The sequence below is a fragment of the Kribbella qitaiheensis genome (assembly GCF_042657745.1).
Taxonomy (GTDB): domain Bacteria; phylum Actinomycetota; class Actinomycetes; order Propionibacteriales; family Kribbellaceae; genus Kribbella; species Kribbella qitaiheensis.
Map to the genome: position 1 here is coordinate 1 of NZ_JBHSKE010000037.1, position 52,462 is coordinate 52,462.

The 52,462-nt window shown below is 67.1% G+C and carries 38 protein-coding genes and 1 other annotated feature; of the genes, 14 read left to right on the forward strand and 24 right to left on the reverse strand.

Features of this window, described 5'->3' with window-relative positions; genetic code table 11:
* Positions 1–502: 502 nt before the first annotated feature.
* Both ACFPJ1_RS25230 and ACFPJ1_RS25235 read right to left on the reverse strand, forming a co-directional pair.
* Positions 503–862, reverse strand: a complete 360-nt coding sequence (locus ACFPJ1_RS25230) for a cupin domain-containing protein (protein WP_380107548.1) — start codon at positions 860–862, stop codon at positions 503–505.
* Between the two features lie 89 nt (positions 863–951).
* The gene (locus ACFPJ1_RS25235; RefSeq protein WP_380107550.1) at positions 952–1,629 is read right to left on the reverse strand and encodes a winged helix-turn-helix transcriptional regulator; all 678 of its coding nucleotides are present in this window, start codon (positions 1,627–1,629) and stop codon (positions 952–954) included.
* Positions 1,630–1,742: 113 nt separating this feature from the next.
* Between ACFPJ1_RS25235 and ACFPJ1_RS25240 the strand changes: the two genes are divergently transcribed.
* A complete protein-coding gene (locus tag ACFPJ1_RS25240) occupies positions 1,743–2,600 on the forward strand; it encodes a class I SAM-dependent methyltransferase (RefSeq protein ID WP_380107552.1) in 858 nt (285 codons plus the stop codon).
* Here ACFPJ1_RS25240 and ACFPJ1_RS25245 read toward each other — a convergent pair.
* From ACFPJ1_RS25245 to ACFPJ1_RS25280, 8 genes are all read right to left on the reverse strand, one after another.
* Positions 2,597–2,989: a helix-turn-helix transcriptional regulator gene (locus tag ACFPJ1_RS25245; protein WP_380107554.1), complete on the reverse strand. Its 393-nt coding sequence runs from the start codon at positions 2,987–2,989 to the stop codon at positions 2,597–2,599. The two genes, ACFPJ1_RS25240 and ACFPJ1_RS25245, sit on opposite strands and share 4 nt — an antisense overlap.
* A gap of 98 nt (positions 2,990–3,087) precedes the next feature.
* The gene (locus tag ACFPJ1_RS25250) at positions 3,088–4,509 is read right to left on the reverse strand and encodes a M20/M25/M40 family metallo-hydrolase (RefSeq protein WP_380107556.1); all 1,422 of its coding nucleotides are present in this window, start codon (positions 4,507–4,509) and stop codon (positions 3,088–3,090) included.
* Positions 4,510–4,512: 3 nt separating this feature from the next.
* A complete protein-coding gene (locus ACFPJ1_RS25255) occupies positions 4,513–5,748 on the reverse strand; it encodes a hypothetical protein (protein ID WP_380107558.1) in 1,236 nt (411 codons plus the stop codon).
* 1 nt (position 5,749) lies between these two features.
* Positions 5,750–8,191 carry a hypothetical protein gene (locus tag ACFPJ1_RS25260; protein WP_380107560.1) on the reverse strand — a complete coding sequence of 814 codons (2,442 nt, stop codon included), beginning with the start codon at positions 8,189–8,191 and terminating at the stop codon, positions 5,750–5,752.
* Positions 8,188–8,685, reverse strand: a complete 498-nt coding sequence (locus tag ACFPJ1_RS25265) for a hypothetical protein (RefSeq protein ID WP_380107562.1) — start codon at positions 8,683–8,685, stop codon at positions 8,188–8,190. The genes ACFPJ1_RS25260 and ACFPJ1_RS25265 overlap by 4 nt, the downstream gene beginning before the upstream one ends.
* A gap of 5 nt (positions 8,686–8,690) precedes the next feature.
* A complete protein-coding gene (locus tag ACFPJ1_RS25270) occupies positions 8,691–10,664 on the reverse strand; it encodes a peptidoglycan recognition protein family protein (RefSeq protein ID WP_380107564.1) in 1,974 nt (657 codons plus the stop codon).
* 35 nt (positions 10,665–10,699) lie between these two features.
* Positions 10,700–11,518 (reverse strand): hypothetical protein, encoded by an 819-nt coding sequence (locus tag ACFPJ1_RS25275; RefSeq protein ID WP_380107566.1) that lies wholly within the window; start codon positions 11,516–11,518, stop codon positions 10,700–10,702.
* Positions 11,519–11,642: 124 nt separating this feature from the next.
* On the reverse strand, positions 11,643–12,920 hold the full coding sequence (locus ACFPJ1_RS25280) for a hypothetical protein (protein ID WP_380107568.1): 1,278 nt from the start codon (positions 12,918–12,920) through the stop codon (positions 11,643–11,645).
* Positions 12,921–13,160: 240 nt separating this feature from the next.
* Between ACFPJ1_RS25280 and ACFPJ1_RS25285 the strand changes: the two genes are divergently transcribed.
* Positions 13,161–13,688: a CHRD domain-containing protein gene (locus ACFPJ1_RS25285; RefSeq protein ID WP_380107570.1), complete on the forward strand. Its 528-nt coding sequence runs from the start codon at positions 13,161–13,163 to the stop codon at positions 13,686–13,688.
* 66 nt (positions 13,689–13,754) lie between these two features.
* Here ACFPJ1_RS25285 and ACFPJ1_RS25290 read toward each other — a convergent pair whose 3' ends face one another.
* Complete coding sequence (locus tag ACFPJ1_RS25290) at positions 13,755–14,858, reverse strand: carbon-nitrogen hydrolase family protein (RefSeq protein ID WP_380107610.1); 1,104 nt, start codon at positions 14,856–14,858, stop codon at positions 13,755–13,757.
* A 178-nt stretch (positions 14,859–15,036) separates the two neighbouring features.
* Between ACFPJ1_RS25290 and ACFPJ1_RS25295 the strand changes: the two genes are divergently transcribed.
* Positions 15,037–15,678 (forward strand): hypothetical protein, encoded by a 642-nt coding sequence (locus tag ACFPJ1_RS25295; RefSeq protein WP_380107572.1) that lies wholly within the window; start codon positions 15,037–15,039, stop codon positions 15,676–15,678.
* Between the two features lie 765 nt (positions 15,679–16,443).
* Here the strand turns inward: ACFPJ1_RS25295 and ACFPJ1_RS25300 are convergent.
* The 5 genes from ACFPJ1_RS25300 to ACFPJ1_RS25320 form a co-directional block, all read right to left on the reverse strand.
* Positions 16,444–16,923 carry a PIG-L deacetylase family protein gene (locus ACFPJ1_RS25300; RefSeq protein ID WP_380107573.1) on the reverse strand — a complete coding sequence of 160 codons (480 nt, stop codon included), beginning with the start codon at positions 16,921–16,923 and terminating at the stop codon, positions 16,444–16,446.
* Positions 16,924–17,039: 116 nt separating this feature from the next.
* Positions 17,040–17,699 (reverse strand): DUF2652 domain-containing protein, encoded by a 660-nt coding sequence (locus tag ACFPJ1_RS25305; RefSeq protein ID WP_380107575.1) that lies wholly within the window; start codon positions 17,697–17,699, stop codon positions 17,040–17,042.
* Between the two features lie 147 nt (positions 17,700–17,846).
* Positions 17,847–19,532: an MFS transporter gene (locus tag ACFPJ1_RS25310; protein WP_380107576.1), complete on the reverse strand. Its 1,686-nt coding sequence runs from the start codon at positions 19,530–19,532 to the stop codon at positions 17,847–17,849.
* A gap of 1,299 nt (positions 19,533–20,831) precedes the next feature.
* Positions 20,832–21,206, reverse strand: coding sequence for a hypothetical protein (locus tag ACFPJ1_RS25315; protein ID WP_380107578.1), 375 nt, complete (start codon positions 21,204–21,206; stop codon positions 20,832–20,834).
* Between the two features lie 436 nt (positions 21,207–21,642).
* Positions 21,643–24,618: a helix-turn-helix transcriptional regulator gene (locus tag ACFPJ1_RS25320; protein WP_380107579.1), complete on the reverse strand. Its 2,976-nt coding sequence runs from the start codon at positions 24,616–24,618 to the stop codon at positions 21,643–21,645.
* Between the two features lie 64 nt (positions 24,619–24,682).
* Here ACFPJ1_RS25320 and ACFPJ1_RS25325 point away from each other — a divergent pair, with 64 nt between their 5' ends.
* Positions 24,683–25,960: an adenylate/guanylate cyclase domain-containing protein gene (locus ACFPJ1_RS25325; protein WP_380107580.1), complete on the forward strand. Its 1,278-nt coding sequence runs from the start codon at positions 24,683–24,685 to the stop codon at positions 25,958–25,960.
* A 143-nt stretch (positions 25,961–26,103) separates the two neighbouring features.
* On the opposite strand, the gene ACFPJ1_RS25330 is transcribed toward ACFPJ1_RS25325, so the two are convergent.
* A complete protein-coding gene (locus ACFPJ1_RS25330; protein ID WP_380107582.1) occupies positions 26,104–27,237 on the reverse strand; it encodes a hypothetical protein in 1,134 nt (377 codons plus the stop codon).
* Between the two features lie 161 nt (positions 27,238–27,398).
* Positions 27,399–27,662, reverse strand: coding sequence for an FAD-binding oxidoreductase (locus ACFPJ1_RS25335; protein WP_380107584.1), 264 nt, complete (start codon positions 27,660–27,662; stop codon positions 27,399–27,401).
* Positions 27,663–28,057: 395 nt separating this feature from the next.
* Between ACFPJ1_RS25335 and ACFPJ1_RS25340 the strand changes: the two genes are divergently transcribed.
* Entirely contained in the window at positions 28,058–29,134 is a 1,077-nt protein-coding gene (locus ACFPJ1_RS25340) for a right-handed parallel beta-helix repeat-containing protein (RefSeq protein ID WP_380107585.1), read from the forward strand.
* Between the two features lie 366 nt (positions 29,135–29,500).
* Here the strand turns inward: ACFPJ1_RS25340 and ACFPJ1_RS25345 are convergent, their stop codons facing one another.
* Entirely contained in the window at positions 29,501–29,905 is a 405-nt protein-coding gene (locus ACFPJ1_RS25345) for a DUF3592 domain-containing protein (RefSeq protein ID WP_380107586.1), read from the reverse strand.
* A 1,234-nt stretch (positions 29,906–31,139) separates the two neighbouring features.
* Between ACFPJ1_RS25345 and ACFPJ1_RS25350 the strand changes: the two genes are divergently transcribed.
* The 3 genes from ACFPJ1_RS25350 (at position 31,140) to ACFPJ1_RS25360 (ending at position 36,104) form a co-directional block, all read left to right on the forward strand.
* Positions 31,140–31,364, forward strand: coding sequence for a hypothetical protein (locus tag ACFPJ1_RS25350; RefSeq protein WP_380107589.1), 225 nt, complete (start codon positions 31,140–31,142; stop codon positions 31,362–31,364).
* A gap of 1,019 nt (positions 31,365–32,383) precedes the next feature.
* Positions 32,384–35,374, forward strand: coding sequence for a helix-turn-helix transcriptional regulator (locus tag ACFPJ1_RS25355; protein ID WP_380107591.1), 2,991 nt, complete (start codon positions 32,384–32,386; stop codon positions 35,372–35,374).
* A 280-nt stretch (positions 35,375–35,654) separates the two neighbouring features.
* Positions 35,655–36,104: a hypothetical protein gene (locus ACFPJ1_RS25360; RefSeq protein ID WP_380107593.1), complete on the forward strand. Its 450-nt coding sequence runs from the start codon at positions 35,655–35,657 to the stop codon at positions 36,102–36,104.
* A 57-nt stretch (positions 36,105–36,161) separates the two neighbouring features.
* On the opposite strand, the gene ACFPJ1_RS25365 is transcribed toward ACFPJ1_RS25360, so the two are convergent.
* Positions 36,162–36,470, reverse strand: coding sequence for a CD225/dispanin family protein (locus ACFPJ1_RS25365; RefSeq protein ID WP_380107595.1), 309 nt, complete (start codon positions 36,468–36,470; stop codon positions 36,162–36,164).
* Between the two features lie 232 nt (positions 36,471–36,702).
* Between ACFPJ1_RS25365 and ACFPJ1_RS25370 the strand changes: the two genes are divergently transcribed.
* The 5 genes from ACFPJ1_RS25370 (at position 36,703) to ACFPJ1_RS25390 (ending at position 45,153) form a co-directional block, all read left to right on the forward strand.
* A complete protein-coding gene (locus ACFPJ1_RS25370) occupies positions 36,703–37,251 on the forward strand; it encodes a GIY-YIG nuclease family protein (RefSeq protein WP_380107596.1) in 549 nt (182 codons plus the stop codon).
* A 276-nt stretch (positions 37,252–37,527) separates the two neighbouring features.
* On the forward strand, positions 37,528–40,500 hold the full coding sequence (locus ACFPJ1_RS25375; protein WP_380107597.1) for a helix-turn-helix transcriptional regulator: 2,973 nt from the start codon (positions 37,528–37,530) through the stop codon (positions 40,498–40,500).
* A 601-nt stretch (positions 40,501–41,101) separates the two neighbouring features.
* Positions 41,102–41,842, forward strand: a complete 741-nt coding sequence (locus ACFPJ1_RS25380) for an AAA family ATPase (RefSeq protein WP_380107599.1) — start codon at positions 41,102–41,104, stop codon at positions 41,840–41,842.
* A 55-nt stretch (positions 41,843–41,897) separates the two neighbouring features.
* The gene (locus tag ACFPJ1_RS25385; RefSeq protein ID WP_380107600.1) at positions 41,898–42,758 is read left to right on the forward strand and encodes a winged helix-turn-helix domain-containing protein; all 861 of its coding nucleotides are present in this window, start codon (positions 41,898–41,900) and stop codon (positions 42,756–42,758) included.
* Between the two features lie 1,157 nt (positions 42,759–43,915).
* Positions 43,916–45,153, forward strand: a protein-coding gene (locus ACFPJ1_RS25390) for an IS3 family transposase (protein ID WP_380107602.1) whose coding sequence is annotated in 2 segments (ribosomal slippage) — positions 43,916–44,198 and positions 44,198–45,153 — 1,239 coding nt in all. Because the reading frame shifts where the segments join, the coding sequence is not laid out codon by codon here.
* Positions 44,194–44,325: a sequence feature (AL1L pseudoknot), on the forward strand. It overlaps the preceding gene by 132 nt.
* A gap of 904 nt (positions 45,154–46,057) precedes the next feature.
* Here ACFPJ1_RS25390 and ACFPJ1_RS25395 read toward each other — a convergent pair.
* Both ACFPJ1_RS25395 and ACFPJ1_RS25400 read right to left on the reverse strand, forming a co-directional pair.
* Positions 46,058–47,962 carry a hypothetical protein gene (locus ACFPJ1_RS25395; RefSeq protein ID WP_380107603.1) on the reverse strand — a complete coding sequence of 635 codons (1,905 nt, stop codon included), beginning with the start codon at positions 47,960–47,962 and terminating at the stop codon, positions 46,058–46,060.
* Entirely contained in the window at positions 47,959–48,900 is a 942-nt protein-coding gene (locus tag ACFPJ1_RS25400) for a MurR/RpiR family transcriptional regulator (RefSeq protein WP_380107604.1), read from the reverse strand. Before ACFPJ1_RS25400 ends, ACFPJ1_RS25395 begins: the two co-directional genes overlap by 4 nt.
* 329 nt (positions 48,901–49,229) lie before the next feature.
* On the opposite strand from ACFPJ1_RS25400, the gene ACFPJ1_RS25405 reads away from it, so the two are divergent.
* Positions 49,230–49,724: a hypothetical protein gene (locus tag ACFPJ1_RS25405; protein ID WP_380107605.1), complete on the forward strand. Its 495-nt coding sequence runs from the start codon at positions 49,230–49,232 to the stop codon at positions 49,722–49,724.
* A 191-nt stretch (positions 49,725–49,915) separates the two neighbouring features.
* On the opposite strand, the gene ACFPJ1_RS25410 is transcribed toward ACFPJ1_RS25405, so the two are convergent.
* Both ACFPJ1_RS25410 and ACFPJ1_RS25415 read right to left on the reverse strand, forming a co-directional pair.
* The gene (locus ACFPJ1_RS25410; RefSeq protein WP_380107606.1) at positions 49,916–51,655 is read right to left on the reverse strand and encodes a sialidase family protein; all 1,740 of its coding nucleotides are present in this window, start codon (positions 51,653–51,655) and stop codon (positions 49,916–49,918) included.
* Positions 51,656–51,796: 141 nt separating this feature from the next.
* Positions 51,797–52,006 carry a hypothetical protein gene (locus tag ACFPJ1_RS25415; protein ID WP_380107608.1) on the reverse strand — a complete coding sequence of 70 codons (210 nt, stop codon included), beginning with the start codon at positions 52,004–52,006 and terminating at the stop codon, positions 51,797–51,799.
* Positions 52,007–52,462: the final 456 nt, after the last annotated feature.

Genomic DNA, 52,462 nt, shown 5'->3' on the forward strand with positions numbered 1-52,462 from the left:
CCCACCCACACCTCTTGACCGACCCCGCTCCTTCAGGGATGACCCACACCACCCCGACCAGGGAAGGACGCAGCTATCCCGGAGCCGCTGGGAGGTGTGGCGACAAGGGCCGGGAAGCTCCGGCGCCCAGACGCTCGGGGAGTTGCTTTCTCGGTCGGGGTGTTCCTTTGCCGGAGGGTCTGCGGGGACAATCACCCCGCCAGCGGACTCCGAAACGAGCCACAGGCCGCCGACCAACCCGCCAGTCGTCGAACAACCTGCCAGCGGTCGAACAACCCGCCAGTACCGTGTTCCGAACCGGCGCAACCACCGCCCACCGGGGCCAAACCCGCGCCCTGGGAGCCGCCGGCGTGCCGACGGACAGGAAGTACCCGCCGCACGCACCACGCCGGCAGGCCACCCACGCCTGAATCCACCATCAGCCAGGTAGGCACCGACGTCCTGGCCGGTGCCTGACCTTCGGTGACAGGCAGTGATGCGGAAAGCCTTGGGTGGCCGGTGGCTACTCCAGCCACTCGGTTTCGAAGCGGGAGTTGGCGTGGATGTGGACGGCTTCGTAGCCGCCGGGGCCGGTGGAGAACTTGTGGGCTACGCCGGCCGGGACCACTAGGATCTGGCCGGCCGTGCCCAGGACGTGCTCGTCGCCGATGGTGAAGTTGGCCGAGCCCTTCCTGATGATGAACGTCTCCGCGTACGGGTGCCGGTGCAGCCGAGGGCCGACGCCCTCCTTCGAGGTCGACTCGAGAATGATCGAGATCCCGGCCGCTCCCGGTAGCTCCTCGTAGTTCTCGGTCCAGTCCTCTCCGTCCTCCCGCCCGTCCTGGCGGCGGATGACGAGTTCACTGACGTCTACCTGACTCATCTCGCAGTCCTCCCTCTAGCCGGCGCCCCGCAGTACGGAATCGAAGCTACCCCGCGAGAGAGTCGTCGCAGGGAGAAGAGCCACCAGGTCTAGCCGATCCGTTCTCGTACGGCGGGAGCGAACGGGCTCCACAGGAACCAGGTGGGGAGGGCGCGGAGCAGGCGCGGGGGACCGGCGAGGGCGACGGAGCCGTTGGCGGTGGCTTGGGTCAGGGTGATGATGCCTGAGAAGACCCGCATGAGGTCGACGGGTTCAGTGGTCACGACGACGTCAGAGGTGAACCCGGGATGCTCCGTACACACGGATGCTTCCTGCCGGTCGAGGATGATCCAGATCCGGGTCGGATCGTCACCGCGGTAGTCGAACTCGATGTTGACCCGGTGCCCGGGCAGTTCGTCACGGTTGACCCGGCGCGACATCCACCAGGTCAGGGTGATCGGATCGACCTCACTCGGCTGCGGTTCGGCGAACATCCACCGCACCGCCCACTCGCCGATGGCCATGATCACGCCCTCGAGGTCGCGGCCCGCCGGGGTCAGTTGGTACTCATGGCCGCGCGCGACCGGGACTCGCTGCAGCACACCCTTGCGCTCCAGGTGGTGCAGGCGCTGCTTGAGCAGCGTCCGCGAGATGCCGGGGAGTCCGCGATCGATGTCGTTGAACCGCCGGCTGCCGAGCACCAGCTCGCGCACGATCAGCGGCATCCACCGGTCCGCCAGTACCGCGCTCGCCAGTGCGACCGGACAGTATTGCCCGTAGTCTCGCATGGCTCATTGTGCGGCCAGGTCCAGGAGTTGTACCAGCTGAGTCCAGAACCTGTACTAGGAACCGTCTCGGCCCGGTGATGCATTGGAACCCTTCATCAGACGGAGGGGACACCATGACCACCAGCTTCGACCCGATCGTGTTCAAGCGGACCACGCGTGCCCAGTGGGAGGAGGCCGCGGAGGCCTGGCACCGCTGGGGGCCGACCATCGAGGACTGGCTCGGTGAGGCGACCGCCGCCATGCTCCGCGCCGCCGGTATCGGCGACGGTGACCGCGTCCTCGACGTCGCTGCCGGAGCTGGTGGGCAGACGCTCGCCGCGGCGCGACTGGTCGGGCCGGCCGGCCGCGTGCTGGCCACGGACATCTCGCCGGCCATCCTCGAGTACGCCGCTCGCGTCGCCGCCGAGGCAGGCCTGCCGACGGTGCAGACGTTGGAGGCCGACGGCGAGGACCTGTTCGAGCTCGAAGAATGTAGCTTCGACGCCGCGCTCTCCCGGGTCGGCCTGATCTACTTCCCGGATCAGCAGGCCGCGCTGACCGGCATCCGTCGAGCACTCCGCCCCGGCGGCAGGTTCTCGGCGGTCGTGTACTCCACGCCCGACCGCAACGGGTTCTTCTCGATCCCGGTAGGCATCATCCGCCGCCGGGCGGAACTCCCCGCACCGGTGCCTGGCCAGCCAGGGCCCTTCAGTCTCGGCAGCCCAGGTGTAGCCGAGAAGGCATTCTCCGCGGCCGGCTTCCACGACATCTCCGTGACCACGGTCCCGTCGCCGGTCCGCCTCCCCACCGCCGCCGACTGTGTCCGTTTCGAACGCGAGTCCTTCGGCGCACTCCATCAAATGCTCTCCCGCCTCGACGCCTCGGACCGCGCAGCAGCCTGGCAGGAGATCACCACTGAACTAACTCAGTTCGAAACTCCCGCCGGCTTCACCGGTCCGTGCGAAATGCTGGTCATCACCGGCACCCGCTAATCGAGAGAGCCCCGCCGCGCCGGAATCGCCGGCCGGCCGGGTTCGCCGCCGCCGAAGAACTGGGCCACCATCTCGGCCCGGCTGCACACGTCGAGCTTCGCGAAGATGCGGCGCATGTGCGTCGACACGGTCCAGGGGCTGATGTCGAGCGAGCTGGCGATGGCGCGGTTGGTGGCGCCGTCCGCGACCAGTTGGGCGATCTGCAGTTCCCGCGGGCTGAGCGAGTGCCGCGGTACCTGCGGGGAGACGACGAGTACGCAGCGGACGTTGTCGTGCTCCAGCATCACCGAGACACCGTTCTCGGTCGTTCTCGCGGTGATTGCGCGCAGCTCGACCTGATCGAGCATCGCTCGCAGTGCCGCGACGATGTGCTGTCTCAGAACCGCCATGTGCGCGGGCTCCGTAGTTCGGGCTCGGGGCGGTTCTGGCGGCGGGTCGGCTTTGGTGCCGTCTCGCCGGGCTGACATCGGCACAGCTGTCGCACTCATCACTCATCCCCCTCGATGCGCGCCGAGAGAGCGCCGGAGCGAATCCGTCGGCTCTCCTCATGGTGATCTCTTTGGCGCCCCGCGGAAACAGGACCGCCGCGAATTTGCCGGGCAAATGTGAAAAGAAATGTCGCGGAAGTGTCCACAGCGGCCGCCCAGCCGGGCAGATCCATCGCCTCGTCCGGCCCGTGCGCGTTGCTGTCGGGGGTCCCAAACCCCAACAACAGTGGGCGAATCCCGAATTCGCGAGCCATCATGCCCACTGCGGGCACGGTCCCGCCGGACCGCACATATGTCGGTGTTCTCCCAAAACCAACCACACACGCTTCATCGGCGGCTCGCCGCGTACGTGCATCCGGCATCGTTGCCACTCCCGGGGTCGCCGCGGCGACACGGAGTCGCAAAGAGGTCCCGGGCGGAGCGAGCCCGTCGAGCAACCGACGCGCGCGACGCAGTACGGCGGCCGGGTCCGCTTGCGGCGGCAGCCGGAGGTCGATCCGCGCCGCACTCCGGGCCGGTACTGCGCCACCCCGCGCCTCCGTGGTGAGCCGGGTGACGTCGAGCGCGCCGCGCAGGGTGATGCGCTCATCCAGCCCGGCTCCGACCATGGCCCGCCCGCCCGCCGCCCTGGCCACGGCCGCATCCGTGCGCACCTCGATGTCCTGCGCGCCGTCGTACTGCGTGAGGTGGACGCCGAGGTGCGGGAGCAGGTCGTCGCGGAGCGCCAGGAGGGCCTCGGCCAGCACCAGGCTGGGGTCGACGACGGCGCCGCCGAGCCGACCCGGGTGCACCTCCGGTCCACGGGTATCGACTTCGAGCCGGGCGACGACGTGACCGCGCTGGCTGACGGTCACGGTGGGCGCGCCGTCGGCGTCCCGCTCGGTGTCCGACACGACCACAGCACGCGGCCTCATCCGCCTGGCGAGCCTGCGCAGTACTGCTTCAAACCCCGGGCTCCCCACCTCTTCTGCTCCCTCCGCGATCACGAGCACCCGCATCGGCGGGACACCGGCCTGCCGCCAGGCGTCCAGCGCACAGAGGTGCGCGAACAGTTGTCCCTTGTCGTCGCCGGCACCACGGGCGTAGAGCACACCGTCGCGGACCACAGGTGTGAAGGCGTCGGAGGACCACCCCGGCCCGGCGGGCTGCACGTCGTAGTGGCCGTAGATCACCACCAACGGCGCGCCCGGGGGTGCAGCCCAATGGCCCAGTACTACGTCCCGCCCGCGGGTGGTCGGCACGACCTCCACCCTCGCGCCGTGGGCACGCTGCCACGACGCGAGCCACCGAGCCGCGCGGGCTACGTCAGCCGCCCGCGCCGGGTCTCCACTGACCGATGGGATCTCGAGCCAGGCACGCAGTTCGGCCAGCCGGTCGGAGCGCCACCGCCGGGCGGTGCCGAGCACCGCGGGCGGCAACACCTCTCACCGGCGCGGCCGGGCGGGGACGCCGCCCTGCCCGCCGCGGTACGTGCCCAGGCCGTTCCGGCGCGGGTAGATCGGCCCGCCGGCCCGTGCGGCAGGTGGCATCTGCGCGGGCGACCGCTCGCTGTACCGCGCGGCGACGCCTGCCTGGCCCATCTGCTCCCACGGCATGACGCGGTCGGTACCCGTGCGCTTGGCGAGGCTCATTGCCTGTGCCGACGTCAGCCACTCCTCGGCCGGTTCCGCGATCTCCATCAGCAGCGCCTCGAACTGGCCGCGGCCGGTCTCCATCACGTGGTTGCCGGACAGCCAGCGCAGTACCTCGCGCCCGTTGACCGCCATCCGCTGCCGTGGACTGCTCTGCAGCCGTACGTCGAAGTACCGGATCAGGACCTCGTCGACCACGTCCCACGCGTTGGCCGCGCCGAACAGGTCCTTGACGTCTTCCGACCCGAGGATCCCGAAGCACTCCTCCAGGAGTTGCATGACCTCGACCCGCAGCACGTTCAGGTGACCGTACGAGGTGAACTTCAGGTTGTTCCGCAGGTCGAGCCCGGCCCGCCGGACCACCGCGATCGATCCGAAGCTCGGGTCCAGCGCCCGCTCCCGGATCACGTCGCTGATCCGCTTGTCTCGCCAGAACAGCGTTACCTGGTTGACGAAATGCGAGAACAACATGTGGAAGTCGGTGTTCGGCCGGCTCTGCCCCGCGCCGAGGCCGCGGCCGTAGCCGAGCACCCGGCGGTAGGCGGCGACCCGGTCGTTCCGGGTGTAGCGCAGTACGTCGCGGCGGTCGAACTGGTAGAGCTTGTACGCGCCCTCGCCGCCGGACAGCCGGATCGCGCCGCCCTCGAACAGTTCCTTCAGCTTCTGCACGACGCGGAACACGCCGATCCGCTCGTGCTGGTAGATGTAGTAGAGATCCCCGACGGCGACAACGCGCTCGGAGTTGACGTTCTCGTCGTACTCGACGACGCCCTGCGGGATCTTGACATCACCGAACTTCTGCGCGGCCTCCGGACCCACACCGACCAGTTCGGCCAGCCCCCGGTCCGGCGGCATCGGCCCACTCGCATCCGCCTCCCGCGCCGCGGTGACCAGATCCTCCAGCTGCCGATTGATCTCCTCGGCCAGCGCCGGATTGGAAACCAAGCTCCCCGACAGCCGCTCGGAAACCTGACTCCGCAACGCCTGCATCCGGTCCAGCAGATCCTGATAATCCCGCTCGGAAAGCATGTCACTGCTCCTTCCGGTCCGCGTCCAGCACGGCGACGATGAGACGACGGATCTCTACGGAATCCTGGATGTGCTTGACCCGCGCCGCGAGATTGCCCTTCTGCTCGTCGACCAACTCCCGCAGCTCAGCCAGCTTGGCCAGCTCGTCCTCGGACCAGGTGCGGACGACCGGCTCATCATCGCCCGCCTCCTCCACCCCGGCATCCTCGACGAGGAGTTGCTCGTCCTCGACGTCGATCGGCCGGCCCTCCTCGTCGACGTACTCGTGGGCGATCGGCTGCCCCTCCGCACCGAAGGCCTCGTAGTACTCCTGCTCCTCCCGCACCTCGACGACATCCTCCTCGAACGGCCGCGAGTCGGCCGCGATCAAGGCATCGAGCAGCTTGCCGACAGAGTCGCTCTGCGCCACCCGCCAGAGCCGTTCCGCCACTGAGCGCCCTTGTTCTGTCCCCTCGAACTCATCGCGTACCGCGCCCGCGGCGGCAGCCACGTCGTCGTCTCTGGCGACGCGCTGTGCCCGCCTGACACCCGAGCGGGCGACCTTGAGCGCATGGCAGCCACAGCCGCAGCCCTTGCAGTCCTCGCCGCAGTCGGCGAGGCACTCGTCCTCGACCTCGGGGTCCACGGGGTCGAACGGAGACTGCGGAACGAACCGCTGGTTCGGCGGGATCTCGTCCCACTCGTCCGGACCACCGTCGGGGTCGATCACGCCTGCCGGCTCGAGGTGCGGCCAGGTCGTCACAGCCGGGCCCTGGACCACGCGTCCCAGCTCGCCGTCGACGATCGCCAGCGGTACCTCGCTCGCGGCCATCAGGATGCCGCGGCCGCCGGCGTTGAACAGCAGAGTCCGGAGCCCGCCAGGCAGCGCGTCCACCTGGAAGATCCCCGACAGATGGTCGTCATCCGCGCTGGCGCTGCCTTGCAGCGGGAGCACCAGGGATCCGAAGTTCGCCGGGTTGCCGCCATCGGCGACGAAGGCCGGAATGTAGGTCGGGCGCAGGTGCAGTCCTCGTACCTCGACCCTGACGAACTCCACCCCGGCGCCGCTGTCGTCGTCGAACGGCACGACGGACAGATCCAGCAGTACTGCGCCGGCGAACCGGCCGATGCGGATGGCCTTGGCGGTCAGGCGTTCGACCAGTCCGCAGAGTGTGGAGACCGCGATCTTGACCCGGCCGGAGTACATGCCAGGGGGAAGCGGCGTGCAGCAACCCAACGGGATGCACGTGACTTTGCCGCGCGAGCCGCAGTGGCAGCCACTCCCGCACGAAGGACTGCCGCACGGGACGAGCCGACGTACCAGCTTGTCTCGCAGCGTCAGCAGCAGCGCGGCGACCGTCGGGGTGAACGACGAGACGAGCCCGTCGCGCCCGGTGTCGCGGATGATGTTCGGGCCGTCCTCGGTGAAGAAGACGCGCAGCCACTGCACAAGGTCGTCGAGCGTGAGCCCGGTACCCCGGTCGAGTACGACGGTCTGGCGCTCGGCCGCGGAGACGAGAACGGAATCGAGTACTGCCTCGAACTCGTCGACCTGCTCCGAGGCGGCCGCGAGCAGCCGGCTGATCTGGACGAGATCCGTGCCGAGGAATCCGTTCCCGGCACCGAGGGTGAAGTCGAGCCGGCGGGTTTCCCACGAACGCTGGAGGTCGGTGACGAGTTCCACCAGCGTCCAGAAGCTCGTCCGCTGCTTCTCCTCGTCCACGGTGTTGACGTGGTCGTCGTCCAGTCCGAAGCGGTCGCGAAGCGCGCCCAGTTGGCCGGGCACGCTGTCCGGGTCGATCTCGGCGACCGCGGTGGGCACCAGGCCCGTCGTACCGCCAGATGATCCGAACGACGTCGCCGGTGCGAAGATCGCGGCGAGGGTGGGACGCGCCGACGGTACCGGGCCTTGCGTGAACGTGCCGGCGTTCGACGGCTGGAAGCCTGTCAGCACGGAGAAGGCAGAGTCCACCAGCGGGACGCGTGGGCCGCCCTCGCGGCCGAGTTCCAGGACGATTCGGCGGACTGAGTCGCGGACCAGGCCTCGGTAGGCCTCGCAGTCCTGGGGATCGGCGTCTGTGCGCAGGGGCTGCAGGCTGTCGAGCATCCGGGTGATCTGCTCGTGGGCTGCCTTTGCCCGCAGGTACAGGGATGCCTGGCCGCCGGTGACGCCGCCGAGGTCGGCCTGTACCGCGACGCCGCGCGGTACGTACTTGGCGATGACGTGGTCCTCGAAGGTCGACAGCTCGAAGGACGCCGACAGGGCGGCCGTGAACGCCTTGGGGTCCTGGACGCGGGGCCGCCAGCCCAGCACGTCCCGGATCGCCGCGCTGACCGCCGGCCCCTGGTCGCCCGTGGTCCCGGTCGAGGTCGACGCGCGGGAGACCCCGTCCGTCGTCATCAGCGGGAAGGCCTGGTCGACCTCGACGACCGGGAGTCCTGGCTGCTTCTTGTCTTTCGTCACGACGACCTCCTGGAGGTGTTCGTCCTGGTCGTTTCGGTGGGCGGTGAGGTCACGAGTTCATGCAGCGCGGCGCCGACCGCAACGCCTGCTGCGACGAGTGGTTCCTCGCAGCGTTCGAGGCTCTGCTCGACGCCGGACCACCATGAGGGCCAGGCGCCGCTCCGCCGTCGGGTGGAGCCGCGCAGCCGGTAGACGGGGTCGTGCGCGCGGAGGTCTCGCCAGTAGATGAGGCCGGCCTCGCGGACGAGCCGCTCGAGGTCGCACAGTTCCCGCAGTACGCCCTCCGTGGTGGCCGGCGGGCTGCCCACGAACACTTCGAGTGCTTCCGCGAGCCGGCCCTGGATCTCGACGGCCAGCTGCGCGACGTGCTCGGCAGAGGCGAGATCGCTCTCCTCAGGCTGGTCGTCGTTGGTGCTGAGGACGAGCTCGGCCACCGCGAGCCAGAGGTCCTGCGCAGCCCGGTGCAGTGCCGCGCGGCTGTCGTCGACGGTCATGGCCGTCACCTCCTGGCCAGTTGGACGTAGAAGTTGCGCATCAGCTGCTCGGGCTCGGCTCGGCCCTGGTCGAGTGCGGAGCGCACCGCGCCGATGAGGAACCGCTCCGGTACGACGCCCGGGTCGACGCCCTTCGCGAGCCGGCGCCCCGCCTCTTCGATCATCGACTGGTGCCGTGGCTCGAAGAAGATGACGTCGCGCAGCGCCTTGCCGCCCAGGCCGTTGAACCGCGTGTAGCAAACGGCCTCCACCACTGCGGGGATCGCGCGGTCCGCGGTGGCGAGCAGCTTCGGCGGCAGCGCCCCTTCGCGCGGCGACGGGTACAGCTGAGACCACGCCCGCCTGTACTCCGCGGCGCGTTCCGGGAACCCCATCCGTCGCAGCAACTCGCACGACAGGAAGGTGCGCAGGTACGGCGTGGGGTGCACGCTGCGCGGCGAGTACCCCAGGCTCTGCGCCGAAGTACGGCCGATCACGTCCATCAGTGAGGCGACGAAGGCCTCGCCGCCGAGCAGGCAGCCGACCATGTCGCCGAAGATCTCGCGATTCCAGCGGACCCATACCGAGGCCACCGGTTTCGGGATACCCGACTCGTCCAGTCGGCTCGCGATCGACGAGGGGATGGCCTGCTCGAGCTGCAGTTCGTTCTGCAGGTTGTGGCTGACCTCGTGCAGGATCGCGCCCATCGTCCAGGGGTTGACCATCCGGTGGTAGGGGAGTTGGACGAGCGGGAACGGGTTGACCTGCCGACCGAGCCGGCGCAAGGGGATACCGCGGCGGAACGTCGCCGGGGAGAAGCCGGTCCGCATGTAGCAGAACGGCGGCGGCGACGGGATGCTGCGCTCGTTGCCCAGGTGCATGAACACGTGCTGGTAGCAGTCGAGCGTGATCCGGTCGCAGGCGTCGAGCCATTCGCCGAACGCGCTCTGCCGCTGCCCGAACAGCTCGAAGTAGAAGTCCCACACGCGTTCGGTGGCGCGGACCAGGTCGTGTGCCTGGGTCTTGAGCTCCATCGCGAGGCCGACCCGCGACGCGGAGGGTCGCGTCTGGGCGGCGTCCGAGGCGCGGTCCAGCCGCTCGACGACGGTCTTCAGCGGCCCGCGCAACGTGGCCAGCAAGGCGTTCACCGCTTGCACATGACCCTCGCTCGGCCGCGCCGGCTGGGAGCCGAACTCGTCCCGGCGGAAGTCGCGCAGCGCGTTCAGATGCCGGCGCACGTTGAGCGCTTGGCCGGACAGGTAGACCGGGAGCACGTCCTGACCGGCGCGCGGCGTACCCGGCCGCACGATCGGTGTGGCCGCAGACGCGCCATTCATCGACTCACCCTCGTACCACGGCATCGACGGGAGCCAGGACGGCCAGGACAGCCAGGATGACGACGGCGCCGGAGCCGGTGCGGGTGTCGGAGCCGGAGCCGGTACAGGAGTGGGAGTCGGCGCCGGGGCAGGTGTGCCGCTGAGCGCGCTGACCCGCGCGCGGAAGGCGTCCATGTCGAAGTTGGGGTCGATCTTCCGCTTGGGCGGGTCGGCGACCTCCTTGTGCCCGAGCACGGCCGACACGCTCAGCCCGAAGTGGTCGATGAGCGCCCGGCAGAGCTGGGCGAAGGCGGCCACCTGTACTTCGGGCCAGGTCGCGTCGGTGCCGGTCGCCTCCGCCTCGATGCCGATCGAGTGGCTGTTGCCCCACGACGGGTTCTGCACCGCCCCGGCGTGGTTGCAGCGGCCGGCGGCGATGACGTACACCTTCCCGGAGCGGGAGAGCCCGAAGTGCGAGAGTGGTCCGGCGAGGTCCGGCCGCCCGTTGATCAGGATGTCGAGCGAGGGCATGTCCGCCGTACGGTTCAGCGTCGCCGTGTGGTGGCAGACCACCGCGCGGACGTCGCTCATCTCACCGCGTCCCCGGGTCTCCCAGCCGGGCACCTCGATCACCTCGAGGTTGGTCTTGCGGGCGACCCCCGCGAGGTCCGTCAGGTACGGCATCGTCCCTCCCTCCGAGATCCCGGGTCAGCCGGTCGTCAGCGCCGTACCGAACGCCGCGCGGCCCGCGACGGGGCCGGCCGACGCCGGCGGCGAGGCGAGGTGGCACCAGGGGACGGCCTGCGACCACGCCGGCGGTACCGGCGGTTGAACGTGTTCACCGCACGTACGGCGCGGTCCCGCTCGGGCGGCGTACGCAGCATCCGGCCAGCGATCCGGGTCATCGTCGAGACCGCCGAGCTCGCCGAGATCGGCCGGCCCGAGGCCGCCTGGTCCGCCAGGCTCTGTGCCGTCCGCTGCAGGATCACCGGCATCGCCGTGACGTACTTGCGCGTCGCCGGGTTGCGCCGCAGCCGTCGGCCCAGCGCCGACGTACCGCGGATCAACGCCGGGGCGTTGCGGGCCAGGACTCCCGCAGCGCGCGGGATGAGCTTGGAGGCGATCGGAACCAGCGCGCCGAGGAACGCCTCCGCCTCGGCCTCGCTCTGGGTCTGCGCCGCCTTCGTCGAGAGGTAGGCCATCAGCTCGGCCTCGGGGTAGATACGCCGTACGGGATTGACGAACGCCTCGTCCTCGTACTCCTCCTCCGACTCCTCCTCGGTCTCCGCCTCGACCTCGAACTCGAACTCCACCTCGTACTCGCCGTCGCCGCCGCCACCGAGCAGGCCGCCGAGCGCCTTGCCGATGCCGCCGATCGCGCCGAGGAAGTCCTCGTCCTCGTCCTCCGCCTCGAACTCGCTCTCCTCCTCGGCTTCGAATTCGTCCTCGAACTCGAACTCCTCCTCGGTCTCGAACTCGTCCTCCAGTTCGAACTCGCCCTGGATCGCGGGGTAGTTGCGGTTCAGTACGGACGCCATGGTCGTCCCTCCACTCGGTTCGGACGTCGATCTGCTGGTGGGCGCTGTTCTCTGCGGCCGCCGGCGGCGGATTGGTTGGTGGCTGGCTAGCCTGCGGGGCGGTAGCGCTCGGGGTGGGTGTCGGCTATCTGCGGCGGCCGGCGGCGCTCGGCCGTCCGGCCGGGACCGCGCCACGGGGAACCCGGACGTCGCTGACCACTCGAACCACGCGAGCCGGCCGACCGGCCTTGGGCGGGACCCGCAGCGGGGTGGTGATGCGCACGAACCCGGGCCTCGGGCGAGGCACCCGTCCGCTGCCGACGGTGCGGCTGCGGACGGGCTGACGCCGTACGGTCGCCCGGCGCGCGCCGTACCGGCCGCCGGTGGTGCGCGGGCGGCGCATTCCCGTACTGCGCCCGTAGCCGCGGCGACCCGTACCGTGGTACCGCCTCCGGCTGCGGGCGAGACCCCGCGCGTGCCGGCGCAGTACGGCCTGTCGCGCGCTGCCTGGTGTCAGCGCCTGCGTCGCCGCGGCGCCCATCACCTGTCCGAGCTCGACCGGTCCGACGGGCTCACCCGCGGCGATCCGCTTCGCGACCGTCCGAGCCGCGCCATCGGCGATGCCCGGGACCAGCCGTACGGCTGGGCGCGTGCTGCGGTTGCCGTGCAGCATCCGGGTGAGTGTGGCGGCGCCGCGCAGCAGGTGCGGCAGCAGCCGCTCGAGCTCGCGCCGGTCGCCGGGGTTGATCGCCGCGTACGCCGCCGCGCCGCCGAGCGCCTCTGCCTCGGACTCGGACTCCGTGGCCGCGGCCTGGCCCGCCAGGTACTCCGCGAAGGTCTGCGAGGGGGCCAGCGGCGTACGCGCCATGTCCTCGAACTCGATCTCGAGCTCCTCCTCGAACTCGCCCTCGAGCTGAGACGTGACCGCTCGGGCGACCGCGCCCGCGGCAGGGCCTCCGATGGCGGTCGCGACGAGCGGGCCGGCCGTCTTGGCCAGCCTCTTGAGGAACGGTGCGGCCTTGCGGAAGGCACCCTTCAGCCTCTTGAAGAACTCCTCGGCCTCGGCTTCCGCCTCTTCCTCGTACTCGTACTCCTCTTCGTACTCGCCATCACCGCCTCCGCCGCCGAGCAGCCCGCCGGCGATCTTCGCGATGGGTCCGAGCAACCCGAGGAACGCCTCGTCCTCGTACTCGTCCTCGCCTTCGTCCTCCCACTCGTACTCTTCCTCACCGAGCATGCCGCCGATCGCGTTGACGACGCCGCCCAGACCGGGGAAGAACTCCTCGGACTCGTCCTCGTACTCCTCCTCGTACTCGGACTCCTCTTCCCACTCGTCCTCCCACTCGGACTCGTCCTCCGTTTCGAATTCGGACTCGTACTCGGTCTCGAACTCGTCCTCGAGGTCCGCGGTCTGACGCGCCATGGTGGCCCTCCTCGATCGGCCGGGACAGCTTCCGCCTCCATGGCACTCCGATCACCGCTTTCCGGTCAGTCGCCTCTGGGGGTGACACACGTCAGTGGTCGACCGCCCGAGCGACCCACGCCGGGGTAGCGCATCCGCAGTACTCGCCTGAGCCCTTGCCAATCCCCTCGGAGTGTGACGACGATCACACATCGACGTCTCTTAAGGGAGTGACCGACGATGGCAAGAAGAGCACGTGTGGTGGCTGTAGCCATCGGAATCGGGATGGCGGTGACAGCGACAGGCAGTGTGGCAACCGCCGGCAGGGATGCCTCCGGTACTGCGCCGAACACGGTGCGGGAGCAGTTGACCGGCTACGAGGAGGACCCGGTCCCGATCTCGACCAACGGCACGGGTCGCTTCACGGCCCGGATCGACGATCGCCTGAAGCAGATCACCTACCAGCTGAGCTACACCAAACTGGAGGGCACGGTCCAGCAGGCCCACATCCACTTCGGCGGGAAAGCGCAGAGCGGCGGGATCAGCGTCTTCCTCTGCACCAACCTGGGCAACGGCCCGGTCGGCACCCAGTTGTGCCCCGCGGCCCCGGCAACCATCAGGGGCACGATCAAGGCCGCTGACGTCATCGGCCCAGCCGCCCAGAGCCTGACCGCCGGCCAGTACGACGACTTCGTCAAGGCGATCCGCAACGGCACGACCTACGCCAACGTGCACAGCTCAGTCTTCCCCGGAGGTGAGATCAGAGCCCAACTGCACCACCACCACTGACCTTCTGGCTTGGCAACTGGGGATGAGCGCGAAGCTCATCCCCAGTTGCTGAGCGCTCTGGCGTAGTCAGTTGTCGGGGAGGTCGTTGCGCAGTTGCGTGACCACGGGCCGCGGTGCCGTGTCGACAGCGAGCCGGAACACATCGGGCCGGTGGTAGTGGCCCACCGGGTCGAACAGCCGCCGCGCCGACCGAACCTTGCTCAGATCCAGATCAGCGAACAGCACAGTCTCCTCATGCCTCGCAGGTCCTGCAAGGATCTCGCCACTAGGCCCGACGATCACCGTGTTGCCAGGCTCCACCCACTCGGGATCGTCCGGGTTGATCCGCCACACCCGCTCCCGATCCGGGAAGTCTGCCGGGATCTGGTCGACGCGGAGGCAGGGATTGGCCCCGATCACGTAGCACCGTCCCTCCCGGGCGATGTGCCGCATGGTCGCGATCCAGGCGTCACCCGTGGCCAACGTAGGCGCCACCCACACGTCAACCCCCTGCGAATAAAGGAAGAACCGAGCCAACGGCATGTAGTTCTCCCAGCAGATCAACCCGCCGATCCGCCCGAACGGCGTCGCATAGGTCTCGAGCGTCGACCCGTCCCCCATCCCCCAAACGGTCCGCTCCGACCCGGTCGGCATCAACTTCCGGTGCTTCCCAAGAAGCTTGCCCTCAGCATCGAAGTACAACAACGTGTTGTAGATCGTGCTTCCGGTGGCTTCTCGCTCACTGACCCCGATCACCAAGTACACGCCGGCTTCCCGAGCCGCGGCCCCCAGCCGCTCGGTCACCTCGCCAGGCACCACCACAGCCTGCTCAGCCAGCAAGGCAAACCACTGCTCGTCCCCATCCCAAATAGGCACGGCATCAATCCAAAAAGGCGTCCCCGGCACAAACACCTCCGGAAACACCACCAGATCAGCCTCCCGCACGCCCGGCTCCGCCAACACCCTCTCCACCTTGGCGAGCGTGGCCTCCCGATCCATAAGCACATAAGCCGCCTGAACAGCCGCAACCCTCAACGTCCCCATCACACCCCACCTCCCGATGTTGACGATACGCCGCACACCTCTTACCCCACGGCCCTCAGAACTCCTGGCCGGCCGCCTGTAGAGGTAACGCTTCGGGTACCTGCAACGATCTGAGAGACGTGAGAATGTTGCGCACCCTGAGTGCATCACCCGGTCGATGATGAGCCGGCTTTTCTATGCGGTGAGTCTGATGCACAGCCTTGCGTCCAACCTGCCGCTAGCGGATGGCCAACCAACACCTTCTGGATCCGAATCGCCGCTGCCAACCGGAGGGTCGGCCTCACTGGCAGATTGGCTGGCGGCATGGGCTCAGGTAGGTGCCGCTGTGGGCACAGTCCTCACGCTTGCCGCAGCACTGTGGATCAATCGACGTACCAGGATTGCGTTGGATGACGAGCGGACGGCACGCCAACAAGAGATCGCACGTCTCGAAGCCGATCAGCGGGAGCAGAACTCTCACACTGTGCTGGCTGGTGTGGACGAACTGGCCGCAGCTGTCCAAAATCTTCGAGCCGCCGTGCTGAGCCAAGAGCCGTTTGGAAAGGAGCGCGGCACTGCCCTCATGTGGGTGTTGTTCGTGGTGGCCGCCGGCAAGGAGTGGATCGACGAAGACAAACCGGCCAGGTCCGCTGCGGCGCGCGGAGCGGTCGCACACCTAATATCAGCCGTTGCCCAGGGAGTGGACCACGGACGGCGCGCCGCGAGCATCGACTCTCGCTCGCCTGACGAGATGATGTCTGTCGTCACCTTGGCACTATCTCGGATACGCCGCCTGGGCCACCCAGATCTAGTGCTTCGAGCTGAGGCGGTGGTCCGCGTCTGCGGTGACCTAGCTCGACTCCGCTACAGCTTCTTCGTCTGGTGGCCGTCCAAACGTCAGGAGGCTGCCGAAGAATCGCTCGCCGATGCTTTGGAGGCGCTGCGAACTTACCTGGCGTCCGGCGCGCCCCTGACTCCCGGCGACTGATCCACCAGGCCCTGTTCCTCCTCCAGGGCACCGGTCGACGACGCAGGAGGTCACATAGGCGGACATAAGAACCTGACTCCGGTGTGGGAGGCCTCAGCCGGAAACCCCCGGCGCGTGGGCGCGAGGCGCGACGGAGGAGTGCGGAACTGGCCAACGTGCAGCGAGGTCAGCCTGAGCGCGCGCACAGGATTGCCGCGCAGCACCGAGCCGAGCACGAGCGCTGCCGGCGACGTGTGTCGCCGACGTCGTCATGGCTGGACTCCGCGTCGCTCGTCCAGGCCAGGTTGGTCCGGCGGAACTCAGCTCGGCTGGCGAGACCTACGTCGCAGGATCCAAGTCGCGATCGGCAGCACGATGATCGTTCCGATCAGAGCACTCAGGACACCACCCCAGTCAAAGATGTCGGTGTCACCGATACCAAAGCCGAGGGTGAAGATCAGGTACCCGCCACGGCGCCAAGCAGCCCAAGCCCGATCGACACAAGCCAAGACCTCGGCCCACTCATATGCCGAAAGGCGTCACGCGGAACAAGCATGCGTGCCACCACCCCACAGAACAAACCCAACAGAACCGCTCCGACCATAACCACCCCTCCCCTCAACCTGCAGTTTCCTCCGCCCCCGCCCCCGAGTCGAGACTTTCGCCCAGGTGGTGTCGCGCGACCGGGCCACTGCTCGCAGGCCCTAACGCGGCGGGTCTCACAGTTGAGAACCGGCGTCCGGAACTGCGTCGCAGTCAGACGGTGGGATTACACGTTGGGATAACTCAGGACTTGATCCCGGTGCACTGAGACCTGCTTCGCGGCGGGTGGCAATGGAAGAGTCGGATCGATGTTGCGGATCGCCTTTCGTAGCAGGCTGCGGTGACCGCTGCTCCTACTGCTATGTGGTCCGGATGACCGGAGAATCCATCAGGCCCGAACGTGATGACCACATCGGGATCGATCTCGCTGAGCAGCTCCGACGCGAGCTTGACCAGGATCTGACTGTCGATTTCGGAGAGCCCGCCATCTGGATAATCCAGACATCTCGTCTCGGTGAGCCCAAGCTCCTTTCCTGCCGCATCAAGTTCCTTCTCCCGAACTGCTCTCAAGGTCGCCCGGGTCGCCGCGCTCGCGTCCCTGATCTGGCCGGCTCCGCCCTTGGTAAGCGAGATCACGCGGACCTCGGCGCCGGCACTCGCGTACTTGGCGAGGGTGCCGCCGGCGCAGAGGGTCTCGTCATCGGGATGGGCGAAGATTCCCAACACACGCGGAGGCTGCCGACTGGAAGCGTTCACTGGGGTGTTGTGCGCCACGATTACGTCGAATCTTCTCGTAGGTTTGACCTGCACCTGTGGATCGGCCACCCACTCGGCAGAGGTCAGAAAGCGGTGGCGGTACGGCGTCGGCGGCGTAGGCCCAGCATGTGCGGCAGGCCGGAGCCGGCGACGGCCAAGGTTCTCCCGACGCGTCCGAGCAAGGATGGTTTCGGCAGGGGAGGGAGCGCACCCGGGACGCCCGCCAAGTTCACGAAGTACGCCCGAACGGGGCCGATCCCTTCGAGGTCCTGAGACACCTCGTGCGCGGGACCAGGCATCGGGGTGTTTGCGGTGTGGTAGAGCTCATCGGAGAGGAGCAGGTACTCGGGAACCTTGACAGGGTTCTTCAGCAGCCGATGGACGAGGATGACGTCGATCCCGACGAGCTTGCGCCGCTGCCTGATGGTCTGGGTGGCGACCTCGCCGATGTGCGCGACGAACTTGAGCTTCAGGTTGTTCGCCTGGGCGCAACTGTTGCACGGGCACAGGTTGGTCGCGACATAGTGCCGCTCGAGGTGGAACGCCCGGTGCATGGCCATTGCGGCCTGGAGAGTCAGGGCGACCGTTGCGTCACTGTCCAACGTGTCGGCCTGACGAGCGAGAAAGGCTGCGTCGCCCTCGATTTCGATCAGGTCGAAGTCGGGCACGGCATCGATCACCTTCTCCAGAAGCCGCGCGGTGTTGACCTCGGCGTGAGCAAGGCTCATTCGATGGGATCGCATGTACTCGGTGTAGCCGCCGATGTCGGCGATAAGGAGAAGTTGGCGCCCAGACGTCATACAAGACCGTACCAACACCCCCGACTATCGACGTGGAGTCGAATGCATCGGGAATCGCGCCTAGACCGGCCGCGGGAATCTGGGCTCCGGCTATTGAGGCGGTTGCTCAGGGTCGTCACGAGGCGTGAAGCGGTCGAGCATCGAGTCAACCACCACCCCCGCCTCGCGGGCGCTCGGCGTGTAGCCGAGCACGACTGGGAGGAAGTGGTCGGAGCGCAGCGCCTTCAGCCGGAGCTCGCTGGTGGCTCGCACAGTGGCGGTCCGGCGGATCCGCCGGAGCAAGGCGATCTCTCCGAACCCCAGCCCCGGACCGAGCGTTGCCACGACCTGTCCGTCTCCGATCACCTCGGCCTCGCCCGACTCGATCACGAAGTAGTGGTCCCCGACGTCGCCCTGATGGAAGACGACGTGACCAGCGGGCACGTCCACCGGTTCCAGGCCGCGAGCGAGCTGCTCGATGGCGGGCAAGGGCAGGACGTTCAACATGGCCACCCTGTGCAACAAGGCGATGTCGTCATCTCGCACGCCGATGGAGCGGTCCATTCCTCGCAGCCGCTGCCATGACGCCACGGCAAGGACCGGACATAGCAGACCGACAGTCACGAGCGCAGGACGTACGCCGGCCCCGTCGACCAGCAGCGAGGCGACGAGCGCTCCGACCCCGATGGACAGGGCGACCAAGCTCTCCAACACCCCGAAGACCCGCGCCAGCACTTCGTCCGCGGCCAGTCTGGCCAGGAGCGTGAAACCTCCGAGATCGATCAGCGAGTTCCCGACGCCGACACAGGCCAGCAGGCCCAACGCCGCGACCTGTTGTGGGAAGACGCCGATCAGCGTGACCGGCAGACCCCAGAGGGCCACCCCAACGGCGAACCACGCGCCGAGGCGACGAGTGCCGACCAGCAACGACGCGGCGAGTGAACCTAGGACTGCACCCGCCCCGATGGCAGCGGTGAGGATGCCCACGCCCGGTTCGCCGGTCCGCAGCAGTTCGATGGCGACCACCACGTTGAGTACGGTCAGGGCCCCTCGGGTGAATGACTGCGCCGCTGCAAGGCCCATGATGAGTGCGAGGTCGCGGCTCCGGCTGACGACTCGAATGCCTTCGACGGCCGACCTCATCCAGTTGGTCTCTCTCGGGGCAGCTGGCCGCGGAGGTGCGTCGTAGTTCAGCCGCAACAGCAAGGCTGCAGCCCACAACGAGGCGCCCGCAGCCACAGCGAACACGACGGTCACGCCGGTGAACTGCAGCAGCAATGCTGCCAGGAGCGGACCTATGAACGTCGCGGCGGCGTCCAGCAGCCCACGGACCACATTGGCGCTGGCGAGCTCGTATCCGGTGTGGCAGAGCGACGGGAGTAATGCGGAGTGCGCGGGTCGGTAGAGCGTGGCAGCGATGGTCGACAACACCGCCAACACATACACGATCTGCAGCGGTCCGCCCACGCCCACGACGACCGCAGCCGCACCCGTGACGACACCACGCAGCACGGAGACCAGGATCAGTACGCGCTCCCTGCGGCCCTTGTCGGCCAGCGGCGACAACAGTGGGGTCAGCATCGCGGACGGGGCCATGCGAAGGAGTCCCACCAGCCCGACGGCTGTCGCACCACCGTCCCGGTAAGCCACGATCCCGAGCCCCACGGTGAACGCCCACTCCGCCGTCCAGGCTCCGAGGAAGCTGAGCTGGGCGCGCCGTAGGTTGGGGTTTCGGGCGTTGCTGGTGAACGCGCCCGCGGCATTGCCCAGCCTGCCCCGGAGTCCCTTACCCGCCATCCGGCGACGATACCGTTCTGTGCCTGGCATCGCGCGACGCAAACGCACCCACCTTCCGCGATCAGCGCGTTCAAGCCGGTGCAGATCAGTTGTCGGACGACTGTCGCACATCAGTCGACGTCACGAGCGCTTCGCGTCCCTACGGGATCGGCAGCTGACGCTTGACATGGATCGCGCTGGCCTGGGGTGGCAGCTATTAGGGGGACGGGGCAAGGATGACCACGATCTGCCTCTTGGCGGCGAGCTGAAAGGCGCACGGACGGAATTCAGCCTGAGGGAGTTCGCGGAGCCCGCTGTCGATCTGCGGTAATCGCCGAACAAGTTGCACGGTGACGAGATCGAGGCCGCTGGCGATGGCTTGACGCTACTGGATCGCCATCCGGGCGGATGGCTTGAACGCGCGGTGAGAATGAGGCGCTGATCCGGGCGACGCCGGCGATTGGACTGCTCCTAGTCGACGACAGGGCAGGTGACCCACCGATGGTCTGCCGGGTTCCAGGTCACCCGATGAGTGTCTGGAAACGGCGATTGTCCAAGCTGTACCTCTCCGACGACGGTTGCCCTGATCCGGTGATCGGCTGGTGCCCTGATGGCGTATCGCTGGGAAGCAGCAGATGGCTCCGATGTCCTGGTGTTCCGCGTCGAGTGCTAACACGTCTGCTAACAACAGACTGGACGCGGGTGGACGGGCGTGGTCGGGCCGGGGGATTCAGCTCAGAACCACTGCCGTACACCGCCGTCGACGGTGGTCGCGGCGGCACTCGTAATGAGGTGGTCACGGCTCGGAGACCGTGCCAGCGAACCCGCGTCGAGTCGCCTGGCGCACCACCCGTTACCCAGGTAGCAAGAGCGAAGCTCAGGTGACCGAGGCACGGTTTAGGAAATCGAGCGAAGCCGACACCTGGCCCTCCCTACGCGTAACCAGGTCACCCCAGTTCAGCCGCTTTGACTCTGGTCGACCCAGTTCTACGCGTCTTTGTTCCCACGCGGTAGCCAGCCAGTGCCCCGAACCGCTCGGCGGCGCCGTCGTCAGTCGTGGCACGCGTGTACAGGCCGAGGTGGCGTCCACGTTCGTAATTGGTCGCAAGGGATAAGCGCCAGCGCGAGCAAGCTCGATCTGGGCGGGCTCCAGTCGAACACGGCTCGGTCCGGTGCCAATTCTCCAACCCGATCTCCAGATCCCCATCATCGCCCCTGCTGGGCTGGCTGATCAGGGCGCGATTCCCACCCCGCCAGCCAGCCAAACGATCTCCGTATCGGCACGTACCTCCTCTACAGATGCCCGAGTGGAGTGAGTGGTTAAGTGGTCGGCATGTGACGACGCCGGTACAGCCACATCGCACCGAGGGCGGTGACCGCGCCGCCGACCGCAGACGCACCAGCTTGCACGAGTTCGACGCCGTTGTGGTCCGGTGCGCTGCTGATCGTTGCGGCCTCGACGCGGGGAACCTCGTACCGCGGGTCGTAGTTCGGGTAGTTGTACTCCGGGCTCTTGGTCTCGTACCCCGGGTAGCCGGAGCCTTCGTCTGGCCAGTCGTAGGCGTCTGCCACACAGGCCGTGGGCGTGCTTCCGGACCCGGGGTCTTTGACCATGGCCGATGCCTCGGTCGCGGTGAGGGCAACGGTCCCGATCGCCAGTGCGGACGCGGCGAGGGCTGTGTACCTGCGATTCATGATTCCTCCCGGTGGACTCGGGCGGCGCGGATGGCCGCTCCGATTTCACGGTGATTCGAAGACCACGCGGCCACATCGGGCGCGGGGCCTTAGAGAGGGCTCGTGTCGCCTTAGATTTCGTACACGCGGCAACTCCCGTGGACGGCGAGAATCGGGAACCCTGATCCGCTGTCATGATCTGCTGCCCTGAATGCCGGACCGCCTCACGTCTCGACCAGGTCGCGTGACATGGCGGATGTGGATGTACCGGCAGCGATATGTGCCGGCTTGCCCGGTCGAGCCGAAACAGTCCGCGCGAGGATCGGCAGATCAGCGGCAGTGATAACGGTCCGGATCTAAGGCGGGTCGCTGGCGCCGGACGGCCTTAGCGCCACCCGGACCGAGGGGTGGTCGCGGGCGCGGGTCTAGCCAGCGTCGTTCGCTAAGCATCGGGTCTTCAGTTGTCGCGGTGGGTGGCCAACCGATCGGCGAGTGCGGCTGCCTCCAGGCGGGTCGAGGTGCCGGTCTTGCGCAGGATGTTGGAGACGTGGACGCTGACGGTTTTGCTGCTGATCACAAGGTCGATGGCGATCTCGCGGTTTGAGCGGCCGGCGACCAGGAAGGTGAGGATCTCCCGTTCTCGTGCTGTGAGACTTGCCAGTGCACCCTCGACTCGAGGCGTGTCCGCGATCGGGGCAGGCTCGCGAAGGATGATGCGTGCCATCCGGGCGAGCGACTCGACCTCGTCTCGCAGTGGTTGTGCGCCGAGTTCGACAGCCGTCGCGTGGGCCTGCCGCAACAGTTCGCTCACCGTGGACGCGCGCGATCCGGCCGCAAGCATGGCCTCTGCGCACCGCAGACGTGAGGTGGCTTCCGGCCAAGGTGACCCGGCCACATTGCAGCTGTCGATCGCCTGCCGCCACAGCTCAACCTGCCCCGCCTCTCCCCGGCAGCGCGCCACCTCGGCGCGATAGAGCGCCTTGGTCATCGCCATGTCCAGGGAGTCGGTCCGCTCGGACGTGAACGGCTCCGATGGCCATCTGGCAATCAGGTCATCAAGTGTGGCGTGCGCCTGCACCTCGCCGTTCGCGTCTTCAGCATCCCTAGCAGCTCGGGCGGTCTCGGCGGCAGCATGGGCAAAATCGACGAGGAGATCCTCGCTGTAGCCGGATTTCGCTGGTACGGCGATCCGGCTGTGGAGCCACCGCAGCGCCTTCTGTGGTCGTCCAGACGCCAGGAAGACGTCGGCGCCGGCCGCGCTGACGTCTGTGTGCAGTCCGGCGAAGTCTTCAGAGACCAACTCGAGGGCCCGGTCCAGGTGTGACTCGGCCTCTGCAACACGTCCACACCGGGCGGCCAACTGTGCCGCCGTCAATCGAACCGATGCTCCCGGTATGCCAGCACAGCGTGCAGCCAATGCCGTCCGAAGCAATTCACGACATTCGTTCCAACGACCTAGCCAAAGAAGTCCCTCCGCCGCGCTGGAGGCCAGAACATACGCCCATGCCGAGCCCACCCCGAGCACTTCTTCGAACACCTCTCGCGCCTCGGTCGTAGCTTCCTCTGTTCTCCCTAGGTATTTCAAGGCGATCCACTGCCACCTCGCGGCGTTCTCCAACCACTCCGTGGACCCGCACGATCGCGCCAGCCGCATGGCGTCCTGCGCGTCGGCCAGAGCCTTCGGCGCAGAGTCCTGAAGACGGACACACGCACGGGTGCTGAAAGCGCCGGCCAACGCGGGCTCAGATCGTGACTTCCGCCCGACCCGCACGGCCTCTTCGGCATGGGCGACCGCCTCGTCATGCAGCCCCTCCCATTGCTCCCCAGCTGCTAAGCCGGCCAACGCCAGCGCACGCTCGGCACTATCTGGGTAAGCACTCGTGAGGCGAACAGCCTCGACGAGTTCGTCCAGTGGCGCCTTCTCGGTAGCTGAGCCGCGATACTTCGCTTCCCAGCATGCAAGCAGCAGCGTGCTGGTGAGAAGCGGCTCGGAATCCTGATCGACCAGCTCCAGCGCATGCTCCACCAGGCTGACAGCCGTGTCGAACCGGCCGGCCCGGCCGCAGACACGGCTCGTGCGGCGGAGCAGGTCCACGTGACCGGCGGCCGAGCCGCGAACCTCTGGCGACACCTCGTCCCACAACGAGCAGGCCCGCTCCAGGTGGATAGCTTCCACGGCTGCCGCACGTAGTACGGCGGCGCCATCCGCCGCGGCCAGCGACCAGGAATACGTCTCGTCGGATCTTCCAGCTCGGTGGTTGTGAGTGGCTAGGTCCGCGGCGCGTCCGGGCTCGGTGGCCGACCGGGCCTCCAAGGCGCGTACATAAGTCGCCGCCATACGCGCGGCGTCACCCGGCGGAAGCTCATCGTCCAGCACTTCGGCGAGCAGCGGGTGACGGAACCACCAGCGACTCTCACCGTCCGCCTCAGCCACACCGTGATCGCGGGCCTCGGTCAAGCATTCGTACAGCAGTGCTGGGGAGATCCTGTGCTCGCTCGCTACGGCGGTCAGCACCGCGAGCTCTGTCGGGCGACCGCCGACAGCAAGCAAGCGAGTGACCTGCCGCGCCATGGTGGACAGGCCGTGCCAGCTGGCCAGCAGCGCGTCTTTCAAAGCAGCCGGTGCGGTCGCCGGAAGCTCTGCTTCGCTACCGGTCAGGCCGCGTACGAGGAGCTCGGTCAGATATGGGTTGCCGCCTGAACGCTCATAGACCTGGACCGCCAAATCGATGTCCACCGCACGGCCCAACAAGGACTCGATCTGCGTCTCGGTCGCCGCCAGATTGATCCTGTCGAGGTGAACCTCGGTGAACAGCGGCATTCGCCGCATGTCCGCGAGCCAGCCGTGCAGCGGATGTCCGTCGCGACGGTGCTCGTCGCGGCAGGTCGCCAGCAGCGCCAGGCGCTGCTGGCGGAATCCCGTGATCAGATACGCGAGTGCGTCGAGCGATGCGGTGTCTGCCCACTGCAGATCGTCGATCACCAGCACAGTCGGTGCACGATCTGCGAGGCGGTTGAGAACCCTGTCGATCAACGGCAGCAGTTGTCCCGGTTCCGGGATACGGGCCTCACTCAGTGCGGGCAACAGAGTGCCGAGATCACCGGCTCCGGACAACACCTCCATGCGGGACGTCTCGTCGGCCTGCGCTCGCCAGGCCTGCAAAGCGCCTGCCACGGGCCCGAAGGGGACGGTCGCCTCGCCGAAATGCACACAGGTTCCCAACAGCACCTGCGTTCCGGCGCCCAGACCTTCGCATGTTCTGCGGACCAGCTGGGTCTTGCCCACGCCAGCCTCCCCGTGCACGACCACCGCGCGGGGCTGACCACTCGCGGCTTGCTCCAGAGCAGCCACGAGCAACTGTTGCTCAATAGGTCGGCCGGCGAGCGGAGGATCCGGCCGTACACGCGCGATCCCCACCTCATCAGTGTCCACCCGCCCGCATCTAAGGGCCTGTTCGGAGGACGTAGCCAGGGGATTGCGCGCATACGATCCTCAGGTGACCGGGTCCTGGCTCCAGGCTGGCGTCCACGGGCGTGGCCCGGGGCGGGCTATCGTGCGCGGGTTGGAGCGGCTGGCCGATCTCGGCGCTCGGCCGGAGAACACCCACGACGAGCGGCTCCGACAGGGCACGCTCATCTTCTCGTCGCTGCTGATCACGGCGATCTCCACGATCTGGGTGACCACGTACCTCGCCTACGGCGAGCCGGTCTCGGCGGCGATCCCAGGCTTCTACCAGGTGATCACCGTCATCGGGCTGGCCGTCCTGGCCCGGACGCGGCATTTCGCCACGTTCCGCAACACGCAGCTGCTGGCGTTCCTGGTGCTGCCGGCTTTGCTGCAGGTCTCGCTCGGCGGCTTCGTGGCCTCGAGCGCGATGATCCTCTGGGCGGTCTTCGTGCCACTGGCGGCGCTCGCGTTGCTCGGTATCCGGCGCTCCGTGCCGTGGCTGGTGGCGTTCTTCGTCGAGTTGGCCGCGCTCGCCCTGGTCGATTCCCGACTCGCACAATCCCCGTCGGCGCTGCCACCCGGCTTCGTGGTCACGTTCTTGGTACTGAACATCGCGGGCGTCATGGTGTGCGCGTACGTGATGCTCAGCTACTTCGTGGAGCAGCGGGAACGAGCCCATCGGGACCTCCGGGCCGAGCGGGAGCGTTCGGAGCGGCTCCTGCTCAACGTGCTGCCGGAGCCGATCGCCGAGCGCCTCAAGACAGAGCCAGGGGTGATCGCGGAACACTACGACGCGGTGAGCGTGCTCTTCGCCGACATCGTCGGCTTCACGGCGCGATCGGCGGTGATGGCGGCGGCGGACGTCGTGAAGCTGCTGGACCAGGTGTTTTCCGCGTTCGACCGGATCGCCGACACCGAGGGGGTCGAGAAGATCAAGACGATCGGCGACGCGTACATGCTGGTCGGCGGCCTACCGAAGCCGCGGCCGGACCACCTCGCAGCGGTCGCCCGTACCGCGCTCGCGCTGCGCGACGAGGTTGCCCGGATCGCAGCCCAGCCCGGGCAGGGCTGGCTCGCGGTCCGGATAGGAATCGACTCGGGACCGGTGGTGGCCGGCGTGATCGGCCGGCGCAAGTTCATCTACGACCTCTGGGGCGACACAGTGAACACTGCGAGCCGGATGGAGTCCCACGGCCCACCCGGCGAGATCCAGGTCACGGGACGGGTGGCCGCCGCCCTCGGCCCGGAGTTCGCCGTACGTCCGCGCGGCACCATCGAGGTCAAGGGAAAGGGCCCGATGCAGACCTTCCTCCTTGACCGGCCCTAGCGCCCGCATGCGGCACAGCATTCCTCGTGCGGGGGGAGCTAAAGCTGTGCACTGGCATCCGCTCAGCAGCGGACGGGTGGGCCGGGACGGTGGTGGTGCGTCGTGCAAGGGTCGACGTCGACGACCACCTGAGTGCAGGCCATTCACCGGAGGGCGGCGAGGCTCTGGGTCAGTTCCTGCTCGGTCGGCACGCGGTTGTAGGAGGCAACGATTGTGCTGTCAGCGCCAACGAAGGCAAAACTCGCCAGCGCGAAGAGGCTGTTCACAGTCGGGGTGTCTTCGTGGGCGACGGGGAGTGTGAGGCCGGGGACAGCCAGTGGGTACCCGGGCTTTCCCAGGCTCCCCTCCTGGACTGCGAGCACTCGCGGCTTCGTGCCGTTGCCACTCAGGATCTGCAGTTTTAGCAACGCTTCCCGGAGGCCGGGGAACGCATCACCGCTCTCGTCAAAGGCCAGGTCCGACGGAAAGAACGCGAGTACGAACGGTTGGCCGGCAAGATCCTTCAGTCCGATCCGACCGCCTTTGACCAACTCCAGTGTGAAGTCGGGTGCTTGCTTGGACTTCCCGGATGCCGGGTGCTCGGCCGCGACGACTGTCGACCGCGCGCCGGGCGGTGGTTCGGTCGAAAACGTCGTCGCGGTGATCGCGGGGTTGAGCACCAGTTTCTCTGCCACCATGAGTGGATGCTGCAGAAGGATGCCGGTGGCCTGATCGAACCAGACCTCACTCGTGGCGGGGGTACCCGGCTCGGGGCTCGGCTCCACACACCGATATCCGGCCGCGGTCCGGCCGATGATGGTCTTCGTGGTCTTGAGATCGGTACATCCTGAGGGCTGTGCTGTTGACCAGATGAAGTCGGCCCAGGACATCACACGCTGAACCTCGTCCGGGTGCTCACCCGGAGCCTCGTAGACGGTGTACGGCGGCTCGTGCGACTCAGAGAACACCAAAACGCGATTGCCATCCCAGGTTGTGAGGTACTCCTCGCCGACAACCGTGGCCTCCGGATCCCCGTAGATCGAAATCTTGAGCCGAACCTTGCTGCCGCCGTCGGTGATCAGGTGGTAGCGCGTCACCTGTGGCCCGCCCTCGTCGGTGTCGAACTTCTGCAGGTACTGGACCTCGATCGGCTGCGGCCCGCGAACCGTCGCATTGGCTGTCGCCCCACTCGTCGGGAATCGAGTAGTCGGCGTGCCGGCTCCGGGATCGGACCCGCAGCCGACCAGGAGCATCACCGAGACCGCTGTCCACCACACGCAGACCTGACGACTTGCCATCTGACTGTCCCCACACCGCGGCGACCGGCCGTCCCCACACCCTCGATGACCGAGGCCCACCGTGTCCCCAGACCGGTCAACTTAACCGTGGCAGCCCAGCCTCAGCTGGTCAAGGGAATCGCAGCCGGCCGTTGATGACGAACACCGAACGACTGACGCGCCTAAATGAAACGCTTATTAGGTTGGTTCCCCAGCAGGATTCGAACCGGCATCAGCGGGTGCGCACTCATCGGACGATGCCAGCGGGTGCCATCGGCGAGGATCACCTCGAGCAATCGCAGATTGTCGGCAGTCGTACTCCAGGTGACCGAGTGTGCACCGCAAGCATTGTTGGCGATCATGCCGCCGAGCGTGGCGCGGCTTGACGTGCCTGGACGCGTCGAGCTGGGTGACTGCCTGCCGGTGCAGCGCCAGCACAGAGTCACTCACATCCATTGCGCATCGACCGCATCGGGGCTGGAATCCCTTCAGGGCTTGACTTTGCGCCCTCCCTGCGTAGTGTCCCCGGTGGGGCGGGTAGCTGTTGCGCGGTGTTGGGGGTCGGACTGCTCGGCTGCACACTGCAGCCTTTCTACGCGTAGGCCGTGCCCGCCCTTCCGCCCGGCCTCGATGGCCGGGTGATGGCGGGGGTCGCCACCTGTTCGCAAAGCGGCTATCCGTCTGCGGTCACCGGGCTCGGGCCTGGTCGGCCACCATGCCCATCGAGGCACAGGGAGGGACCATGCGCTTTCAGCCTTGGTCTAAAGCTTCAGCAGGAACAGGTCGCAGCTCGCGCGGTAGCGTCCGAGCGGGACGAGCAGGCTGGCGCCTGGTCGTCACGTTGGTCGCCATCCTCGGGCTGATCGTCGCGAGCGCGGGGACGGCGTCAGCCACCGGGAAGCACCACTCGCGCACCTGGGTGGTGAAACCGGGCCACTCGATCCAGAAGGTGGTCGACAAGGCTCGCTCAGGCGACACCATCAAGTTGAAGAAGGGCGTGTACTACGACGCGGTGTGCGTCGTCGGCAAGGGACTCACGATCATCGGTGCCGGCCAGGGCCGTACGGTCGTCAAACCACCCAAGAAGTTCACGAAGACCGCCTGCTGGGAGACACCGGACGAGGTCTCGGGCTTCGCCTTCGCGGGTCCGGACCGGAAGTCCAGGGTCAGCAACCTCACCACGGACGGCCACCCGGGCATCGGCGTGTTGGCGTTCGAAGCCAAGCGCGGGTTCGAGGTGTCGCATCACACCGGGCTGAGGCACGGTGAGTACGGCGCGGCAGCCTTCGAGTCCACCGGCATCGTCTTCACCCACAACACCGAGCTCGGCAACGGCGGCGAGGCGGGCCTGTATGTCGGCGACACCGACAACGCGAAGGCGTACGTGGCGCACAACCTGCTGAAGGGCTGGGCGTTCGGCATGTTCATGCGCGACTCACGGCATGGCCTGGTGACCCACAACGTGATGCGGGCCAACTGCATCGGTGCCCTGGTTCTCGACACCGGACCGAATGGCACCACTCCGGAGGGGGTCAACCGTCCGGGCGGCGCATGGTCCCTGGTCGGCAACCTGCTCACCGACAACGACCGGTTCTGCCCGGCCGAGCCGCCCGAGGTACCCGCCCTGTCCGGCAACGGCGTCGTCGTGCTCGGTGCCGACCACGTGCTGGTGAAGGCCAACAAGATCATCGGCAACAACGCGTCCAAGCCCGGTGACATCCCGTCAGCGGGTGTCGCGGTCCTCAACGGTGCGCTGGCCGGCTCGGATGCTCCGGAGAACGTCGCGGTCGTGCGCAACTTCTTCAAGAAGAACGACCTGGACATCCTCTGGGACGGGTCTGGCAAGAACATCGTGTTCCGTGGCAACTTCTGCAAGACCAGCAACCCGGCCTCGATCTGCATGCCCTCGCACCACTGATCGGGCGCACGCTGAGTAAAGGCGACACTGGTCCCACGCCCACCCGGACGTGGGACCAGTACGCCACCGCTTCAGCTCATCGCGATGCCGACGTACTTCGTGCGTCATACGACTGCTCGACCGCATCGCTGCGGACTCCGCCGTGAACGTTGAGGGCTGGCCGGCGGACGTGAACCCTGTTGACCAACTGGAGGCCTTCGGCTCTCCAGCGTCAGTTGGGCGTTTGCGGTGCGGTCGTGGTTCGTTGCTACGACTCGGTTCCTCACGTCGCCCGTTGAATCCCGACCCGTAAGTCGTCCCAGATCGCCGTCCTGCTGTGTGGCTTGCCCAGCTACGGTTGACGGTTACGTGTCAAGGGTGTTGACCTCAGTCGCCGGTGGATTCCCTCTGTTTGGTGGCGGGCTGGCGTTCGAACGAGTAAGCCACACCGAGGGCCACGACGAGTGCTGCGCTCCCGAAGTAGATGAGTGTCCACCAGGAGTTGTGACCCCAGTCGGCACCCTGCACCAAGGTCGGGTCATCGGGGTCATACTCGATCTGGATCTGGTCACCGACTTTGGGGTTCTCGACTACTCGCCACGTTTCTCCCACAACGGTCCGGCCAGAGTGAGTGACGAACTTGACTACAAAGGTTGTGTTGGCGCGGGGCGCCGACGACCGCCGCTCGAGCACTGTGCCGGTGGCCACTTCGGAGCGGTCTGCCAGGGTCTGCGCCTCGTCGAGCTCGATCACACCGAAAGCGATGAGCAAGATGCCGGCCACGATGCACATGACGAGCTCGCGTCCTGGCCTGAATCGACGAGGAGAACGGGGGAGAGGCTGGGATGCCCGGTGCTTCACCGAGACATCATGCGCTCGCCGAGGTCAAGTTCGATCGTCCGCCGTCCGGTGGTGTCCGCCGCGGTCCACGTCGCGCTCGGTGTTGCTCTCGCAGAGGCCCTCGGACGGTCCGGATTCTGATGAACCGCAAGTACGTGCGCCTCGTTGCGAACTCGGGGCAGCATCGTCATCGACGGCCGATTGAGCGTGGCGTCGGGCCAATGAGGGGGCCTCAAAGTCGTTGCTGGTTGGTCCCGTTGCTGCACTTCGTGCTCCAGCAGCAGCGAGGATTAAGTTCGACCTGTCGCTGTCCGGAGTGATCCGCACGGGTTCATTTCGCCCTGCTCCTCTGCGAGCGCGACTCGTCCGAACCGGACCGAACGCGGCCGAACTGCAACCAGAACTGCAAGCACACAGGTCCCGGCCGCCGAGCCGGCCTGCTTAGCACCGGTCAGAGTGGATGCCTTGAATGCCGACAACGTGCAGATCGAACGGGATCTGTTCCTCCAAAAGCCCACTGCAACCGGTGTCGGCAAGGCCGGGACATTGCGGTTGGCCGGCGCTCGCGTCGGCGGCCAACTGGACGCGTCTGGAGCGACGCTATCCCCATGAATCTGGGGCCGCCATGACCGGGACAGACTTGCAGGTCGGGCAGGACCTGCTCTTGCGGAACGTCAATGCGGCCGGCACCGGCGAGCGGCACTCAAATGCCAACGTTCGATTCAATCTGATTGCTGCTGTCGCGCGCGTGCATATAGCGAAGGTTGTGCCGACCGCTGGGCCGCAGAGCATCAACCCTCGGCGATCTGATTGTTTGCCGCCCTCTGGGGCCCGCTTCCGCTGACGAGGTTTCTGGCGGAGCGATACGAAGTCGCGCTGATGACAGCCCCATCGAGCGTCGCAAATGCTGGTCGACGCAGGTCGTGCGAAGTCACCTCGCCGCGTGCGAGCTCGGCCTGGAGTCCGACCGACATCGTCGGTCGCGGTCACTCAGCATGGAATCCCACCTGACGTGACGAGGTAAGTTGCGTTCGGCAACTCGTCGGCCAGTAGGTCAAGGGCCGCCACCATCACTGGTGTGCCATTGCATGTCAGTGCGGGAAGGCTAAAAAGGACTCGAAACTCGCCGGAGTCGTTCGTTTGCACCGTGACCGGCTCTTCGTCGTCGGCCCCGGTGCTGATGTAGATGGTGGCATTGGACCTGAACCGCTTGCCGCTGACGATCACGCGCGCGCCGGCCGGTCCAGAGGGTACGGATAGCGTTATCGAACTGCTGGCCGGTGTGGGAATTACCACAGGCGGTGGTTTGGGAACGGTCGCCGGCGGTGGTCCCGTACTTGTTGCTCGTGGTGGTCTCGAAGTTGTTGCGGGTGGCGCTGGATCCGTGACGGTCGCCGAGGCGATCGACTGAGGCGAACCTCCTTCGGAGGGTCCATCGGCTACTTTGATCACCAACGGTATGACGACAGCAATGATCGCGAAAATGCCCGTGATCCAGGCAGCCTTGACGACGTTGTCGCTTGCCATGACGCCCCCGATGCCGACTACCGAACCCCCTCTGACCAACACTGAACCGCTAGTGCTGTCAGCACAAGTGGCAGGCGCCTTCGCAGAGACCAACGTGGAATCTCGTGGCGCGATGCGAATGCGACTTTGGTGGTTGGCCTGCGCACGACGGCCGAGCGGCTGATCGGTGATGTCGAGCCAGCGGAGGCCAACGTGGCCGCTCGCGCCCAGCTTGGGTCATTTGGTGGCCACAAAGGTTGTGATCCGCGACCGCGGCGAGGCTGACGATGACCTCATAGCCGCTGATATCGGCGACGTTGCCGCCGGCGCCGTGGAATCACGCTCATGAGCGCGCTAGACGTCGAGGTGTTGAACTTGAAGTCGGCTTCGGCGAGGTAGATCTAGCCGTTGGTTGACCGTCGCCTTGGTCCGCGGGTTGCGCCGCTCGTAGATCTCGTTGAGGAGTCGGAATCGTGCTTCCTCCGACTACTTTCTCTGCCGGGGATCGGTCGGGCTGGTCAGGACCAAGGCGTCGACGTGGCCGAGGCTTGGGGCAGTTGTCATGTACGTCGGCCGGGATGGCTGGACGAAGGCGAGGCGCGGCCGACAGCGAGCCGCGACGGAGGAGCGGCGGGCCGGGGGTGGGAGGGAGCGCCGACGGGGGAGGGGCGTGGGCGTAGTACTGCTGGTAGGCCCCGTCGGACTCGAACCGACAACCCGCAGATCAATAAGGCTGCGCGATGGCATGCACTCTGCCATCTTCAGTCGTCAAGGGTGTCTCCGTAGGCCCCTCCGGAGACCTCGGCCCGCACAATTTAACTCCAGTTCGCGTCACGAACCGTGCCACGCCAGTGCGCGGATTGCGTTCGCGGTGGAGGGGTGCCACGGATTGACGGCGCGCCCGGCTGCTGTTGACGTTGTGCTGTGGAGCAGTCTGCCCCGTTTGTCGGCCGGGCCGTCGAATTGGCGCGCTTGGGTACGGCCCTGTCCGAGGGCGGGAGGATGATCCTGGTCACCGGCGAGGCTGGCATCGGTAAGACCCGACTGATCGGTGAAGCCTTCAGGCGCGCTAGCGAGGCTCGCGTCGTGTTGCTGACAGGCGGCTGCCTGCCGTTGACCGAGACGTTGCCGTTGCTCCCGCTCGCCGACGCCCTGCGGGAGTTCGTCCGGGCTCCGGACAGTCGACTGCTCGATGGGGTTCTGGCCGTTGTCCCTCCGTACGTCCTTGCGGAGGTTGGGCGGCTGGTGCCTCGGCTTGGCAAGCCGGCACAGGTGCACGCCGCTTCAGGGGCGGAGTGGCAGCGTGAGCGGCTGTTCACGGCAGTGGGCGAGCTGTTGGAGGAGATCGCCCGACGCGTGGCGGTGACGTTGCTCGTCGAGGATGTGCACTGGGCAGATGACGCGACGCTGGACTGCCTTACCTACCTTGCACACGCCGCGCACCGACCGACGTACGTGGTGACGTGCCGGAGCGACGAGGGGTCGCTCGACCCGCCCGTCACCGCGTGGATGAACCACGTACGCCGCCAACCAAACATCGAGGAGGTTAGGCTCGCTCCCCTGTCGGGTGAGGAAGTGGAGCAGCAGGCCGCGGCGATTCTCGGCGCTCCGGCACCGCCCATGCTGGTCCGTGAGCTGCAGGCGCGGGGAGAGGGAAATCCGTTCTTTGTTGAGCAGCTCATGGCTGCAGCGGTTGGCGGATCTCAGGGCGATGAGCTTCGGCTACCGAGCGAGGTCCCGGCCGGTCTGGCAGAGTTGCTGGTGGCCCGGACGAGGCGTGTCGGCGCCGACGCTCGGCGGGTGTTGGAGGCGCTCGCCGTCGTTGGACGGCCTGTGACCGAGGCACTCATTGTGCAGATCACGGCTATAGCCGGAGGCGCTGTTCGTGCGGCGCTGAAGGAGCTGGCCGCCAGCCGGTTGCTGGTCGACCGTACGTCGGACGGCGAGTATCGTCCGCGGCACGCCCTGCTGGCTGAGGCCGTGGTGGCCGAGCTTCTCCCCGGCGAGCGCTCCGAGCTGCACAGCCGGGCCGCTGAGGCCTTGGACGGACTCGCGGACACCAGGCTGGCCGCGGAGGTCGCGGGTCACTGGGCCGCCGCGGGTCGCCCGACGGAGGAGCTTCGAGCCAGGCTCCGCGCCGCCGACGCGGCCGAGCGCATGTTCGCCTACGACGAGGCCGCGACACACAGGCTCCGGGCGATCGAGCTGTGCAGGGAGGTACCCGAGCAGGCACGTCCGCTCGGCCTTGAGGTGCCCGGCCTATACGTCCAGGCCGTCGATGCGCTGGAGGCGAGTGGCGACGGCATTCGCGCCGGCGAGGTGGCCGAGGAGGCGTACCGGCTCTTCGCTGACCACCCGGATCGCGCGGTAGCCGCGGTCATCCACCACCGCGCAGGGTTCCATCGGTCCATCGATTCGGCGGAGGCCGGACTCGAATTGGTCGAGGAGGCACTGCGCCTCTTCGACGGTGCTCCACCGTCGACCGACCACGCCGCGGCGCTGGTCCTGCACTCCAATCTGCTCAGGAGCGCAGGCCGTCAGGTCCGCGGCCGCAGCAGCCTGCTTCGAGCCATGGAGGTCGCTGAGGCAGCGGGTTCGCCGGTCTTGCCTCGACTTTTCGCCATGATGGCGCACGATCACTTCGTTCAGGCCCAGCTCAAGCAAGGCTTCGCCCTTCTCGAACGGGCATGGCGGTTGGTGGATACCAACACCGACCCCGAGTCGGTTCAGTGGTTGGCTCTGGTCGAGAGCGATGTTCTGCTCAAGACCCAGAACCTTGAGGAGGCAAGCAGAGTGGCGCTACGCCACCTCGACGCCCTTCGACGCGGCGGCCGGGCGGCAAGCTTTGGCGGCGTTGCGCTGGCCTCGAACGCGGCCGAGGCATTGTTGGGGTTGGGCCGGATTGTCGACGCCGCCGCTGTGCTGGATCCACAAACGCCGGGCCCTGCGATGCGAGATCGGTGGCTACTGGATCTTGAGCGGGCGCGCCTGGACCTGCTCCGCGGGGAGACCGAAGCGGCAAAGCAGCGGATGCAGCAGATTCAAGCACTGCCAGTCGGCGGAAATGTCGAGTTCAACCGGGAAATTGCGCAGTACGCCGCAGAGATCGACCTGTGGCGATCGCGGCCCGCCGATGCAGTTAGCGAGGTCGAAGCAGCACTCGAGGATCTCGACGGCACCACTGACGTGCAGACGTGCGGGTCGCTGCTTGTGCTCGGCATGCGGGCATGCGCGGACCTCGCCGCCCACGCCCGTGCAGGCCGTGACGACGGTGGCGTGCAGTTCGCGTTAGCGGCCGCAGAGCACATCAACGGTTGGCGCGAGCGGCAGACCGCCGATCCGCTTCGGGACAGCGCGTACATCGTCGCTGGCGCCGCCGCCCGCGCAACGTGGTACGCCGAACGTACGCGCCTGACAAATCGGAGCCAACCGGACCTATGGAATCTGTCGGCCAAACATTGGGAAGCACTGTCCCGACCGCATCACGCCGCCTACGCGTGGTGGCGCCAGGCCGAGGCGCAACTCCTCGCCGGACAGCAGCCGGATGTCGCCGCTGCCGCATTGCGGTCAGCCGCGGCCGCTGCCGCCGGGCACGCGCCGCTGATCGCCGAGATCCGTGCGCTCGCACGGCGCGCCCGCATCAGCCTCGACACACCGTCCAGTGCCACGATGGCCGCGCCCCCAACGCCGGACTGGGGAGCGTTGTATGGGCTGACCGACCGTGAACTGCTCGTCCTGCGGCTGGTCGCGAGCGGACGCACCAACTCGGAGATCGGCGCCCAGCTGTTCATCAGCCCGAAGACCGCGAGCGTCCACGTCACGCACATCCTCCGCAAGCTTGGGGTGACCAACCGGGTCCAGGCGGCCACCGTGGCCGAACGAGCCGGCCTCATCGACGAAACGGACCCGGCCTAGCTCAGCGCTCGGCGGAGATGTACCGGCGAGGGAACCACTCATCCCGATCGACTGAGTCGTCGTCGGCTGCCGTCGTCAACGTCCGGGTCGATCCACCTGGTTCGTCGGATCAGACGCCGCTCCATGCAGGAGCCGTTCGGCCTTCAGATGAGGAACCCGCTGAGACGGTCGTCTCGGCCGCGATCTGCCATCGCCCCTTCGCCAGCCAGTAAGGCTGCACCAGCCGCAAATTGAGGCAATGCCGGACGACGGGAGCGTCTGAGCGCCAGAACCTTCCGGTATGGACACCTACCCGCAAGAGCCGGCCACCTCCGTGGCCCGGCGCATCCGCATCGCCGCTGCGCTGACGGTCGCCGTCGTTATCGTCGGTCCCCAGACCGCCACAGTCGCACGGGCGATCGCCAACCTGCCGGAAAGTGCCGTGGCCGTAGTCTGGGGTCGCGCGCATGGCGGAACCTGCAACGTCCAAGGCGACCTGACCGTCGGCTGCGAGTCGATGCACGGCGGCTACGCCAACGCCGGCACGACGGTGGGTAACGTCTGGCTGTATGGCGACCTGGACGGCACCGACAGGCAGCGCCACGAGTCGAGGCACTCGGACGAGTGGGCCACGTTCGGCACCGCCTTCGCCGTGGTTTACGGCGTCGAGTCCGCGCGGACCAGAGGTGACTTCCACCGGAACGTGTTCGAGCAGTGGGCCGGCCTGCACGACGGCGGCTACCTGCCCTGACCTCGCAAAGAGAATCGGGTCTGTCGCTTCGGACCCGGTTCTTTCGTGTTGGGTGTTTCAGTGGACGTCGGAGTAGCCGGCCGCGCCGACCACGATGATCAGCAGGAAGCCGACCGTCACCGCGGCGCTGGCGCAGCACAGCCACTTCGCCATCCGCGACTGGCGCCGGGCGCCCTCGATGTCGCCGAGCGCCAGCCGGGTGCGGACGTTGCCGGCGTACACGACTGCGGCGACCCCCAGCGGCGCGAAGCACACCAGCGTGCACACCACGGCTGTGACCAGGTGGCTCCGGACGGGGCTTGGCTCTGGCCCGCGGGTGGGCGAGCGAGAAGTGGCGACGGTCTCCGATTCGACTACGTACGACATGCTTCGACTGTCCAAGCGATCGCTCGGCTTGACATCCGGCAAACCCTCAAATTCAGGGCTGGGCTCCCTTACGAGGCTGGCGCCGCCCTCAATGCTGCCGACGCGCCCCCGCGGCATCTCGGAACCGGCTAACCTCGAAGAGCCGCTTTGACTCCATTTCGCACCACGTTTGATCCCACGGCGGCGATGTACTGCAAGGGTCCGCCGCACCCGGCAGTTCGGCTACTTGCCGGTGCCACTCCTGCTGGCCTCCGATCCGCGGATCGCCCATGCCTCATCCGTACGGCAACATGATGGTGTGCCACCATCCGACTACGCTGACGAGCTCGCCGCATTGCTTGAGCCGGCTGCCGTACTGACCCGCGCCGAGGTCCTTACGCGGCCCTGCCCGGTGCCTGCGGTGTCCGGCGTGTATGCCTGGTACTTCGACCAAACCCCGCCGCGCGTCCCGGTGCAACGGTGCCATCACGCCGCCGCTGGCGCCTTGCTGTACGTCGGGATCTCGCCGAAGGCACAACTGGGCATTCAGCTGCGCCGCGTTGGTTCTGGGCAACGGATGACCTTCGGCCACGACGAGGCGATCCTGTCCGACTGGATGGCTCGCCATGCACGCGTGTGCTGGGTCGCCACCCCAACGCCCTGGCTACTGGAAAGCCAACTCATCCGCGACCTGCTACTCCCGCTGAACCTCGACCAGAACAAGCACAGCGGCTTCCATGCCGAACTCACCGTCGCCCGTGCCAATCAACGCGCCCTGGCACGAGAATTACCCATCAGCTAGCTGTACCGACCACGGACGTTGGTGACGCTGTTCGGCACGTCGGCGACACTTGTCGAGGACGGCGAGGATGTAGAGGCGGCCTTCGCGCCAGTCGTCGTGTTGCTCGCTGAGCATGTCGCCAACCACGAGTGAGGGCACTACGGTCGGGAAGATGCCGACCACGGCGCGGCGCGACCAAGCCGTGCCTGCGTACAAGTGCGGACATGACCGCGGCCCCCGCAGTAGCGTCGTTTCGCTCTGCAGACATCCCGGCTCTCTGGGTTCAGACTGGGCCTTGTGGGAGGGGCAACGGTCGGGCGCGTCTCCAGCATCGCGGGTCGGAGTGAGGAGCTGGGCTTACTCCGCGCGGTGATCGGGGCGGCGGCGAAGGGGCGTCCGTGTGCGGTGTTCGTGCACGGGGAGGCAGGCGTGGGCAAGACCCGTCTGGTGACAGAGGTGTGCCGCGAAGCCGCCGCGAAGAGCTCAGCGATCCTGTGGGGTAGCTGTGTGCGCTTCGGCGCGGTGGACGCGCCATACGTTGCTCTCGTTGGCGCGTTCGAGGGCTGGGTCGAATCGGCCAACCCCGCAGAGCTATCCGAGGTCCTTGCTGCGGTACCCGGCGCCGGGGATCTGGTGTCTTCATCGGGTAGGCGGCTGACGTCGAGCGCAGTCCGGCTGTTGTCGACTCTGGACGGTCTGGTGCACGCGATCGCGGAGCGCCGTCCGGTAGTCCTGGTTGTGGACGATGTCCAGTGGGCCGATCCAGCAACCCGTGATGCGATCGCCTACCTGGTTGCCGGGTTCCGGAGTCAGCGTCTGGCGATTCTGGTGACGTACCGCGACGAGGAGCTCGCTGCCGGGCATCCGCTGCATGGCTGGCTGGCCGACCTAACCAGGATGGTCTCTGTCTCGTCGCTGCGGCTGGCGAGATTGAGTGCTGACGAGACTGAAGAGCAATTGTCGTCGTTGCTGGGTGGATGGCCTCAGCCGCGACTGGTTGCCGAGGTGGTGCGCCGTTCGGACGGGAATCCCTACCTGAGTGAGCTGCTGGTGCAAGGCGTCAGCCTCACCGACGACGACCTGCCTGCCGATCTGCCTGCCGAGCTGACCGGTGCGCTGCTCGGAGCCTGGCACCGGCTATCGGCGCCCGCGCGCGAAGTGACGCGGTCGCTTGCGGTCGGTGGACGACCGGCGGCCGTCGACGATCTGACAGCAGTCGCGGCGGCGGGCGGCATCGGAGCCGGGGCGGTGACGGCGGCGCTTATCGAGGCGACAGACGCCGGGATCTGCGCGGCGCCGGGTCCCGAGTTGTGCTGGTTCCGGCATCCGCTGCTGACTGAAGTGCTGTGCTCGACATTCGTGCCCGGCGAGGCGGTGCGGATCCATGCCGCGTGGGCGAAGGCTCTGGAGTCGCGTTCCGCGTCCGGCATTGACGAGATGCGCCGGCAGGGTGACCTGGCACTGCACTACGAGCGGGCGCATGATCTCGGCGCCTCGCTGGAAGCGTCCCTGCGCGCGGCCGATCTGGCTCATGAGCTGAAAGCCCTACGTGAGGCGGCTGTCCATCTCGGTCATGCGGCGCGGCTATGGCCGGTCGTCCGCCGTGGCACTGCTCAGAACGTCGATCAAGAGGTGTGCCTGCTCGAGCGAGTCGCACATGCACACCTCTTGGCCGGCGACGACGAGTCCATCTACGACGCATGGAGTCGCGCACAAGAGCTGGTCGACGAGGAAACCGACCCGCTGCGTGCGAGCCGGATCCTGAGGGAGCGCGCGTTCAGTGCCCTAAGGACGGGTCGTGCGACGGGAGAGCCGATCCCTGAGGTCGAGCGCGCCATCGAACTGATTCGCCGGTTCCCCGACAGTGAGGAGTACGCCGAGGCGCTAGCTGACCTCAGTGAGTCTCACACGTGGAACAACGCACCCGATAGCGCCCGCCGTTATGCGGAAGAAGCCGTGCAGGCGGCGCATCGGTCCGGGTCCAACCGAGCACTGAGCCACGCATACAGGGCGCGTGCCACCGCGTACCTCCGCGAGGAACGAGCAGACCGCGATTCACTCGAGAGCCTGCAGTTTGCGAGGCTGGCCAGTGATCAACCCCGACTCGCCGGAGCGCGCCTGATCAGAGTGAACTATCTGGTCCAACGAGGTCGCGTCGCAGAGTCGACCGCGATCTTGGCAGACGGGTTCCGCGAGGCCCTCGATGCCGGAGCGCTCAGGGTGGCCACCGGCACCCTCTGCAGCGCTATGGCCCAAGACCTCCTGACCCTCGGACAATTGGAGGCGGGCGCCCGTGTCATTCGCCAAGGGCTGGCGTTGGGCAGCTGGTCGGCCAGCGCGGCCAGGACGCGGCTGGTGGCAGCGTTGCTGGCCACCCGCCAAGGCGAGCTGGACGTGGCCCGTCTGCACGTGCGTCGGGCGAAGGAGCTCGTCCCGGGCCTTGAAGAGAGTCCAGAGCTGATGGCACCGCCCATCCTGGCCGAATACCTGCTAGCCGAGGGAGAGCCCGAGCAGGCCCTCGAGCTGCTGTCGCGCACGATGACAGTCCAGTCCGTCGATCCCCGCATCGCGGACGAGATGCTGATGTGGAGTGCTCGCTCAGCCGCCGAACTCGCCGAGAAGGCGCACGACCGACGCGACGGCGAAGGTGTTTCGAGGGCTCGGAGACTCCTCGAGGACATCGAGAATCAGCGTCGGAGGCTACGGCCCGAACCGTTCGACGTCATCACACCAGCCGATCGCGTTCAGCCGGCAGTTCAGGCCGTCTTCGCTGCGGAGTCCACTCGATGCATGTCACTGTCGGTCACGTCTAGCCAGTGGAAGGAAGCGGCGGTCCGGTGTGCTGCGGCGTCTATGCGCTGGGAAGAGACGGTCGCCTTGAAGCGGTGCGCGCACGCCTTACTCGACGAGCGAGCGAACCGGGCAGACGTCGCCGTACCGCTGCGATCGGCATATGCCTGCGCTGTCGAGATGGCCGCACAGCCTTTGCGACGCCAACTCGAGAGCCTGGCTGCACTCGCTAAGATTCCGCTCGATGAGCCGGCGTCCACACCGATCGATCCACTCCCCGAGGCCTTCCGATCCCTGACCAAGCGGGAGCAGCAGGTTCTCGACTATCTGGTCGCCGGGCGAACGTACCCCGAGATCGCCGACGCCCTGTTCATTAGTCAGAAGACAGTCAGCACCCACGTGTCCAACCTGCTTCGCAAAACCGGCACCTCGTCGCGCCAGGAGGTATCCGCGCTCGCAGTCCGCCTGACTCGACCATGAACGCGTGACGGAGCCTCCACCACACAGAACAGATGCAGTTCACGATTGAGCTCCCCAAAATGAGGATGGGACGCGCACGCTCCAAAGCCACGACTTCGAGAATCGCGCCGCGCCCCGTGCATATCGACGACCTGCGGATTAAGGCTATGCGTCGGCGTGTCATCTGCCCCCTTCAGGCGTCACTGGTAGCGCCGACGACCTCACCAATCACGCTGCCCAGGACTGGTTCACTCGGGTTCGCATCACAAACCGTGTCACGCAAGCTGCGCTCGTGGTCGGGACTCACCACTTGGGGAACTCCGGGTCACGCGTCCATTCAGCGCGCCGCGGTCAGGTGTCGCATGGCCTCCGATGTCCAGTTCTTGACCGCAGCTGCGACGGACAATCGAGTCGGGCAAGATCCGGCAGTGCTCGATCGGGACCGCATTGAGGTCCACGCTCGTCAGCAGTCGAGAAGCATGACGGCACGGCTCGCCACAGTCGCACAGCTCAACACCGGCCGGCCGGAGTCCATGCTCGACATGCAGCCCGAATCCGACAAGGACGCCGTTGGTCGCTCGCCTACAGACACTCCGGCGTTGCGCGGCGCAGACTGGACACTGTGGGAGGGCAGGCGGTCGCGGGCTCACCCGGCATCGCCGGTCGAATCGAGGAAACCGGGATCCTCGGGGCAGCGATCCAGGGTGCTGCTGAAGGACGACCGTGTGCGGTCTTCGTGCACGGTGAGGCGGGGGTGGGTAAGACCCGCCTGGTGAGAGTTGCCTGCGATGAGGCGGCCGTTAGGGGTATGGCCGTGTTGTGGGGCCGATGTGTGCGGTTCGGCGCGGTGGATGCGCCGTATGTTGCGCTGATCGGCGCGCTGAAGGGTTGGGTGGAGTCCGCGGAACCGCATGAGCTGTCCGACGTACTGGATACGGTCCCTGCCGCGGGTCAGCTGTTGCCCTCGCTGAGCGGCGGCGACCCCGAGAGTGCGGTCCGGTTGTTGTCGCTGGTGGATGCGTTGGTGATGGCGATCGCTTCGCATCGTCCGACTGTGCTGGTCGTGGATGACGTGCAGTGGGCCGACCCGGCGTCGCGCGACGGGCTCGCCTACCTGGTTGCCGGATTCCGTGGGCAGCGGCTTGCGGTCGTGACGACATACCGAGATGAGGAGCTGGGTGTCGGGCATCCGATGCACAGCTGGCTGGCGAACCTGCGGCGGGATCCGGATTCACTTCACGGCGGCCGACCTGGCCAGGGTGACGTTCCCGGCCGAGCCGGAACCGCTCTGGGAGGCGGCTCTGGCTGCTCGCGCCCTGGGCGGTGGCGGGATCGCGGCCAGATCGCTGGGCGATCGCGCTGATCGTCGGCTGACCGATCGGGCGTTGCCGCCGGTTGCGCGGAGGTGGCGGCTGAAGATGGCGCCGCAACTCCGGCCGTCGATGCGTCCGCTGTTCAAGCTGATCGAGCCGGCCGGAAGGTTTCCGGATTTCATCACGCCCGAGGTCTCGGCGTATGGCCTCGAACCCGCTGCCCAGACGTTGATGGACACGCCTGCCGAGGTCGTCCGGGATGAGCTGGGGCCGTGGTTGCCTGCGGAGATCGACCGGTTCATGCAGGGTTTGCTGGCCGGCAGGGCCGGAGCCCGCCGCGCGCTCGGCAACGCAGTACGGGAGTTTCATGAACATGCGCTGGCGCCCGCTTCGATGGAGCTCGAGCGGCGGTACGGGGCTGATCTGGCGGTGCGCTCGCGCGCTTTGCTGCAAGGCGGTGTCGGGACCTTGCTTGCTGAGCTGCACCCGGACGTCGTTTGGGACGAGCCTGTACTGAGTGCTCACGGGGTGACACCCGGGCGGGAGATCGACGTTCACCTCGCGGGTCGCGGGCTTCAGCTCTACCCGTCGTCCTTCACCGCGGAGTGCCTGGTCCTCGACCAGATCGACCGCCGCCCAGTCCTCGTCTACCCGTGCGCGGACCTCCCGCCGTACGAGATCGACACCGACGCCCTCGCCGACGTCCTGGGCCGCACCCGAGCCGCCGTACTCCGCTCCCTCACCGCCAGCGCCAGCACTACCCAACTGGCCCGCCGCACCGGCATCGCCCTAGCCTCCGCCAGCGAACACGCCCGCGCCCTCCGCAACGCCGGTCTGATAACCACCCACAGAACCGCCGGCACCGCCCACCACTCCCTGACCCCTACCGCCCACCAGCTACTGACCTCCCCGGAATCCAGGGCATTCCGGGGAAAGCAGGGGCAGATTCCCAAACTCCAGGCCTGAATGGGGTGAAGTAGGTATATTGGGTTCTGCCTTGGGACAGAAAAGTCCCCTGGAAGTGGACCCGGCAGCCTACCGGACGGTGGGTGAGCCGGGTCTTGCGCATTAGACCTCCTTCACCTGGCAGATCGGCTCGACCGCCTGCCGCCAACGCCCACCACGGACCCAGCTCCAGACAACCGCATCGGGCACCCACAACAGCGGGTCTGACTTCGGGGCCAGCAAGACCCACCGAAGGGCGGTTTCTGACGAACGAAGCGAATCTTCCGGAAGGGGATTCGCATGTCTAGGTATGCACCAAACAAGATGCCCGCTGTGGTCAAGCGCCACTACTTCGAGCTGATCCGTCAAGGCCTCTCGGGGGCTGAGGCAGTTCGGCGGGTCGGCGTGTCTTTGAGCTGCGGCTCGCTATGGTTCATCTGGGGCGAGCCCAACAAGTTTCACGGCCTGTTGCTGTCGGACGTGCTGCGATAGCTGATGTTGCCTTCTCAAAGTTGGTTCGCGAGAGTGTTAGCGCCGTCTTCTTGCCGACGAACGAGTTGTCCTGAATTGTCACCCGTTTGTTCGTCAGTCCGATGAACCCGGTGCCGGCGCCGATCGCGTCGTACACAGCTACGACTACCTCACCCTGCAGTAGCCCGGCCACGATCTTGTCGAACTGCTCCTGCTTGTCATAGACAGGCGCCCACGTGCATTCGGCTGAGCGACCGCGAGCATGCAGCCCCGGTCCTGCCCATAACGTAGCGATCGAAGGCAGGTGCATACCCGGTCGACGAGACCCACGGATTTCCACCGGGGATCACGACCAGGCGATCCACGGCAACGCCAGCAGTAGATCGGTCCAGGCCGACACCTGCAGCGGTCTCCGTGGTGCCGTCGGCAAAGTCGCGCGGGCCGGCGGAAGAATCGTCGCGGGCCTAGCTGGCAACGGCGTACCAGGCACGCCTCGATTGTTGCCGCCGACGGGATGCTGTGAGTGGCGGATCGGATCGTTGCCGTGAGCCCCAGTCATTCTCAGAGGCTAAACATGTCGATAGCCGCAGCGTCAAGAAGTTGCATGTTCCTGCAAGTGCGGTGTGGCACACGATTTCATTGCGTCTGCGGCGATGTGAGCCGCCCCGGAGTGTCTGGAGACTTCATTCGTTGGAAGGATGAAGTCCATGTCACGTCCGTCGTCTTATTCGCCCGAGATCCGTGAGCGTGCGGTCCGGATGGTCGCTGAGTCCAAGGCCGACTACGGTTCGGAGTTCGAGGCGATCAAGTCGATCGCGTTGAAGCTGGGGATCGGCTCGGCCGAGACGCTGCGTAAGTGGGTCCGTCGTGCCGAGATCGACGCTGGGCAGCGGCCCGGGGTCACTACCTCGGAGTCGGAGGCGTTGAAGGCGTTGAAGCGGGAGAACGCCGAGCTGCGGCGGGCGAACGAGATCTTGAAGTCGGCAGCAACTTTCTTCGCGGCGGAGCTCGACCGCCCACATCAGTGATCGTGGCTTTCATCAGCGATCACAGGCGACAGTTCGGGGTCGAGCCGATCTGCAGGGTGCTCACCGAGCACGGCTGCAAGATCGCCCCGTCGACGTTCTACGACAACCTCAATCGTCAACCCAGTAAGCAGAAACTCCGCGACACTGACCTGACCGTGGTGATCGAACAGGCACGCGAGGAGCGGTTCGTGGAACTGTTCGGAGCCCGCAAAATGTGGCTCCATCTCCGCGGGCTGGGCCACGATGTCGCTCGCTGCACCGTGGAGCGGCTGATGGCCCAGCTGGGCATCAGTGGCGTGGTCCGCGGCACGACGCCGCGGACCACCATCGCCGACGAGAAAGCCGCTCGGCCGGCCGACCTGGTCGACCGCAACTTCGTCGCCTCGGCACCGAACCGGCTCTGGGTGGCCGACTTCACCTACGTAGCGACCTGGACCGGCACGGTCTACGTCGCGTTCATCATCGATGTGTTCTCCCGCCGGATCGTCGGCTGGAGGGCCGCCACCGAGATGACCACCCCGCTGGTCCTGGACGCCCTCGAGATGGCGTTGTGGACCCGCCGAAAAGACGGCATCACCGACCTGACCAGGCTGGTGCACCACACCGACGCCGGGTCGCAATACACCTCGATTGCCTTCACCCAACGCCTCACCGACGCCGGCATCGACGCCTCGGTCGGGTCCGTCGGCGACGCCTACGACAACGCCCTGGCCGAGACCCACATGGGCCTGTTCAAGTCCGAACTGATCCACTCCTACGGCCCCTGGAAGGGCCTAAGCGACGTCGAGGCAGCAACTCTGGACTGGGTCCACTGGTTCAACACCGCCCGACCCCACGAGTCGATCCAGGACCTCACACCCATCCAGGCCGAGCAGACTCACTACACTCACCGAACCCGCTTCGCCGAAGCCGGTTGACACCAAACGAAGCCTCCGGACTCGCCGGGGCGGCTCAATGGCCCATGTGTTCCTCTTGAATGATCGCCAAACCTGGTGGTCTGGTTCCCACCAGAGGACGTGGAAGACATAATCGATTCGGAGCCCTGGAGGCGATTCGTACCGCTGCATCGGAAGCGAACCAGCTCAGTCAGGTCTTCTCGACGGATCGAGGAGGGCCCAACCCTTCCCCAGCTGTGCCGGTCTCGGGAGCGGCGGCAACCAGAGGCACGGAAGGCTGCAGTAGCGGCGTGGAGCCATTCGTGGAGCGAACCGCGCGATACAGATGAGAAGTTCGGCCACCCAAGAAGAGTTCCGTGCAACGAGTCACGCCTGAAGACAGCGGCTGTGATGGTGAGCTTCCTCTCGTAATGAGAACGTCGGCGGTTCGAGATGTGTGACCGATGCGGTGCGTACCGCGACAAGCCCCATCTGATGGACACCGACCGCGGCGAGTAGTGGCCACCCGGAATCCCTCGCCGACCGCCTCGTGTCCGCTGATCAGGCTGGCCGGCCTGGCGGCTGGATGCCGTATTTCTCGATGGCGAGGCGTCAGAACAGCGGTACCGCCTCCGAGGTGGGTCGATCGACACGTTCGTCGTGGCCCGTGCTCGACAGATGCTCGATTGTGCACCTTCCAGCCGGTGCCGACTTGATCGACTCGGCGCCCCTGACGATGAGCAGGTCATAGACCTGTTCGCGCGCCGGCCCGCGGTACCACCACAAGGCGTGCGTAGCCGTCGAGCCCGCCAGTTGCGCATCGAGTCCCGAAGCAGTGATGCAGTCGATGATGTCGACCAGGTACCGGAGCTACCGGCATCCGTCGCGGCTGGTCTGGTGTCGCGACGGCAACTCCGCGCGGTGTGGTCAGGCCCGGCCCCGTCGATCAGCCCAGCCTGATCAACTGGCCACCGCCCGGCGGCAACTCGATCGCAGCCGGGTTCGACACGCTCTTCCAGGTCGCTGACTTGGGTTGGAACGCCTTCGCCGTCGACGCCCCGAACGTGAGCGTCACTGCTGCCTCCTCGGTGCGCGAGTAGTTGGCCACCAGCACATGGGCACGACCGTCGCCGTCGGTGAACCGGCCCAGCACCACGCCGCCGCCGGAGACGGCGGTGAGCGTCTCGTCCGGGGCGAACGGGTCGAGTCCGGCAGGCGGAGTGGATACGCCCGCCACCTGTACGGCGGTGGAGGTGAGCCCGAGCATCACCTTGCCCAGCGGTGCCAGATAGTGCGTGTTGACCGTGCGGCTGTCGCCGTACAGCGAGGTCTGCTTGCCGTCGACCGTGATCAGGGCATTCGTGAAGCCCTCGCCGCGGGCCGGGTCGGGCGTCCAGTAGGTGAAGTACTGGATGCCCTTGCAGCCGTAGGCGAGGCTGATGTTGATCTGCCAGAGCAGGTCGGCCCGGGTCGGGATGGCGTGGAAGTTGTAGCCGACACTCTGGATGAAGGCCCAGGAGTCACGTCCGTGCGCGAGCGCGGCGGCGCGGACCTCGGCCCAGTTGGCGAAGTAGCCCCGGTCCTCACCGCCGGACAGGATCGGGTAGCGGTCGAAGGACAGCACGGGCGTGTCGAGCTGGGAAGCCGCCTGCTCGTAACCCGCCCCGAAGCCTGGCAGCAGGTTGATGTAGGACAGCGCGTCCGGGAAGGCCTGGTTGGCGTAGGTCACGGCCTTGGCGAGTGTTGGCAGCTGGCTCGCTTGCGGCTCGTCGTACAGGTGCAACCCAGCGAAGGAGGTGTAGCCGGAACCGGCCGGGCGCTGCCAGGCCTCCAGGGTGCCGGAGAAGTCCTCCTGGAACAACACCGCGCCGGCGGCGTCTGTCACGGAGACGTTGTCGAAGTACGCGGACTCGGGCCCGGCCTCCCGGAAGCCCACGATGCCGGTGGCGAACGTGGTGTCCGTCGTGGTGTCGACCAGCACGCCGTCGATCTTGGTGGTGAACGTCGACCCGCTGACCACGGTCTCCACGTGGTAGGACTGGCCGGCCTGCAGTTGGAACGACAGCGGGGTGCTGGTGACCACCGGGTTGCCGCGCACGAACACCGCCTTCTTCAACACGGCCATGCCGCCCGCGCCCTGGCTGGAGAGCAGCCAGACGTAGGCGTTGCCCTCGTCCTGCATGCGGAACGCCCAACCTGCCTGCGCGTAGCCGCCCGTGCCGGTGAACTTCGGCTCGGTGTCGAACGCGAACGTGTAGTCGCGCCAGCCGGCGCCGGCCTTGACCGAGCCGATCGAGCCGCTGCCGGAGCCGCTGGTGATGTGCAACCGCCCGCCGCTGAGCTGCCAGCTGGGGGCGTAGCGGTTGACCACCTCAGTAATCTTCTGCCTGAGTTCGGCCTCGCTGATGGTAAACGGGTCGGCGGGGTTGCCAACGGCGAAGCTGTGCAGCAGCCAGCGGATGTCGGGATCGTCCACCAGCACGTGCAGGCCAACCTGCTCCGCCACCTGGAGCATGTACCGGCAGATCTGCACATCCGCGAAGGTGTAGTTGCCGCCGTGCACGAAGTTGAAGCCGGCGTCGGCGATCTCCTGGTAGCGCTCCACGGTGGTCTGCAGCGGCGGCGGCGGCCAGAAGATGCCGATCGGGAAGTTGCCGCTGTTCATGATCGGTCCGCCGGTGGACGTGGTGGACCCGCCCGCAGGTTCCGCACCGGTCGCGCCGAACGCGGCCGGCGGCGCGGTGGCGCCGAAGGCACCGGCGGCCACGACGGCACCGACGGCGCCGACACCGCCCAGCAGGAAGGACTTGCGGGTCAGGCCCGATGGCGGGGGGGTGTGCTGCGGTGTCAACGGATCCTCCGGGGATGGTGGGCGGTGTCGCGAGGGGGGAGACGCTCGGGGTGGCGAGGGCGCACAGCCGCCGCCGTTTCGGCCAGATGCCTGGCCGTGCGTTCGTAGTTGCCTTGACCGACGGCGAGATACAGGAGCTCGACGACGGTCAGCTCGGAATGCCGCGAGGCGAGTGGTCCGTCGCGGAAGGTGGTGGCCTCGGCCACGGTGATCAGGATGTGGTCCGCGATGCTTGCCAGGCGTGAGCGGTGCCCGCCGGTGATCGCGACAGTACGGGCGCCGTGGGCGCGGGCGCACTCGAGCATGTCCAGCGTCTCATCGGTTTCCCCGGAGTGGGACACCGCGATCGCCACATCGCCCGGGCGCAGCAGCGCAGCGGCGACCAGACCGTCGTGGACGTCCGCATAGGTCCAGCACGGCACTCCGATGCGGACCAGGCGCAGGTCCAGTTCCCGTGCCATGATCGCGCTGCCGCTGACGCCGTAGACGTGCACCCGGTCGGCCGCACCAATGGCCGCGGCCGCGGCGGCGACTGCGTGGAGATCCAGGCCGGCCAGGGTGGCATGGACGGCGCGGGTCTGGGCCGCCTCGAGGGTGCGCGCCACCACCGCGAGGGAGTCGTTCGGGCCGAGGTCGCGGCCGATGTCGACATCCCAGCTCCCGTACGCGGCGGCCGCCTCCGCGGTGACGGCGATGCGTAGGCCTGGGTAGCCGTCCAGTCCGAGCGCGCGGCACAGGCGAGAGACCGCACCGGCGGACGTACCGGCGGCGTCGGCGAGGTCGTTGATGGTTCCGGCCACGCTGCTGCGCGGGTCGTCCAGGATGCGCTCGGCGGTACGACGTACCGAGGTAGGCAGCTCGGGAAGGAGCACCCGCATCCGGGTCAGTACACCGACGTCGGCCACATCGTCGAATGTCTCGGCTACGTCGCTCGGCATGATAGGCACTATCGTGCAAGGGTCGTCAAATGACAATAGATGATAGGAACTATCGCCCGCCGAGATCTCCGGCGGGTGCCCACTGCCGCGAGGGCACGATCCCGCGTCGGTTCATCCGTGGAGATAGTTCGCGTCGTCGAGGTACGCGGCATAGATGCTGTGCTTGGAAAACTGGCTACGCGAGTTCGATTCTCGTCACCCGCTCGGAACGCAAGAGGCCCCAGCCACAGGGAATCTGAGGCCAGGGACCTTCGTGATGCAAAGGCCGGTTTCCGGTGGCGTGCCCTCCACGTGCCACGCCGCTAACCCTTTCCTGCCAGACTTCACCCATGACCGGTGGCGATCCGCAGGGAGATTCCCCAGGTGAACTGCCAACGGAACAGGAGTGGGGTTCCGCTCTTGTGTGGCGCATCATCATGTTCCTGACCTTGCTCGCCGCGATCCTAGGGACTCTGTGGACCGTCCTCCGGGACGAGGTTGCGCCGCTCAGCGTTACTTGGCCCGTGTTCCTGGTTGTGTTCTACCTGGCGTTGGCGGCGCTTCGCAGTCGGTGGACCGTGCGTCTGACACGAGACGAGCTGTTGATCCGCTACCCGATCGGTAGTCAACGTGTTCCCAGGGCACAGGTCGAGTCTGCCCACTTCAACTCCTGGGGGCTCATCATTCGCAAGCGAGGCGGTGGGTTCGCGTTCGCCTTCCTCGCACCGAAGTGGAACTCGACCGAACTGAGTAGTGGCGGCAGGCCCGGACCGGACAGCCCGGCGTTCCAGATCACCCGATGGGCGCAGTCGGAGCGACTTGAGGATAGCCTGTCGCAACCCTAGGACTGTTGCGGATCGTGCCCCTCCACGTGCCCTAGCCGGTCCGAAACCCTTTGTCAGCAACGGGTTTGGCCCCCACACCACCCCCGAGACACCCTAACCTGGCACAGCGGATCTGAGGAGCCCCCAACCGAAGGAGCACCGGAACTCCGAAGAGTTCCGGTGCTCGTCACTTGCGAGTCACAAAGAGGTGATTACGGAGTCGGATCGGCGAACGTTCCGCTGAAGATGTCGCTGTTGCCGAACGTTGCCGGGCACGTGCCGAGCACGTTGGGCGCGCTCGTCGGGCTGCTCGTGTAGAGCGAGGCCCGGAAAGCGTTGATCGAATCGCACGGAGCCGCCTCGCGGGCGTCGTTCCACACCGCTACCGCGAAGTCGTTCGTTGCGGCGGCGTACACGTAGTCACCGAGGAACTCCGAGATCAGGGCGTTCGCGCTGCTGCCGCGAGGATCTCCGACTGGAGTCCGTTCGAGCACCGACCAGCCGGTGGGTACGCCGTTCACCACGTTCGCATGCAGTACGACGCCGACCAGCCCACGTGGACTCGTGGTGTCGTTGCGATATGGCGTGGTGAATGCGTTGTACACGACGTACAGATCAGTCCCGTCCGGGGATACCGCCGGTGCACTGTAGACCGGCCGGTCGCCGGTAGCGATCGGCACTGCGAGCGGCGTGGCCCAGGTCTGTCCGGCGTTCCGCGACCAGGTCAGCATCAGTTGCTCGTGGTTGAGACCGAGCCGGCCATCGGCCCAAGTCATGAAGATCTCGTTCGTACCACCGGTCCCAGTGGGCCGGGCGTTCGCGATGTCGACGTTCGGTCCGCCGGCCAGGTCGACCCGGGCCCCGGCGATGCCGTCCATCACGGGACGTCCCTCGACCGGGTCGAACACACCCGGCTTCACAACGGGCGTGACCAGGAACGGTCCCTTGAAGTGCGCGCCGCCGTCGGTGGACCGGTACATCATCTGGAAGTTGGTGCCCTGTCGGGTGCCGACGCCGAAGACGTAGACCGCGCCCGTGCTGTCCGTACGTACGACGCAGCCGTCGGGCTGGCTGTTGACGCCGTTGCTCGTCGCCGGTCCTACCTGACGAGTGGTCCAACTGGTTCCGCCGTCAGTGGATGTCGCGACGGTCAACGGTACCGGGAGCGCGTGCCCCTTCTCTTGGCTGCGGAACGACGCCCAGCACACGTAGACGTGGCCGAAGAACGGGCTGCTCGAGGCGTTGTCGGCATAGACCTGCTCCTTGTCCGAGAACGTCGTCGAGGACTGCTTGGAGATGATCACCGGCGCCCGCCAGGCGGAGGCGTTGTTCGCCGACGCTCCACGCACGTCGTCGGTGGTCGACACCGCGATCGCCTCGAAGCCGCGGAAGGTCTCGAGTTTCCGGGTGGCGCCGAAGTTCGAGGTCAGGTTCGCGTAGTACAGCCGCGATCCGTTCGCCCACGAGAAGGTCCCGCCGGGACCGGGCCGCGGTCCGAATGCCACCGCCGGGTCTCCGTCGGCGACGAGCCCTGCTTCGACGTAGTGGGGCAGGGTGCCGATCGGACCCACCTGCGGAGTGCAGGCCGCGGGGCCGAGGCAGCCACGGGCGCTCCAGCCGCTGTACGTCGGCTGGTGCCAGGACGCACCGCTGTCGAACGAGAAGTACGCGCCGGAGACTCCGACGCCGTTCGTGAACGGACAGGTCGACGGGTCACCGGCGGCGCAGGACTCCATGTCGATCTCCTCGTTCGCCCCCGCGACCACGACCGAAGGATCGTGTGCGTCGATGGCGACCGCCGGTTCGTTCTGCTTGTTCTGGGAGAACGGTGTCGACGGGCTGCCGACGGTGACCTCGTGATCCGCCGGCGACGCGGAGGCAGCGACGGCGGCTCCGGCGAGAGCAGCTGTGGCGGCAGCGACGGAAGCGATGATGCGGCGTGATGTGCCCATGACCCCCTCCTCGGGACGACCATCGGCTCGGGACCGGTTCCCGGCCCGTCTGGTCGTCTCGACACTCCACCTCGGAACCCCTCCGCACAACAGGTCGGAACCCCTGATGACACAGCGCAACAGGCCAGATGCGAAGCGGCTTCATCGCGACGTCGTGGTCCATCGGCCCGCCAGCATCGAAACGCTGATCGCGAGGATCAGCACCAGGAACCCGATTGGTGCGACCAGGTCGAACGCGGTGCTGCCGAGCGGCCCGGCCACGCACCGGCCCAGCGACAGTGCCGCGACGACGGCAGCGAGAACGCGCAGCCACGTCCGGCCGCCGGCGTACGCCAGCGCCGCGGCGAACAAGGCGACCGCGCCGAACAGTACGTCGTCGGACCATTTTGGTTGCTATCGGCCCCGTTCACCCTCCGCACCGTAGCTGCGGCGGCGGTGATTCGAACAGGCGTTTGCAGGTTGCTGCAGCGCCTCGACCTCCGAACGGCGACATGAGCTGACCACCGGGCGCATGCTGGTGCCGTGGCCAGGGTGTGGCGGTGCGGGAAGTGTGACGGGGCCGACGTCCCCGAGCACCACCGGTTCTGCCCGCACCGCGACACGCCGCGCACGGTGAGGCGGGTGCTGGTCGTGGTGTGGCCGCCGTTCGGCCGGGTGCGGCGCAGAGGCCCCGCGTGACGCCGGCGCGGCGGCGTAGCGAGCCAGGTGGATCACGCTACGAGGTGAAGTGGGACGGCTACCTTCACTGAACTAGTCAAGTCTGGCGTGGGTCGTCCCGGGCGCTCCTGTCCTTTGCCAACGCAGCCG

Coding starts and splice junctions, on each gene's coding strand:
- ACFPJ1_RS25230 (WP_380107548.1), bottom strand. CDS start 862: ATGAGTCAGGTAGACGTCAGTGAACTCGTCATCCGCCGCCAGGACGGG.
- ACFPJ1_RS25235 (WP_380107550.1), bottom strand. CDS start 1,629: ATGCGAGACTACGGGCAATACTGTCCGGTCGCACTGGCGAGCGCGGTA.
- ACFPJ1_RS25240 (WP_380107552.1), top strand. CDS start 1,743: ATGACCACCAGCTTCGACCCGATCGTGTTCAAGCGGACCACGCGTGCC.
- ACFPJ1_RS25245 (WP_380107554.1), bottom strand. CDS start 2,989: ATGGCGGTTCTGAGACAGCACATCGTCGCGGCACTGCGAGCGATGCTC.
- ACFPJ1_RS25255 (WP_380107558.1), bottom strand. CDS start 5,748: ATGCTTTCCGAGCGGGATTATCAGGATCTGCTGGACCGGATGCAGGCG.
- ACFPJ1_RS25265 (WP_380107562.1), bottom strand. CDS start 8,685: ATGACCGTCGACGACAGCCGCGCGGCACTGCACCGGGCTGCGCAGGAC.
- ACFPJ1_RS25270 (WP_380107564.1), bottom strand. CDS start 10,664: ATGCCGTACCTGACGGACCTCGCGGGGGTCGCCCGCAAGACCAACCTC.
- ACFPJ1_RS25275 (WP_380107566.1), bottom strand. CDS start 11,518: ATGGCGTCCGTACTGAACCGCAACTACCCCGCGATCCAGGGCGAGTTC.
- ACFPJ1_RS25280 (WP_380107568.1), bottom strand. CDS start 12,920: ATGGCGCGTCAGACCGCGGACCTCGAGGACGAGTTCGAGACCGAGTAC.
- ACFPJ1_RS25290 (WP_380107610.1), bottom strand. CDS start 14,858: ATGCACTCAGGGTGCGCAACATTCTCACGTCTCTCAGATCGTTGCAGG.
- ACFPJ1_RS25305 (WP_380107575.1), bottom strand. CDS start 17,699: ATGCGATCCCATCGAATGAGCCTTGCTCACGCCGAGGTCAACACCGCG.
- ACFPJ1_RS25310 (WP_380107576.1), bottom strand. CDS start 19,532: ATGGCGGGTAAGGGACTCCGGGGCAGGCTGGGCAATGCCGCGGGCGCG.
- ACFPJ1_RS25315 (WP_380107578.1), bottom strand. CDS start 21,206: ATGAATCGCAGGTACACAGCCCTCGCCGCGTCCGCACTGGCGATCGGG.
- ACFPJ1_RS25330 (WP_380107582.1), bottom strand. CDS start 27,237: ATGGCAAGTCGTCAGGTCTGCGTGTGGTGGACAGCGGTCTCGGTGATG.
- ACFPJ1_RS25345 (WP_380107586.1), bottom strand. CDS start 29,905: ATGTGCATCGTGGCCGGCATCTTGCTCATCGCTTTCGGTGTGATCGAG.
- ACFPJ1_RS25350 (WP_380107589.1), top strand. CDS start 31,140: ATGGTGGCATTGGACCTGAACCGCTTGCCGCTGACGATCACGCGCGCG.
- ACFPJ1_RS25360 (WP_380107593.1), top strand. CDS start 35,655: ATGGACACCTACCCGCAAGAGCCGGCCACCTCCGTGGCCCGGCGCATC.
- ACFPJ1_RS25365 (WP_380107595.1), bottom strand. CDS start 36,470: ATGTCGTACGTAGTCGAATCGGAGACCGTCGCCACTTCTCGCTCGCCC.
- ACFPJ1_RS25385 (WP_380107600.1), top strand. CDS start 41,898: ATGGCGCCGCAACTCCGGCCGTCGATGCGTCCGCTGTTCAAGCTGATC.
- ACFPJ1_RS25400 (WP_380107604.1), bottom strand. CDS start 48,900: ATGCCGAGCGACGTAGCCGAGACATTCGACGATGTGGCCGACGTCGGT.
- ACFPJ1_RS25405 (WP_380107605.1), top strand. CDS start 49,230: ATGACCGGTGGCGATCCGCAGGGAGATTCCCCAGGTGAACTGCCAACG.
- ACFPJ1_RS25410 (WP_380107606.1), bottom strand. CDS start 51,655: ATGGGCACATCACGCCGCATCATCGCTTCCGTCGCTGCCGCCACAGCT.